Here is a 55,463-nt window from a genome sequence, read left to right as displayed (position 1 = left end):
GGCGCCCCCCACGGCCTGGTCGGCGACTTCGAGAAGGCCTTCAACGCCGACCTGCTCGCCTTCATCGCCGACTGACCCCGCACCGCCGGCCGGACACCCCCGGACTGCTGCCCGATGCCCGATGCCCGGCAGTCCGGCGGTCCGGCGGTCCGGTCGGGACGATCCGGCCCGGCGGCGGTCAGCGGATCAGCGGCCCGCCCCGGCCGCGGCTCCGGCGGAAGCGTAGCGGCGCCGGAAGAGCTCGACCCGGCCGGCCGTGTCCGTCACGCGGGCGCTGCCGGTGTGGAAGGGGTGGCTCGCCGAGGAGATCTCGACGTCGACGACCGGGTAGCTGCGGCCGTCCGACCACTCGATGCTCCGGTGGCCGGTCAGCGTCGAGCGGGTGAGGAAGGCGAGGTCGCCGGCCTTGTCGCGGAAGACGACGGGGCGGTACTGCGGGTGGACGGCGGTCTTCATGGCGGTCTCCTTCGGGGGGCGAGGTGGGGCGGGTGTCAGCGCTCTTCGCGGAAGTCGGTGTGCAGACGGGCGACCGGGTCGTACTTGCGCAGGACGAGGCGGTCGGGGTCGTTGCGGCGGCTCTTGCGGGTGACGTAGGTGTAGCCCGTCCCCGCGGTGGAACGGAGCCTGGTGATCGGGCGCAGTTCGTTGCGTGCCATGGTCTTTCCTTCCTCGGCAGCCCGGTGGCCGGGCGACCGTGCAGCAATGGTTTTCATTGCCATGTGCCGTACGGTCTTCGCAACGCCGTCCGCAGGCCCGCTATTCCGGCCCCGCTTTCTGACCCCGGCCGCCCCGCGCCCGGCCGGGGTCAGCGCCGGAAGCCCCCGGTCAGAACGCTCCACCAGCTGCGCCGCCGCTGCGGGGGGAGGCCGGCCGCGGCGGCCGGCCCGGCGGGTGGCCCGGCCGGCGGCGTCGGCCGGGTGCTGGGCGTCGCGGGCACCGTGGCCGGCGCGTCCTGTCCCTCGGGCCTGGCCCGCGGGGTGAAGCGCACCGGAAGGTCGACCAGGTGCCGGGACAGCCAGGCCGAGGTCCAGGCCAGCTCGTCCTCGGGGACGGCGAGCTGGAGGTCGGGAAGCCGGGTCAGCAGGATGTCGATGCCGGTCTCCGCGATGGCCCGGCCGATGTCCTGGCCGGGACACTCGTGCGGGCCGCCGCCGAAGGCCAGGTGGGAGCGGTTGCCGTAGAGCGGCTTCGACAGGTCGGGGCGGACCCCGGGGTCGACGTTGCCGGCCGCGAGGCCGAGCAGCAGCATGTCACCGGCCTTGATCTGCTGGCCGCCGAGCTCGGTGTCGCCGGTCGCCCAGCGGCCCGCGACCAGCGACATCGGCGCGGAGTCCCAGAGCACCTGGTCCAGCGCGTCGGGCAGGGTCATGTGGCCGCCGGAGAGGTGGGCCCGGAAGCGGCGGTCGGTGAGGACCATCTTGAGGGTGTCCGCGATGAGGTTGACGGTCGTCTCGTTCGCGGCGAGCAGCACCACCCGCAGGTGTTCCATCACCTCGTCGTCGCTGAGCCCCGCGCCGTGCTGCATCAGCCACGACACGAGATCGCCGCCGGGCTCCACCCGCTTGCGCTCCATCATCCGGCGCAGCGTCGCCACGACGTAGTCGTTGCTCGCGATCGCCGTCTCGGTGCCCTTCATCAGGTCCCGGGCCGCCTCGACCAGCCGGGGCCCGTACTCCTCGGGCATCCCGACCAGCTGCGTCATCACGAGCATCGGCAGGTGCTCGGCGAACTGGGAGACCATGTCCGCGCGCCCGGCCGCGCCGAAGCCGTCGATCAGCTGGTCGGCGAAGCGGGTGACGTAGCGCCGGATGCCGCGCCGGTCGAAGCGGCCCAGGCTGTCGGTGACCGCGCCGCGCAGCCGCTTGTGCTCCTCGCGGTCCGCGAACACGCACAGCGGCTGCCAGGCGATCACCGGCATCAGCGGCGAGTCCGGCGTGACCAGGCCCTCCTGGAACGCCGTCCAGCGCCGGGAGTCGCGGGAGAACCGGGACGGTGTGCGCATGGCGGTCAGATTCGCGGAGTGCCCGAGGACCAGCCAGGCCGGAAGGTCACCGTGCACCAGGACGGGCGCCACCTCGCCGTGCTCGGCACGCAGCTTCTCGTACAGGCCCGCCGGGTCGGCCTCCGCCTCCGGCCCGTACAGCCGCCGGAGCCCGTTCGCGCCCACCCCGCCGATGGCCTGGCCGCCGATGGCCTGGCCGGCGACGACCTGGCCGCCCGCGCCGAGGCCGTCGCCGCCGAGATCCTCGCCGACGAGCCCGTGGGCAGGGCAGCCGGGCGGCGGAGTGAGGGGTGAGTCGGCAGGGTACGGCGTGGTCACGGTGTCTCCGGGGTCGTCGTGAGGCGGTCCGGCGGACGGTCTTCGTGAACCTCGGACGATCGAAGCCGGGGTGGGCGGGCACCAGCTTCGCGCCGCTCCGGGCGCGCCGCGGCGGTGCCCGGTACGGGTTCACCCATGTGTGGGGTCTCCCCGGGAAACCGTCACGCGGCGCGGAACATCCGTGCTACCGCCGGTCCACCACCCGAACGGCGGGCCTCCGTCCGGCCGTGGTCAGGCCGGGCGCAGGCGGACGGTGAGCTTCACGTCGCCACCGATCTCCTCGGCGCCGAGATCCTCCACGGCGGCGAGCGACGCCAGCGTGTCGACCACGTGCTGCACGCGGTCGCGGGAGCCGATGATCTCGGCGGTGATCTCGCCGAGCAGCCGGTGCGCCGTACGGCTCGGGCGTCCGGGCCCGTCGACGCGGAAACTGCGGGCCCAGCCGTCCGGGGGCAGCGTCGTACCGGACGCGTCGCCGGGCCCGAGGAAGACATCGGTGCTCGGCCTGGGAGTGAAGGCACCGCCCAGGGCCCGCTGGACGTCGAGCGCCGTCTCCTTCGTGCCGCCCTCCAGATGGACCATCACGTACTTGTCCACGACCACAGTCCTCGCCTCGGCATCAGTCCTTCAAGGGACGCACGAATCCGCTCACCGTGCCCGCCGTGACCGTGGTCCACCCCGCCCGGTCCGGCCCGCGCCGTCCTGCGGAAGGGGGACGGCGCGGGCCGGACGGACGGACGGTCTCAGCCGGCCCGCTGCAGCCACAGGTCGGGGCCGAACACCTCGTAGTGGATGTCCGCCGGCCGGACCCCGGCGTCCAGCAGCTGGGTGCGGACGGCGCGCAGGAACGGCAGCGGGCCGCACAGGTAGGCACGGGTCCCGGCCGGGACGGCCACCGCGCCGGGGCCGTTGAGGTCGACGAGCCCGGTGCGCTCGGCCGGCCAGTCGCCGAGCGGGCGCTCGTACCAGACGTGGGTCTCCGCGTCGGCCAGCTTCGCCGTGAGGCGCCCGAGTTCGGACCGGAAGGGATGGCTGGTCTGGTCGCGGTCGCCGTGGAGCGCGATGATCCTGCGGGTGCTGCCCGTGCCGGCGAGCCGGCCGAGCATGCTGATCATCGGGGTGCAGCCGATGCCGGCGGAGGCGAGCAGCAGCGGGGTGTCGTCGTCCTCGCCCAGCACGACGTCCCCGGACGGCGCGCCGATCCGGAGCGCGCCGCCCACGCCGGTGTTCTCGTGCAGGTGGTGGGAGACCTCGCCGAGCGGCTCGCCCAGCTCGCGCTTCACGCTGAACTGGAGCGCCCCGTCCGGGTGCCCGGACAGGCTGTACTGGCGTATCTGGTTCGCGCCGTCCGGCAGCCGCACCTGGACGGAGACGTACTGGCCCGGCTGGCCCTCGGGCACGGGGAGGCCGTCGGCGGGCCGGACCAGGAAGGTGACCACGTCGTCGGTCTCCTGGTACCGGGCCACCACCCGGTAGGTGCGCCACACGTCGCCCGCGGTGAGCCCGGCCTGTGCGTACAGGCGGCGCTCCAGGGCGATCAGGGCGTTGGCCATCAGCCAGTAGACCTCGTCCCAGGCGGCGGCGACCTCGGCGGTGACGGCATCGCCCAGCACCTCGACGATGGCCGCGAAGAGGTGGGTGTGAACGACCGGGTACTGGTCCTCGGTGATGCCGAGCGAGACGTGCTTGTGGGCGATCCGCGCGAGCATGGCGTCCGGCCGCTGGTCGGGGTGGGCCAGCAGCGCGCCGGCGAAGGCCGCGATCGAACCCGCGAGAGCCTGCTGCTGGCTGCCGGTGGCCTGGTTGCCGCGGTTGAACAGGTCGTCGAGCAGCGCGGGGTGGGCCTCGAACAGGCGCCGGTAGAACACCTGGCTGATCTCGCCGATGGCCGCGCCCACGACGGGCAGGGTGGCTTCGACGGTGCCGGCGGACCGGGGTGACAGCATGAGGAACTCCAAACTTGCATGTAAGAGTCATATTTAATCGGATGCGTCGGCGCGCCGCTCCGTTGCGTCGGCCGGACGTGTTCGGCTCAGGCGGGAGCGGCGCCCCCGTGCGGCTCCGGCGGGCGGGGGGAGAGGGCGAGCAGGACCGGACCGGTGGGCGGGGCCACGAGGTCGTCCACGGTCAGGTGGTCCAGGGCGGCGAAGAACTGCTCCTGGGCCTGGCGCAGCGCACCGCGCAGCCGGCAGGCGGCCCGCAGCGGACAGGGCACCGCGTCCTCGCATCCGACCACGTCGCCCACCCCCTCCAGGTTCCTGACCAGGGTGCCGAGCGAACCGGTGCGCCCGGCCCGGGTCAGGGTGAGGCCGCCGCCCCGTCCGCGTCGTGCCTCGACGACGCCGAGGTGGCACAGTTGGGCGACCACCTTGGCGGCATGGGTGTACGGCACGGCGACCGCCTCCGCCACCTGGTGCGTCGTGGGGCTGGAGCCCTCGTCGAGGACCGCGAGTCGCATGGCGATGCGCAGCGCGATGTCGGTGCTCTTGGTCAGCCTCATGCGAGGAGTCTAGTTAATAGGTATCTGGGACTCGCATTCAGGGGTGGGGGTGGGTGGGTCGCCATACAGGCCCGCCGATAAGGTGATCTTCGGACTGCGTCGGCCCGCGGCCCGTCACCTGCCCGCCATGCCCAGGCCGTCGCCCGGAAGAGTTGAACGTGAGTACCGACCTGCAGCCCGCCCCCGCGGCACCCGCGAGTCCGTCGCCGCCCGGTCCGGTCGCCAGACTCCGCAGGCTCACCGTCAGCCGGGCGCCCGCCAGGCCCACGCCGGCCGCCGCCGCGCACCTCCTGGCGTCCGCGACCTCCGTCCTGCTCCTGCTGGTGGCCGTCGGCGCGGCCCTGCACGAGCCGCTGCTGATACCGCCGCTGACTGCCAGCGCCGCCCTGATCCACAGCGTCCCGACCCTGCCCCTGGCGCAGCCCCGCAGCGTCATCGGCGGCCACCTGCTCTGCGCCGTGGTGGGGCTCGCCGTGCACGCCGCCCTCGGCAGTTCCCTGTGGACGGCCGGCGTCGCGGCCAGCCTCGCCCTCGGCACGACGATGCTGGCCCGCACCCCGCACTCCCCGGCCTGCGCCACCGCCGTCATCGCCGTCCTCCAGGGCCCGGCCCCGGCCCGTTTCCTCGTCGCCCTCACCGCCGCGGCCGGCCTCCTGGTGCTCGCCGGCCTGGTGGCCGCCCGCCTGCGCCGCAACGCCCCCGCGTACCCGTCGTACTGGTGGTAGGCCAGGTTTGTGGGCGGCGGCCCCGCCGTCCGCCCCTGGCCAGGCGGCCGTAGGGGCGTCCGGCCGGGTCGGTGAGGGCTCTCCGCCTGTCGCCGCCCGCTTGCCGCAGCTCCGGCGGCGGCCGCGCCGGGCAGGCGTGAAGCCCCGTACCCGTCGACCCGCCGGAGGCCGAGGAGCCGAGTGTCATCGCCGCCGGCTTCATCTGCGGAGCTGCCACAACTCCGTCACGGCCCGTATTCGCCTGAATGTCCAGAATCATCTGATAAGACTGGTATGCCAATCGAGGGGATGCGGGCCGGGGCTTCCGGATCGGCCGGGCGGCGTGGGCCTGCCCCGATGGTTGCGAAGCGGACGGCGAGGAGTGCACTGTGACGAACCCGGATGCTTCAGGGCCGGCGACGGCGACACCCGGCGGTAGGCCGGGCGGGGCGCCGAAGGCCCCGGCCGCGGGCCGGCGCCTGGCGGGCTGGCAGTTCGTCGTGATCGTGGTGGTCTACCTGGCGATCATCCAGGGGATCGGTCTCGCGATCGGGGTGGACACCTCGGGCTCCACGAGCCAGTTCCCCACGACGCAGGCGATCGTGCGCAACGCCCTCGTCCCGATCGGGGTGTCGGTCCTGTTCGGGGCGGCGGTGGTGACCTGGCTGGGCTGGTGGCAGCAGGTCCTGCACTACCACGTGCCCGTGCAGCGCTGGGTGCGGCTGGTCCCGGTCTCGATGCTCGTCGTCGCACTGCTCGGCATCAACTACTGGCACCTCGCCGACCAGCAGGCGTCACTGGTGGTCTCCCTGCTCGTCCTCGGCGTGTTCGTGGGCGTCGGAGAGGAGCTGATGTTCCGCGGAGTGGGCGTCCAGTTCTTCCGCAGGGCCGGCTTCAGCGAGGGAAGGACCGCACTGTACTCCTCCCTCGTCTTCGGACTCGTCCACGTCACCAACGCGATCCACGCCGGGCCGTCGGCCGTCGTCCAGGCCCTGATCGTGGCGACCTCGGGCTACTTCTTCTACCTGTGCCTGCGCGTGGGCGGCACGATCCTGCTCCCGATGCTGGTCCACGGCCTGTGGGACACCAGCCTCTTCTCCGGCCTCTCCGGGCCCGAACCGGCGGTCTCGGTGGGCATGTTCCTGCAGATCCTGCTCCAGATCACCCTGATCGTCGTCCTGGCCGTCCGCCGCCACCGGATCGAGCCCGCCACCCTGTCCGCCCGGGCCTGACCGGCAGCAGTACCCGTTGCCACTGTGGCCAGGTCGTCCCCTTGAACCGACACTTCCAGCAACTTCCTTCTGCAGCTGCCGATAGCGTGAAACACTCGGCACCGACTGCGACTTGGGGGACTGATGTCCGGGGTGGAACTGGTGGTGGCGGCACTGGCCGCCGGTACGTCGGCGGGGCTGACCGACACGGTGAGCAGCGCTGTGCGGGACGCATACGGCGCGCTCCGGGCAGCGGCGCTCCGACGGCTGCCCGGTGGCGGTGCGGAACTGCTGGACGCCGAACAGGTGGAGCCGGACGTCTGGGAGGCACGGCTGCGCGAGGAACTGACCGCGTCCGGTGCCGACCGGGACCGGGAGTTGCTGGCGCTGGCCGAGAACCTGTTGGCGCTGCTCGGTTCAGGAGGCAAGTACCGGGTCGATGCGCGCGGCGCCAAGGGCGTGCAGATCGGCGACCACAACACCCAGACCGTCAACTTCGGCTGAGGGTCGCAGCGGGTGGACAGCGACGACGGCCGGACCGCGCGAATCGACGCCCGCGGGGTGTCCGGGCTGCAGGTCGGGGACGGGAACGTACAGATCAACGTGCGCACCGGCGCCGCGGTGCCGGCCCGCTCGGCGTACCTCTACACCGTGAATCTGATCGCACCGGAGGTGCTCGCCGACCGGGAGGAGGAACTCGCCGAGCTCGGCGAGTTCTGCACCCGCCCTGGGGGGAGCGCCTACCGCTGGTGGCGGGCCGGGGCCTGGGCGGGCAAGTCGGCCCTGCTGTCCTGGTTCGTACTCCACCCGCCGGAGGGCGTGCACGTCGTCTCGTTCTTCGTCACCGCGCGGTTCGCCGGGCAGAGCGACCGAGAGGCATTCATCGATGCCGTCATGGAGCAACTCGCCGCGCTGCTGGGCAAGCCCGTGCCCTCCCACCTGACGGGAGCGACCCGCGCCGCACACCTGCTCGCGCTGTTCGACGAGGCCGCCACCGCCTGCCAGGAACAGGGAACGCGACTTGTCCTGGTCGTGGACGGTCTCGACGAGGACCGGGGAGTGACCGCCGGCCCCGATGTGTACAGCGTTGCCGCGCTGCTCCCGGCCCGTCCGACCGGAGGCATGCGCATCGTGGTGGCCGGCCGCCTCGAGCCGTCACTGCCCGCGGACGTGCCCGAGCTCCACCCGCTGCGTGATCCCTCGGCGGTACGACTCCTTGAGCCCTCCCGGCATGCCGGAGTCGTCCAGCACGCTGCCGAGCAGGAACTGAAACGCCTGCTGACGGGCACACCCACCGAGCAGGACCTGCTGGGGCTGCTCACGGCGGCCGGCGGTGGCCTGTCCGTCCAGAACCTGGTGGAACTGACCGGGGTTCGTGATCAGTGGAAGATCACGGACACTCTCCGCACGGTGTCCGGCCGGACCTTTGCCCAGCGCCCCTCCTCGCCGCGGCAAGGGCCGGAACGGCCCGAGGACGTCTACCTGCTGGCCCACGAAGGTCTCCAACAGGCGGCCAGGACCTTCCTCGCAGGCGAACGGCTGACCGAATATCGTCGGCGCCTGCACACCTGGGCAGACGGGCACCGGGCACGCGGCTGGGACACGCACACCCCCGGTTACCTGCTGCGCGGCTACTTCCGCATGCTGCAGGAGGACCACGACACTGCCAGGATGCTCGCTCTGGCGCTCGATCCGGGCCGCCATGCCTGGCTGCTCGACGCCACCGGTGGCGAAGCCACCGCCCTCGCGGCCCTCGCTGCGACCCGGGATGCGATCACCGGCTGCGAGAGTCCGGACCTGGAGAACCTGACCAGAGTCGTCCTGTGCTGGGTGAACCTGTCGGAGCGCAACGCATCACTGCCCGTGGCACTGCCCGCTGTCTGGGCGCTGCTCGGCCGCATCGACCGGGCCCGGGCCCTGGCCGGGTCCATGGGACGGGCGACTTCCGCGACGGCGCTCGCCTTGGTGGTCAAGGTGCTGGCCGAAAAAGGCAGTTCGGAATCTGCCGAGTTGATCGCACGGGGCATCACCGAACCGGACGAGCGAGCCGTCGCGCTCTCGGCGGTTGCCGTGGCCGCCGCCGCCGGTGACCGGGTCCGAGCAGCCGAGCTGTGGGGTGCGGCCGACCGGGCGGCCCGCCAGATCGACAACTACCTGATCCAAGCCTCCTGCTGGGCGACGCTGGCCACCGACGCAGCCGCGGCGGGCGATCGGCAGCGCGCCGCCGAGCTGGTCGGAGAGGTCAGGGCGCTCGCTGACGATCCGGAGGCCGTTGCCGGGCGCGGACTGGTCGAAGACGATCTGGCCGAGGCGCTGGCCGCTGCCGGCGATCTGTCCAAGGCGCTGGCTGTGGCTCGCGCCATCGGCGACTCCGCACAGCGGACCGATGCGCTTGCCGCTGTATCGCGGGCGGCGGCCCGCGATGGCTACCTGGTTGCGGCGGCCGGGTGGGCAGCCGAGGCGGAGACCGCAGCCCGGGCGGTTACCGGAATCTCGCTACGGCCTCCGATGGCGGTGGTGATCGAGGCGCTGGCCGCCGCCGGGGAACCAGGGCGGGCAGCCGAACTCGTGGCCGAAACCGTCATCGAACTCGTCCACGGCTCGGACAACCACCCGACCTTCCGGCTGGGACGCGATCTTGCCATTCTCACCAGCGCCGCCGCCCGGGCCGGCGAACACGACCGCGCCGAGCCGCTGGCCCGGGCCAACCCCGACCCGGAGTCCAAGGCGCAGGCGCTGACCGCAGTCGCCGAAGCGGTCGTCCGGTCGGGCGACCACCGGCGTGGTCGAGAACTGGCAACGGAGGCCCAGGATCTGGCCCGGACCATCCGTCCCCCGGTGCACCAGCAGAAGGAACTCGCTTCCCTCGCCGGCGTGTTGGCTCGATCTGGCGACTTCGACGGGGCCCTGGCGATCGCCGGTACCGTACACGACCTCGCCCAGCAGGTGACCGCGCTGACCGCGATCACCCGGGCCGCGGCGGACGCACGGGACTTCGTCCGTGCCGAGGCCGTCGCCCACACCATCGACAACGCGATCGGCCAACGCGACACAGCGCTCGCTGTCATCGTCGAGGCAGCCTTCGCGGCGGGGGATACGGACCGGGCCGTGGAGATCATCTCCGTGCTCGAGACGGCACTCCCGTGGCAGAGGGCGATCGGCGCGGCAGTCGGCGCAGCAGAGGCGTCGGGCGACCGCCGACGCGCGGAGGCCCTCATGGACCAGCTGATGGGACGCATCGCCGAGGCAGGTGAGGACCGGGACGAGTGGGCCGTGCTCGTCCTGGCCGAGTCCATTGCCCGCACCGGTGCAGTCGAGCAGTCCGAGCGTATCGCCCGCACGATCGAGGACTTCACGCCGCGAGCCAGGGCGCTGGCGGCAGTGGCCAGGGCCGCCGCTCGCACCGACCAGCCGGACCGGGCCGCCGCCTTCCTCAACGAGGCCGAGGTGTACGCCCGCAGCATCGACGGCGCCCACGATCGTCCGCGGACGGTGGGCTCGCTCATCAAGGCAGCGGCCTGGGCCGAGGAGGAGGACGACGCGATCCCTGTGCTCGGCACCCCGGCCTCGGTGGCTCACATCATCGACGGAACCTCGGAGCGGGTGCACACGCTGGCAGCGGTCGCCGAGGCGATCGCCCGGACCGGAGATCACGAACGCGCAGCCGAGCTGGCTGCCGAGCTCGCGGAGCCCCTCGACCGGGCCAGCTCGCACGGATACGCCGAGCTGCTGGCGCGTCTCGCCCGGGCAGCGGCCGAGACCGGACAGCTTGAACGGGCGGAGTCGATCGCGGACCGGATCACCGCTCCGGGGATCCATGCGCGAACCCTGGCTCACCTGGCCAATGTGGCCCAACCGGCAGCGGTCCGGCGCCTGACGGTGAAGGCCTTCGACCTCGGCCTGTGGACAGCCGTGGACGCGCTGCGCCGGCTTGATCCGGAGGTCCTGCTCCTGCTCGCCGAGGATCTGGGCGTTGCCGGGATGCTTACCCTGTCCTCAAGCGCCCACGACGCGCCACCTCCGGAGGCGGCGAGCCGCCCACGCCGCTCGTTGCTGCGCTGGCTCGGACGCACCGGCCCAGAAGCCTGAGCGCCGCGACTCGTCCGCCCCCGGCTGGGGCTTTGCCCGGGAAAGGGCCTCTGGCCTGCGTCGGAGGTCCCTTCCGTCCAGTCTTCCTCGGCGGCCCGGCAGACCGGCTGGCGCGCGGGTCGTAGGGGGAGGCGAGCCGCGGATGGCCGGGCGGGACGCCGTCTTTCGTGGATCGTGTGCAGCAGTGCGAGGGCGTCCTGGCCGTGGAGCCCGGCCAACCGGTCCCGCTTCGTCCTCGACGAGGGCAGTCGCCGCGAGCCGAACCGCGCCGCGTACCGCGGCTCCGACTCCGCCACCGGCATCGCCCGCGAGGCCCAGGTTGCGTTCGCCGACTGCCTGGCGAGCCGTTCAAGCCGATTCGCGACATATGAGAGTCGTCGGCAGCAGGGTCCTCGGACCCGGTTTCGTCCGGTCCTCGATCAGCGCCAGGATGTGACGGGCCATCGTCGAGCCCTGCTCCTCCACCGGCTGGCGGATCGTACTGAGCGGGGGGTGGGTGTACTGGGCCACCGGATCGTCGTCGAAACCGATGACCGCGACGTCGTCGGGCACCCGGCGCCCCGCCCGGCGCAGTGCGCGTAAGGCCCCGGCCGCCATCAGGTCGGAGGCGACGAAGACGGCGTCGAGGTCGGGCCGGCGCCTGAGCAGCCGGGTCATGGCGCGTTCGCCGGATTCGAGGGAGAAGTCCCCGAGGTCGACGACGGGCTCCAGGCCCGTGGCCGCCATGGCCTCCGTGAAGCCCCGGAGCCGGTCCTGGCTCGCAGCCATGTCGCGCGGCCCGGCTATGGTCCCGATGCGCTGGCGGCCTGCCGCGACGAGGTGGTGCACGGCGGCCTGCGCACCACCGTAGTTGTCGGTGTCCACGTAGGAGGCCCCGTGTTCCGAAAGCGGCCGGCCGCACAGCACGGTGGGCACCCTCGCCGTGTCCAGCACGGGCATCAACGGATCCGAGCCGTGGGAGGAGACCAGCAGAACCCCGTCGACTCCGCGGCGGACGAAACGGGCCGCCGCCACGTACTCGCTCCGGTCCTTCACCGCGACGAATGCCAGCTGGTAGCCGACGGGGGCGAGGGCCCGTGACGCGCCGTGGAGCAGGCGGGCGAAGAAGGGATCCGAGAAGAACCGCTCGCTGGACTCGGTGATGATCGCGGCAATCGAGCCGCCGTGCGGCCGGTGCGGCCGGTGCGTCCAGGGCGCTCGGCGGCGTACGTATCCGAGCTTTGAGATCGCCTCCTGGACCCGGCGATTCGTGTCCTCGCTCACCCGGGCCGAGCCGGTGAGAACCCGGGACGCGGTGGCCGTCGACACGCCGGCGAGCAGGGCGACGTCGGTGAGGGTGGGTCGGCTGCCGGCGGCATCGGCGGGTGCGGGCACGGAGTCCTCCACAAGATACCGGATACCCGGCGCCCGGACACGGGAATGAGCGGGGCGCCGGGCATGGTCGGGCAGGCTCGAACCGGAGCCTGTCGGATCGTGACTCGATGAGGGTGGCGGTGTCGGGTGTCCGCGATCGCGGCCCGGTACGTGTGCGAGGCGGTCGTGTCAACGCTTCGACACGCAGCCGTCCCACTCATGATCCCCAGCATCCGACGCACCGTCAAACCTGACTCAGGCAGGTCTGCTTGACCGTACGGCCCGGCACGATCTGCACACCGACCATCGGCGTGCTCCCGGTCACCGAACCGCCGGCGTCGTCGCGAGCTCCCGGCTCCCGGCCCCCAAACCCGGACAGCGCAGGTGACGTGCCGCGCCGCGCCGGAGAGACGACGAGTGCTCGGCCCGAGGGGACGACGATCAGCCGCGCCCGCCCTGCGGCGGGCAGGCGGTCACCGGCTGCCGACGTCGCTCGGCAGGATCCGCGGCAGCCGGGCCGCCTCGTCCTTCAGCAGCACCGCCGCTCGCTGCTCGCGCTGCCTCAACTCGGCCAGACCGCCGCGAATCCGGTCCGCCGACAGCGTGGGCGTCCCGCCGTGGAAGGCGTTGACCTGCTCCGAGAGCGCGGTGGCCAGCTGTGCGACGCCCGAGTACGCGGCACGGACCTGTTCGCCGTGCCGGGTGAGCGCCAGGAACCGGCTGAACAGGGTGCGCGAACCCGCCAGCAGGGCGGTGGCGTTGACGCCGGGTGCGCGGTACACGGCGTCGGCCGACGCGCGCTCGGCGACCAGGTTCTCACCGATGAGGTCGTAGATCTGGAACCCGTCGCGGAACCGGGCCAGGAACGCGCGGTACGCGGCCTCGAATCCGTCCAGGTCGGGGCCCGACCCGGGCACCAGGGTGGAGCAGTCGACGAACCAGCGCTCCGGCTCCTGGGCGTACCCCTCGCGCAGCACGTCCCATCCCACCCTCAGAGGGACGTACTCATGGTCGTCGGAAGTGTTGTCGAGCAGCAGCACCTCGGTACCGCTCGCTCCGCACACGAGGAACGAATGCAGCAGCCGGTGCTCCTCCGGAACGGTTCCGACACGGTGCATGAACTCCACCCAGTAGGGGAAATGGTGCCGGGGCGCGTAGAAGAACACCGGCTGACCCGAGGCGAGGAACCCGGGCAGGCCGGATTCGAAGCGGTCGATGCCCACCGTGCCGGCCGAGAGCAGTTCGAACCCGAGCAGTCGCAGATCGTCCTCGGTCACGTAGGGCGTCTCGAACGCCCAGCGGTCCTTTCCGCGCAGGTAGCAGTGGCGGTAGACGGCCGCGGTCGAGCCCAGCGCCCGGTACATCAACAGGTCGGACCACGGGGTGCTGCCCGCGACGTAGGCCAGGAGCTGTGACTTCCGGCAGTGCAGGTGGTTGTTCGGGTCCTGGGTGCGGATGCGGTCGACATCCGGGATCCGGATCATCCGGTCGGTGAGCGCCACCGTGGTTCCTTCTCTCACATGCTGGGCGGGGCGGTCCTCCGTTCCAGCGCCCGACGGCAATGGCGGACGAAGACAGGCGGCTGCGAGGCGATCCTCGCCTCCGCGGCGGGCGCCGTCAAGGAGCACCCGATACCGCCGCAGGCGCGCCCCTCGACAAGGCGGCACCGACGCAAATGTAAGTTTCACCGGGCTTTGACGGGCCATCAGGCACGACTGCATATTGCTGCCTGAGTAACCGAACACGACTCCAGCCCGTCGCGAGCAGGGTTCACGGCGGTCCGACGAACCGCCGCTGCGGACGTCGCTCCGGGCGGCGCGCCTCCTACTACCGGTGAGGACATACCTGTGCGGGTGTTACTTCATTTCGGCGGGCTGGGTGATCCCGAAGGCCCGCTGATGAGCAAGCTTCGCGAACTGTTCCGGCAACCGCAGAACTCCCGTTTCTTCGCATCGGCCTTCGCGGGCGTCGAGACGGCTTTCGAGATCGTGGGACGCGAGGAGTGCGCCCGCTTCCTGCCCGGCGGGCTCCCGATACGCGACTGGCTGGCCGACCCCGGCGACCGGCCGGTGCCCGCGACGGTGCTCGGCTCGGTGGCCGAGGGCGTGCTGCTGCACATCTACCAGCTGTGTGTCCTCCAGCCGGGGCCGGGGAATCCGCTGGGCCGGGCGACCCGGTCGGACGGCCTCCGCCCGGTGGGAGCGGTCGGACACAGCCTGGGCAGCTACGCCGCCGTCTTCTCGGCCCTGCCCGTCGAGGGCCGGCGCGAGTACGCGGCAGCCGCCGGGCGCTCGATCGCCCAGGTCACCGTGGCACTGCTGCGCTGTCACCAGGTCATTCCCGACGAACCCCGGCCGGACGAGGAACTGCTGCGCCGGCACGCCGCACTCGGGCCCGGGGCCGGCGTCCCCGGGGCGATGGCCGCCGTCGTGGGCCTGCGGCGCCCAGCACTCGACGAGGCGATCCGACGCAGCGGCAGCGGTCCGGGCGGCCGGGTCGCGATCGGCCTCGTCAACTCGCCCACCTTCCACGTCCTCACCGGCGGCACCGAAGCGCTGATGCGGCTCCGGCTCGCCGAGGACGAACTCTTCGAGCGGCCCGGTGCCCGCTGGACCTACCTGGGCGCCACCGCCCCCTTCCACAGCGCGGTGCTGGCATCCGCCATGGCGCTGATCGGCCACGACGTCGACCACAACTGGCAGCCCGTCAAGGGCGACGGCCTGACCATGCCGGTCTACGGCACCGGCACACCCGCCAACCTGCAGTTCTCACCGCACGTGCTGTACGAGGTGGCCGAGCAGCAGATGTGCCGCTCCTTCGACTGGCTGGTCGTCATCGACGCCGCACTGGCGGAGCTGGCTCCGGACCTGGTCCTCGACATCGGCCCCGGCGTCTCCGCGGCCGCACTGACGCGGTCGCGGCTGCGTGAGAGCGGATCGGCCACGCGGTTCACCTCGATCTGACCGCCTGCGGCACCGAACGGCGTCGGGGGCGGAAGACCGCCCCGCGGCGCGAGACCTTCACACCACGAGACAGGGAGGGCGCGCCGTGCGCTGCCTCATCTTCCCCGGCCAGGGCGTTCAACGCCAGGGTATGGGCGCCGAGTTGTTCGACATGTTCCCGGAAGAGACCGATGCGGCCGACGCGGTGCTCGGCTACTCGATCCGGGAACTGTGCCTGCACAACCCCGAGGGGCGGTTGGGCGACACCCGCTACGCGCAGCCCGCCGTCTTCCTCGTCAACGCCCTCGACGCACGGCGGCGCCAGGCGGAGGAGGGCGACGAGGCCGAGCCCGTCGCCTACTACGCCGGCCACAGCCTGGGCGAGTACAACGCCCTGGTGGCTGCCGGCTGCCTCGACCTGGCGGACGCCCTGCGCCTGGTGCGGGCGCGGGCGGAGGCCATGGCCGCCGTACACGGCGGGGCGATGTCGGCCGTGGCGGGGATGGACGCCGACGAGGTGGCGTCGGCGCTGCGGGAAGGGCGGGTGCGCAACGTCTACGTGGCCAACCGGAACTCCGACCGGCAGACCGTCGTCGCCGGCGGGCGGGACGAGATCGCCGACGCCGCTGCTGTGCTGCGGGGCGCGGGTGCCCGAGCGGTGGTCCAACTGCCCGTCAGCGGCCCCTTCCACACCCCGCTGATGGCGCCCGCGGCGCGGGCGTTCATGGCCGCCCTGAGCGGCCAGGCGTTCAGGCACCCCGCCGTTCCGGTGATCTCCGGCGTCACGGCGGCGGCCTTCGAGCCGGCCCGCGCCGCCGCGCTGCTCGCCGCACAGATCACCGCCCCCGTGGAGTGGGTGCGCACCGTGCGCTCGCTGCGGGCCGCCGGCGTCACCCGGTTCGACGAGGCCAACGGCACCACGCTCACCGCCCTGCTGCCCGCGATCGCCTGACCGCGCCGTGCCCGCCCCGAAGGAGAAGACCTTGAGCTCGGACATCGCAATCGTCGGCATCTCGGTGGAGGTACCCGGAGTACGGGACATCCACGGGTTCTGGGACCTCGTCGCCGAGGGGAGGAACCTCACCGGCCGCTTCCCCGAGCACCGGGCCCGGAGCATCGAGGACTACCTGCGCTACGTCTTCGGCACGACCGTCCGCTCCCCGGCGGACGACGACATCGCCTACCGCGACGGTGCCTACCTGGAACACCCGGAGTACTTCGACGCCGAGTTCTTCGGGATGACCCCGAAACAGGCCGCGACCACCGAACCGCACCTGCGGCACGCCATGCGCGCCATGTACCTGGCCTTCGAGGACGCGGGATACCAGGCCTCCCGGCTGCGCGGCAGCCGTACCGGCGTCTTCGTCGGCTTCGCCGTCAACCCGGGCTCGGCCTACCTGGAGTACCTGTCCAAGATCGACCGGTCGTTGATCCAGCCGGCGCTCACCGGGAACGTGCCCACCATGATGGCCAACCGCCTGTCGCACCTGCTGGACCTGCGCGGCCCCAGCATGGTGGTGGACAGCGCCTGCTCCGCCTCGCTCGTGGCCGTCCACCAGGCCAAGAACGCCCTGCTGCTGGGCGACTGCGACACCGCGGTCGTCGCCGGGGCGCGCATCGTCAGCGCGCCGATCGACCACCCGGACACCCGGATCGGCATCGAGTCGTCCGACGGCCGCACCCGCACCCTGGACGAGCGCGCCGACGGGACCGGCTACGGCGAGGGATCGGGCGCCGTCGTCCTCAAGCGACTCGACCGCGCCCTCGCCGACGGCGACCGGGTGTACGCCGTCATCAAGGGCAGCGCCGTCAACCACGACGGCGTCGCCGGAGGGGTCACGACGCCCGACTCCGCCTCGCAGGCGGACCTCCTCAACACGGCCTGGGCGAACGCCGGTGTCGACCCGCGCAGCATCGGCTACATCGAACTGCACGGCACCGCCACGACGTTGGGCGATCCCATCGAGATCGAGGGCCTGCGGCAGGCGTTCGCCCCGCACACCGGCGACAGCCGGTTCTGCGCGGTGGGCACGGTCAAGGCCAACATCGGGCACCTCTTCGAGGGTTCCGGTGTGATGGGCCTCATCAAGGCGGCGCTGATCCTGCGCAACCGCCGACTGCCGCCGCTGGCAGGCTTCGAGCAGCCCAATTCCCGGATCGACTTCGACGACTCGCCCGTCCGCGTCCCCACCGCCGCCGAACCGTGGAGCAGCGAGCACGGCCCGCTCCGGTGCGGCGTCAGCGCGTTCGGGCTCGGCGGCACCAACTGCCATGTGGTGCTGGAGGAGTACGCCGCGCCGACCCCGGCACCCGCCGGCACCGGCGATCCCGCGCCCGCCACCATCGGCGGACCGGCGCCCGCGCCGCAGCTGTTCACGCTCAGCGCGCACAGCGAGGAGTCGCTGCGGCTGCTGGTCCGCGCCTACACGGACTGGTTCGGGCGCGGCCTGTTCGACGGAGTCGCCCTTGAGGAGCTGTGCGCCACCATCCACCGCTCCCGCGCCGCCCAGCGCCACCGGCTCGCCCTGGTCGTCTCCGACCTCGGCGAGCTGCGCTCCCGCCTGGAGGCGCTGGACGCCAACCGGTTCATGGACGCCGCACCGTTCCACTCCAGCTACCCGGACTGGGGGTTCTGGGCACCCGACCCCGCCGGAGCGGCCGATCCGGGCACCGACGCCCGGGCCGCCGCCTGGGCCGCCGGGGCCGACCTCGAACCCGACCCCCGCCACGGCGCCGGCCCGACGCCGCGCCTGGTCGACCTTCCGCCCTACCAGTTCGACGAACGCCGCGCCTGGATCGACTTCCCCGAGAACTGGCGGGAGTCCCTCGCGCTCGGCGCACCCGAGTCCGAGGGCCCCGCCACCCACCAGATCGTCTTCCGGCCCGCGGACGGGCCCGCCCCCACCGCCGACCCCGAAGCCCGGGTGCTCGCCCTGGTCGACAGCTCCACCGGTGCCGAAGGGCTGCTCCGCGAAGCCGGACTGACGGACGAGCAGATCGTGCGCGTGCCCGACGTCCTGGCCGCCGAAGCGAACGCCGACGCCTTCTACGAGGACCTGGCCGTCCGGGCCGTGGACGAGGGCGTCACCCACCTCGTCCACGCCCTCGGCTTCGAGGCCGAACCGGCCCGGGACATCGCCACCCTCGACGCCCGCCTGGACAAGAACCTCTACAGCCTGTTCCACCTCTCCAAGGCCCTGATCGCCGAGGGCGCCCAGCTCCACCTGGCCGTCCTCACCCGCACCGCCCTGGCCTCCCGCCGTGCGGAGCCCGGCGTCGTCGTCGAGAACTCGACGCTGGCGGGCATGGCCAAGAGCGTGAGCCGCGAATATCCCTACCTCACCGTCTCCGTCGTCGACACCGACGACGCCACGCCCGCCCGCGCGGTCCTCGACGAGATCCTCGGCGCCGAGCCCTCCGTCGTCGCGCTGCGCGACGGTACCCGCCTGCGCGAGACGTTCGCCGAACTGCCGAGTACCGACATCGCCGACCGCGGCGACTACCTCAAGCCCGGCGGCACCTACCTGGTCACCGGCGGCACCGCCGGCCTGGGCCTCTCCCTGTGCCGCGAGTTCGCGACCCGCCAACCCGGCATCAACCTCGTACTGCTCAGCCGCTCCGGCGCCTCCGGCATCGGCCCGGACGAGGACGCGGCCGGTGACGGCGACTCGCCCGGGGCCCGGCTGGGGCTCGCCCTGCGGGAACTGCGCGACCTGGGGGCGGAGGTCCTGGTCCTCGCCGCCGACGCCGGCGATCCGGAGGCCCTGGGGACGGCCGTCGCCGCCGTCCGGGAGCGCTTCGGCCGCATCGACGGCATCGTCCACGCGGCCGGAATCCCCGGAGGGGAGGTCATCACGCAGCGCTCCCAGGAGGATTTCGAATCGGTGATCCGCCCCAAGATCCACGGCGCGTTCGTCCTCGACCTGCTGACCCGCGACGACCGGCCCGACTTCATCGTCCACTTCTCCTCCGTGGCGGCCGTGTTCCCCGCCATCGGGCAGGCCGACTACGCCTCCGCCAACCAGTTCCTGGACACCCTGGCGGAGTCCGAGACCGACCCCGACTGCCACGTCATCACCTTCGACTGGGTCTCGTGGAAGGAGATCGGCATGGCCGTCCGGAGCCACGCCAACGTCGACACCACCTTCAAGGCGCTGCCCACCGCGCTCGGCCTCTCGATCGCGGACGCCGGCCTGCGCTCGGACCTGGCCCGGGTGTTCGGCGGCGAACTGCACTACGAGGGCGACTACGCCGACGCCCTGCCCGGCTACCACATCGAACTCGAACCGCTGATCGCCGCCAAGCTCCAGGAGGCGTCGCGCCGCCGTGCCTCGCGCCGCGAACGGGCCTCCGGACAGGTGCGCAAGGAGATCGAGGAGCTGCCGGTCGAACTCACCGGCCGCCTCGACGGCCGGTACACCGACACCGAGATGACGATCGGCCGCTGCTGGGCCCACGTCTTCGGATTCACCAGCATCGACGTCGATGCCGACCTCTTCGACCTCGGCATCGACTCGATAACCGGGATGTCGCTGGTCGCCACCATCGCCTCGGTCCTGGGCATGGAGATGCAGAGCAGCGACCTCCTCGTGGACCGCACGGTCGCCGCTCAGGCCAAGATCGCCGACGAGCGCCGCCGCGCTGCCGGCACCGACAGCACCGACAGCACCCCCGCATGAGCGAGGTGACCCGTACCGGTCCGCCCGGGGGCTCCTCGCCCCCGGGCGCGGCCCGCACCGGGGGCGAGGCCCCCGGCGCGGGGGCCCCTCCCACCGACGCCACGGCGGCCGAGCACCCGGACCGGGGCCACCGAGACCGGGGCCACCCCGACCTCACCCGCGGCCCCGTCCTGCGGGCCGTGCTCGGCTTCGCCGTGCCCCTCACCCTGTCCAACCTCCTCCAGCAGACCTATCTCCTCGCCGACGGTGCCGTCCTCGGCCACTGGGTCGGCGTCGACGCCCTCGCCGCCGCCGGCGTCGTCCAACCGCTCTACTTCCTCGCGGACGGCGTCTTCCTCGGCCTGAGCACCGGCTTCTCCATCCGCCTCGCACGCTTCACCGGTGAACGCTCCCGACGCGGCCCCGCCACCGTCGCCGCCGCCCTGGCGCTGGCCACCGTGGTGTGGGCGGCGCTGTGCTTCCTCGTCGCCCGCACGGCCGGCGGCACCCTGCTGCGGCTCACCGGGGCACGCGGCGAGGTCCTCCACGACGCCCAGGTACTGCTGTCGACGTTCAGCTACGGCTTCCCGGCCGTCTTCGCCGTCTCCGCGGTCTGCGCCCTGCTGCGCGGCCTCGGCGACTCCCGCGCCCAGATGCGGCTCATGATCGGCAGCAGCCTCGCCAACGTCCTCCTGGCCTGGTTCTACGTCGTGGTGCTCCACCTGGGCGTAGCCGGCGCGGCCCTCGCCACGGTCACCGCCGCCACCGGCACCGCCGCCGCCGGGCTGGTCCTCCTGCGCCGCAGACGCGACCTGGCGCTGCATCGCTCCCACGACTGGAAGGGCGTGCGGACCGAGGCCGCCGCCGCCCTGCGCCTCGGCCTGCCCGGCGCCGCCCAGCAACTGCTCATCGCCCTCGGCATCGTGGTGCTCATCAGGATCGTCGCCCCCCTCGGTGCGTCGCTGCTCGCGGCGGTCACCGTCGTCGGCCGCCTGGAGTTCTTCGCCGTCACCGCGTTCCTCGACCTGTCCGGCGCGCTCACCGTCTTCGTCGCCCAGAACCTCGGGGCCGGCCGGCCCGACCGGGTCCGCCGGGCCGTCCGCCGGACGCTGCCCTTCACGCTCGCGCTGGCAGTCGCCGTCAGCCTCGCCGTGATCGTCCTGCGCCCCGCCCTCGCCGCGGCCGCCACCACCGATCCCGTCACCCGGCACCTGGTGGAGGACTACATCCTCATCACCTATCCCTGCTTCGTCCTCTACGCCGTCATGGCCGTCGTCCACGGTGCGCTCAACGGCATCGGCCGCACCGTCGTGCCACTGGTGTGCACGATCGTGTCGTTCGTCGCCGTCCGCCTGCCGCTGTCGTACCTGCTGCGGGAGCGGCACGGCGCCGACGGCGTCATGTGGGCCGTCGACCTCGGCTGGATCGTCGGCGCGCTGTACACCGCGATCGCCGTCCGCCGCCACCTGCGCCGCAGGCCGCCCAGGACGCCGGCGCTGCCCGGGATCCCCTGGAAACGGGTGCTGGCGCCGCTGCTGTGCGCCTGCGCCGTCCTGCTGGCCACCGCCGGCCGCTACGGCTACTTCCGCGACGAGCTGTACTGGCTCGCCGCCAGCCGCCACCTCGCGGCCGGCTACGACGACCAGCCGCCCCTGGTGCCGCTGATCGTCCGCGCCGAGACCTGGTTCGGCGGCGACTCGGTGCAGGTCGTGCGTATCGCACCGATGCTGTTCGCGGTCGCCACCGCACTGGTGTCGGTGCTGTGCGCCAGGGAACTCGCCGGGACGGACGAGAAACGCTCCCACCGCGCCCAGCAGATCGCCGCGATCGCCGTCTCGACCTCCGTGCTCGTGCTGGTCGAGGGACACCTGTTCACCACCGCCACCCCCGGCGTCTTCTTCTGGTCCGTGGCGATCTGGCTGCTCCTGCGGATCCTGCGCACCGGCGACCGTCGCCTCTGGTACGGCTTCGGCGCCACGCTGGGTGTCGGGATGCTCAACAACGACACCATCGTCATCCTGGCGGTGTCCCTGCTGGTCGCCGCCCCGCTCACCGGCAACACCCGGCTGCTGCGCGACCGCGCCGTCTGGCTGTCCGTGCTGCTGGCACTCGCCATCGCCTCGCCGGACCTCGTCTGGCAGGCGGTGCACGGCTGGCCGCAGTTCACCATGGCCGGCCACCTGTCCACCTGGGCCAAGCGGTTCACCGCCGTTCCCATGCAGGTGGAGGCGGCCACGCTGCTCACCTGGCTGTGGGTGGCGGGCTGGAGGCTCACCTGGAAGGACACCCGCTACCGGCTGCTGCCCGTCGCCTACGCGGTGAGCCTCGCGATCGTGGTCGCCGCCGGCGGCAACTTCTACTACCCCATGGGCTGGTACCCGCTGCTGCTCGGTGCCGGGGCCGTCTGGCTGGCCGACCGCTGGCCGACCGGACGGCGATGGTTCGCCGTGTTCGCCTCGGCCAGTGCCGTCGTCACCCTCGCCCTGGGGCCGCCGCTCCTTCCGGTGTCGGTCTACCGGCACCTGACCGTGGTGAACCCCTTCAACGCCGACTCCATCGGCTGGCCCCAACTCGCCCGGCAGGTAGCCGAGGTGGAGCGCCGATACCCCGGCGCCACCGTGCTCGCCGTCAACTACGGGGAGGCCGGGGCCCTGGCCCACTACGGCCCCGCCCTCGGCCTGCCCACCGTCTACGCCGACCAGAACGGGTACAGCCGCTTCGGCCGACCCACCGGCGTGTCCGCCACCACCATCGCCGTCGGCTACAGCCCTCAGGCCCTGGAACCGTACTGGAGCAGTTGCGTCGTCGCCGGGCACATCGACAACGGACAGGACGTCGCCAACATCGAGCAGGGCCTGCCGATCCTGGTGTGCACCGGGCAGAACTACACCTGGGAGCAGCTGTGGCCGCTGCTCAAACACTTCGACTGAGCCGGGGCCGCCGCGTCGCGGCCCGTGCGGCCGGCCGACGGAGTCCGGCTGGTCGCACGGGCCGCTCCGCCCACGACTGCCGCCACGGCCGCTCCGGCGCCACCGCGCCCGGTCAGTGATCGGCCGCGCGACACGTACGTGCGTCAACTCGTCCGTGCGTGCGGACGAGGTCCTGCCGCGCCTGCCTGCTCGGTGGATCGGGCTCGCCGGCCGGCCGACGCCCACCGGAGCAGGGCGTGAAACGGCGAACGCCCGCCCCTGGCCGAAGGCCAGGAACGGGCGCCGCAGAACGCTGCCCGAAGAAGGGGCACCGTGTACCAGAACTGTGTCCGAGGGGGGACTTGAACCCCCACGCCCGATAAAGGGCACTAGCACCTCAAGCTAGCGCGTCTGCCATTCCGCCACCCGGACGGGTGTTTACCGCTGTGTTCGTCCTCGTGGCTCACTGCCCCGCTGACATGGATAACTGTAGCAAAGATCGGGTTCCGGGCCCAAAAACGGCCGGTCCGGAGGTTTGAGTGCATGCCGGGCCTTGTGAACCGGGGGTCGTCCTTGGGGAGGGGCTGCTGCTGGGGGAGGATGGGCGGACCGTGCTCGCACGACCCCGGGCGCAGGTTCCGGGGCGGCGCGGACTGCGCCGGGCGGGCCAGAGACGAGGAGTGACCGTGGGCGACTCGAAGGCGGAGCGGGTGGCGAACCCGAAGGTGACGGGCGAGTCGGAGGTTGCCGAGATCTGTCGCGACCTGATCCGGATCGACACCAGCAACTATGGGGACGGCTCCGGGCCGGGGGAGCGCAAGGCCGCCGAGTACGTGGCGGAGCAGCTTGCGGAGTTCGGCCTGGAGCCGCAGATCTTCGAGTCGGCGAAGGGGCGCGCCTCGACGGTGGTCCGGATCGAGGGCGAGGACCGCTCCCGGCCCGGCCTGCTGATCCACGGGCACACCGACGTGGTGCCGGCCAACGCGGCGGACTGGACGTACGACCCGTTCGCCGGCGAGATCGCCGACGGGTGCGTCTGGGGTCGCGGCGCGGTGGACATGAAGGACATGGACGCGATGACCCTCGCGGTCGTCCGCGACCGGCTGCGCACCGGCCGCAAGCCCCCGCGTGACCTGGTGCTGGCGTTCGTCGCCGACGAGGAGGCGGGCGGCACCTACGGCGCCCGCTACCTGGTGGACAAGCACCCGGACCTCTTCGAGGGGGTCACGGAGGCGATCGGCGAGGTCGGCGGGTTCTCCTTCACGGTGAACGACCAGGTCCGGCTGTACCTGGTGGAGACGGCCGAGAAGGGCATGCACTGGATGCGCCTGACGGTCGAGGGCCGGGCCGGGCACGGCTCGATGACCAACGACGACAACGCGATCACCGAGCTGTGCGAGGCGGTCGCGCGCCTCGGCCGGCACAAGTTCCCGCTGCGGATCACCAAGACCGTGCGGGCCTTCCTCGACGAGCTGTCCGACGCGCTGGGCGTCGAGCTCGACCCGGAGAACATGGACGAGACGCTGCGGGTGCTCGGCGGCATCGCCAAGATGATCGGCACGACGCTGCGCAACACGGCCCAGCCGACCATGCTGGGCGCCGGCTACAAGGTGAACGTGATCCCCGGCCAGGCGACGGCGCACGTGGACGGGCGGTTCCTGCCCGGCTACGAGGAGGAGTTCCTGGCCGACCTCGACCGGGTGCTCGGCCCGCGCGTCAAGCGCGAGAGCCTGCACTCGGACAAGGCGATCGAGACCGGCTTCGACGGGGCGCTGGTGGAGGCCATGCAGCTGGCGCTGAAGGCGGAGGACCCGATCGCGCGGGCCGTGCCGTACTGCCTCTCGGGCGGTACGGACGCGAAGTCGTTCCAGGACCTCGGGATCCGCTGCTTCGGGTTCGCGCCGCTCCAGCTGCCGCCCGACCTGGACTTCGCGGGGATGTTCCACGGCGTGGACGAGCGGGTGCCGGTGGACGGCCTGAAGTTCGGCGTCCGCGTGCTGGACCGGTTCATCGACGCCTGCTGAGCCTTCGGCCGGCGGCCGCGCGGCCCGTTCCCCGGACTCCGGGGGCGGGCCGCGCGCATTGTCCGAGGTAATGATTTGGTGCGGTTCCGGGGAGATCAAGAGAAACGATTCTCCGAGCCGTCCGTGATCGGTCGCCTGTACGAGTGATCACCGTTGCGGGTGAATGGACCGCCGCCTCCGTACCCCGTTTGCCACGCCGTCGTTCATTCCTTTGCGACCCGCTGAACGGGTTGTGTCATCAACAGGAGGAACGATGAACGTCAAGAAGCTCGCTGCTGTCGCTGCCGCCACCGGTGGTCTGGTTCTCGCCGGTGCCGGCGTCGCCGCCGCGCACGGTGCCAGCGCCGAGGGCGTGGCCGCCGGCTCCCCGGGCGTGCTGTCGGGCAACCTGATCCAGGTGCCGGTCCACGTGCCGGTGAACGTGTGCGGCAACACGATCAGTGTCATCGGCCTGCTCAACCCGGCGTTCGGCAACAGCTGCGCGAACGTCTGATCAGCGCTTGACCGGCGTGCCTCCGGGCTGCGGACGAACCGCGCCCGGGGGCACAGCCTTGTGCCGCCGTCCTTGTGCCCCCGTCCCTGCGCAGTCCGCCCGGAGCGGCCAGCTTATACCGCCGACCGCCGTCACCGGATGGAGCAATATCGTCCGATCGGGTGAAGTGGCGCCGTTCGGCTCAACCTTTCGCGTGGCGTCTCGTTGTCTCGTGTGCAGCCGAGGGTGTAGTCGGCCATTCGGAAATTCGGAAGTTCCGATTTTCAACACGTCTTCATCAACACGTCAGGGGAAAGAATGAGGAATGTAGCCAAGAAGGGGCTCCTCACGGCCGTGGCCACCGGCAGCGTGCTGGCCTCGACCGCCGGCTACGCCTACGCGAGTGCCGAGGCCCATGGGGGCGCGGTCAACTCGCCTGGGGTGGGATCCGGGAACTCCGTGCAGGTCCCGGTGGACATCCCGATCAATGCCTGCGGCAACACCGTGGACGTGATCGGCCTGCTCAACCCGTCGTACGGCAACAAGTGCGCCAACATCGACCAGGGCACCCACAGCCACGCCGCCGACAGTGCCCCCGGCCACACCGTGCCCGGCCGCTCCACGTCGGGCGACAGCGCCCCGGGCCAGTCGGCCGGTCAGCCGGCGCCCGCCGGCCACGGCACGGACGGCGGCGGCACCCGCCCCGGGGCCCCGGCCGCCGACTCCTGGACGCACGGCGACTCGCACCCGGACACCTCGGCGTACGGCGCCTCGGCCTCGGGCGTCACGGCGGGTTCGCCGGGCGTGCTCTCGGGCAACAACGCCAGTGCCCCGGTGAACATCCCGGTCAACGCCTGCGGCAACTCGGTCGACGTCGTCGGCGTCGCGAACCCGGCCTTCGGCAACTCCTGCGCGAACGTGCCGGCCGTCACGCCGCCCGCCCCGGAGGAGGAGTGCCCGCCGGAGGAGGTCGAGCCGCAGACCCACACGCCCGAGTCGCCCGGCACCCCGCGCGCGGGCGGGCCCGCCGAGGCCCCGGCCGTGATCCAGGCCGTCGCTCCGGCCGTGGTGCCGGCCGCCGCCGTGCTGCCGGCCCAGGCGGTCACCAGCCCGCAGCTCGCGTCGACCGGTGCCGGTGGGGTCGAGATGCTCGGCGCGGCCGGTCTCGCGGCCATGCTCGGTGGCGGCGTGCTCTACCGCCGTGCCGCTCGCGCAGGTGCCCGCTGACGCTCGGCTCATCGCGTGCCCGAAGCCGTACGAACCGGCCTCGGGCACGCGTGTGTGCGTGCGGAGCGACGGCGCCCGGATGGTCAGGGCGGCTGCCCGCCGGAGGGGTCGGTACTACCAGCTTCTGATCTGCCGGATGATCTTCCGTCGCAGCAGCACCGTGCGACTCCCGTCGGGGAAGAGCCGCAGCCGGTCCAGCTCCCAGTGCCCGTACTCGGCGTGGTCGGTGAGCAGCTGCCGGGCCGCGTTGCGGGTCGTGCCGCGCGGCATGCGCAGCGACTGGTACTCGTACTCCGACTGCGGAACCAGCTTCGGTGGGGTCAAGACTCTCCTCCTGGGGACGCCTGCGCGCAAGCCTACGGCCTGCCTCCGACAACGGACCCGCGCTTTTTTCCGGCCGTGCTCACCGCCCGTACCGCCGGCACCGCCGCCGAGCGGGCTGACCGGTCATCAGTTCCGCTGCTCCTCCTGACGGAATACCCCGATCGCGGCCGTCGAATGCGGGCCGGACGGGTGGGCGGGGCGGTGCCGTCGGTCACGATCGCCTGTCACAGATCCACCCGGATCGGACATCAGGGGGGAAGTTACGGTGAAAACGCGGGTGTAGGTGACAACCGCTGTGCGTCGCGGCACCAGGGGGAGATAGCGTCTGCACCATGTCTGATGCCGCGCAGCCAACCATTGCCGAGGTACGCGCCGCCGCCGAGGCGGTCAAGGCCGCCATCGACCGTCATCTCGAAGCGGTGTCCAGCCCCACCGCAGCGGACGATCCCGCTGTGTTCGCCGCCTACGAGCAGTTGGCGGCGGCCGCCATCGTCTACGACCAGCTCCTGTACGAGGTGTACGACGAGGTCACTCCGTTCGAGGTCCCCGGGGACGAGGGCTCCGGCGGGTACCACGGTCCGGACCAGCCCGAGGCGATCAGCGTGCTGATCCGCCGCGACTACCAGATCGCCGATCCGCAGCGGCTGCGCGCCCAGGCCGAGCGGCTGGACAGCACGCTCACGCCGGGGCTCGACGGTGCGGCCGGTGTCAACGCGGCGATCGGGGTGCTGTTCGGCGAGTACGAGCCGGACGAGATCGCCGCCCGCAGTGAGGAGTTCGGACTGGAGGAGGGCGACTCGACGCTCTGGGTCTCGGCGGCCGAGCCGAGTGACCCGGGGGAGTGGCTGCCCGAGCCGTTCGAGGCGGCGGACCCGCAGCTGCTGATCTGTCGTTTCGACGTGAGCGAGGTCTACGACGACGAGGAGCCCGAGGACTGACCGGGGCTGCCGACGCTCCCCTGCGACCGGCCCTCACCTACCTTCCCGCTGCCCCGACCCACCGTCCTGATCCGCCGGGCGGTACCCGAGAAACTCCCTCGGGTACCGCCCGGCGGTGTGTCCGGGGCCCCGGTCAGTAGGCGGGTTCGGCGTTCTCGGCCAGGATGGCGCGCAGCCGGGTCGTCCGGGGCTGGGCCGGCCGCCCGGCGACGGCCTGCGGCAGGGCGGGGCCCGCCGCGTGCACGACCGACAGGTGCCGTTCGGCGCGCCCGAACGCGGTGTAGACCCACTGCCGGGTGAGGCCGGCCGCGGCGTCGTCCGGCAGCACGACGACCACCCCGGGCCAGCGCCGGCCGACCGCCTGGTGGACGGTCAGCGCCCAGCCGTGGCGGAGCCGGCCGGCCTCGGCCGGCGTCACGGTGCTGCGGGCGCCGTCGGCGAGCTCCAGGTGCAGGCCGGCCGCGTCGCCGTCCAGCACCCGGCCGGGCCGGGTGACGCCCGGGGCGGGGGAGTACACCACCCGGTCGCCCGGGTCGAAGCCCGCGAACCGCCCCGGGCCGGGGTTGAGCCGGGCCTTCGCCGTCGCGTTCAGCGCGCGGGTGCCGGCGGCGCCGCCGTGGCCGGGGGTCAGCAGGACGACCTCCTCGACGGGGATGCCGAGGGCGCGCGGGATGGAGTCGGTGAGCAGTTGGACGGCCCGGTGGACGGCCTCGGCGCCGTCCTTGGCGGTGAGGATGACCACCTCCTTGTCGGGGGCGTCGACCGGCTGGAGTTCGCCGATCCCGATGGCGGAGACCAGTTCGCCGATCGGCCCGAAGTCGGGTGTGCGGGAGGCGACGGCCGGGCAGACCCGGGCGGCCAGCAGGTCGGCGAAGAACCGGCCGGGGCCGGCGGACCAGAGCTGGCCGGGGTCGCCGCTGAGCACCAGCCGGGTGCCGTCCGCGAGCGCCTCCAGCAGGGTGGCGGCCAGTTCGGCGTCCAGCAGCGGCGCGTCGAGAACGATCAGCACGTCCAGGGCGAGCGTGCCGTCGGCGGCGCGGCCGGGGCCCGCCGCGCCGGACAGCAGGGCGGCCAGGGTCGAGACGTCGGGGGCGGCGCCCTCGGGCAGCAGGGCGGCCAGGCTCTCGCGGCCCTGGTCGGTCCAGGTGGCGGCCCAGGCGCGCAGCCCGAGGCCACGGGCGGCGTGCAGCAGCGCGGCGGGCTCGGCGCGGGAGGCCTCGCCGCCGGTGTGCGTGACCAGGGCGCTGCCGGCGACGGCCCGGATCAGCGCGGTCGCGGACGAGGAGGGTGCGGCGGCGGCCGCGGTCTCCCAGGCGGCGGGGCCGGGCGCCGGGACGTCTGCGGGGGCCGCGACGTCCGAGGCCTCGCCGTCCTGCCCCTCCTGCCCGTCTTCCCCGTCCTCCCCGTCTTCCCCGTCTTCCGACTCCTCGGCGTCCTCGCCGGGGACGAAGGTGGACATGATGCGGACCAGGCCGTCCGCGAGGCTCTCCTCCGCGAGGGCGAGCCGCTCCAGCGCGAGCAGCGTCCGGGTCGGGGCCTCCTCCTCGTCGTCCTCGGCGGAGCCGCCGGAGCCGGAGCGGGCCTCGGGGCCGGTCAGTTCGTCCTGGAAGGGCATCACCCGGCCGTCGCTCACGACCTCCTGGAGGGCGGCGGCGGGCTCGGGCAGTCCGAGCCGTTCCAGACCGGACGCGACCTCGCCGATCTCGACGGCGGAGTGCCCGCGCAGGGCGGCCTGCTCCAGCAGCCAGGGCACCAGGGCCCGGGCCCGGCGGGGGTCGCCCGGTCCGGCCTCGGCACCGAGCAGCCCGCGCGCGAAGCCGTCCGCGTGCTCGGGGCGGGCCCCGGGCAGCGCGAGGACGGCCCAGGGGTCGGCGCGGAGCAGCTCGGCCGCGCCCTCGCCGAACTCGGCGACGGCGGGGCCTGCGAGGTCGGCCGGTGCGCCGCCCGCCGTCAGGGTCTCGGCGGCCGCGCGCAGGGCCTGCGCGCGCTGCTCGTCCGCCTGGGCGGCGCCGGCGACGGTCTTCTCGGGGCCTGCGTCGCCGGGCGTGCTCCCGGCGCCGGCCGCGCTCTCGGGCCGTTGCTGCCCGACCACCCGGATCGCCTCGGCGAGCGCCGCGACGGTGTCGGCCCGGTTCGCGCCGTTGCCGGCCTCCGGGCCGTTGTCGCCCCGGTCCTCCGGAGCGCTGTTCTCTGCGTCGCTCGCCATTTCGCTGTCGCTCCAAGGGGTACACCACTGCGGGCAGTGGGGCGGCCGCCACCCGTGGGCGGCGGCCGTGGCCGGTCGTTGTCGTGCGAGTGGGCGGGCCCTGGCCGGGCCGGCCGGGCTCTAGAGCTCGCTCCACTCCTGGTCGGGGTAGCGGTGGATCGGCGCCGAGATGTCGTCGAGCGCACTGCGGATCTCATCCGGAAGCGTAAGCGCCTCCACCGACAGCGCCGCCTGCAGCTGGGTCACCGTCCGTGCGCCGACCAGGGCGCTCGCCACGCCCGGGCGGTCCCGGACCCAGGCGAGTGCCACCGCGAGGGGGCTGCTGGCGAGGCCGTCGGCGGCGGTGGCGACGGCGTCGACGATCCGGCGCGAGCCGTCGTCGAGGTAGGGCTGGACGAAGCCGGAGAGGTACGGGGAGGCGCCGCGGGAGTCCTGCGGGACGGCGTGCCGGTACTTGCCGGTGAGGACGCCGCGGCCGAGCGGGGAGGAGGCGAGCACGCCGACGCCGGCGTCCAGGGCGGCGGGCAGCACCTCGCGTTCGATGCCGCGCTGGAGCAGCGAGTACTCCATCTGGGTCGAGGCGAGCGGCACCCGGGCGGCGTCGGCGCGCTGCCAGCCGGCCGCCTTGGCGAGTTGCCAGCCGCTGTAGTTGGAGACGCCGACGTAGCGGGCGCGGCCGGAGGTGACGGCGAGGTCGAGGGCGTGCAGGGTCTCCTCGGCGGGCGTGCCGGGGTCGAAGGCGTGGACCTGCCACAGGTCGACGTAGTCGGTGCCGAGGCGGCGCAGCGAGGCGTCCAGGGCGGTCAGCAGGTGGCCGCGGGAGGTGTCGAAGCGGCGGTCGGACTCGGGCACGCTGCCGGCCTTGGTGGCGATGACCAGTTCGGAGCGCGGGATGAGGCTCTCCGTCAGGCGGGAGAGCAGGTACTCGGCGCCGCCGTCGGCGTAGACGTCGGCGGTGTCCACCAGGTTGCCGCCGGCGTCGACGAACTCCTTGAGCTGTTCGGCGGCTTCGTGCTCGCCGGTGTCCCGGCCCCAGGTCATGGTGCCGAGGCCGAGCCTGGAGACCCGCAGCCCGGTACGGCCGAGGTGTCGCTTTTCCATCGGGCAGGCCCTCCCTGGCTGCTGGACGAACTGGTGAACATAGGGGCGAACGCACTGGTGAACGCACTGCTGGACGTGCGGGTGGAGGGCGGCCCCTCCCCGTCGGCTGAGCGTAGCGGCCACCGCACGGGCAGGGGCGGAGACCCGCAGGACGAGCGGGCGGGCATGCGACACGCCGATGTGACGCGGGCCACAGCTACCCGCCAGTAGCATTGGGCCGCGCCCCGCGGCTACTGTCGACGGCGTGGCCCACCACCGCCACGCGCGCGGCTCCCTACGGAAGGTTCGGCATCCACATGCGACTCGGCATCAACCTCGGCTACTGGGGACTCGGCATGGACGCCGACAACATCGCGGTCGCCCAGGAGGCCGACCGGCTGGGCTACTCGGTCTGCTGGGCCGCGGAGGCCTACGGCTCCGACGCCGCGACCGTCCTCAGCTACGTCGCCGCGAAGACCGAGCGGATCGACGTCGGCTCGGCGATCTTCCAGATCCCCGCCCGCACCCCCGCCATGACGGCGATGACCGCCGCCACCCTGGACACCCTCTCCGGCGGCCGTTTCCGGCTGGGCCTCGGCGTCTCGGGCCCGCAGGTCTCCGAGGGCTGGTACGGCGTCAAGTTCGACAAGCCGCTGGCCCGCACCCGCGAGTACGTCGAGATCATCCGCAAGGCGATGTCCCGCGAGCGGCTCGTCCACGAGGGCGCCAACTGGACGCTCCCGCTGCCGGGCGGCCCCGGCAAGCCGCTGAAGCTCACCGTGCACCCCGTCCGGGAGCACATCCCGCTGTACATCGCCGCGATCGGCCCGAAGAACCTGGAGCAGACCGGCGAGATCGCCGACGGCTGGCTCGGCATCTTCTTCGCCCCCGAGCACGCCGCCCTCTCGCTGGACCCGCTGAGGGCCGGCCGGGCGAAGGCCGGGCAGACCCTGGACGGCTTCGACCTCTGCCCCACCGTGACGATCTCGGTCGGCGAGGACATCAAGGCCGCCGCCGACGCCCAGCGCTCCTACGCCGCGCTCTACATCGGCGGCATGGGCAGCAAGGACAAGAACTTCTACAACCAGCTCACCCGCCGGATGGGCTACGAGCAGGCGGCCGACGACATCCAGGAGAAGTACCTCGCCAAGGACTACGCCGGAGCCGCCGCGGCCGTGCCGCACGAGCTGATCGACGCCACCTCGCTGCTCGGCGACACCGCCCGGATCGCCGACCGGATGCAGGCCTACGCGGACGCCGGGGTCACCACGCTCACCCTCGCCCCCGCCGGGTTCACCCTGGACGAGCGCGTCCGGGCGCTGCGCACCGGCGTCGAGGCGCTGGAGCGGGCCGGCCTGGCCGAGTAGCCGCCTGTCGGGCCCCGCGCCCGGACGTGCCGGATCTGCCGGCGCCGTCGCGGGGGCGGGGTCCTACAGCCAGCCGCTGCGCTTGAACACCCGGTGCAGCACCAGGCAGACGGAGGCCATCAGCACCAGCACCGCCGGGTAGCCCCAGCGCTGGTGCAGCTCCGGCATGTGCTCGAAGTTCATCCCGTAGATCCCGGCGATCATCGTCGGGACGGCGGCCAGGGCGGCCCAGGCCGAGATCTTCCGCATGTCGTTGTTCTGCTGCACGCTGACCTGCGCCAGGTTGGCGTTCAGGATGTCGGACAGCAGCCGGTCCATGCCGTCCACCTGGTCGTTCGCCCGCGCGAGGTGGTCCGCCACGTCGCGCAGGTAGGGCACCGCCTCGGGCTTGACGAACGGCTCGCCGCCGCGGGCGAGGCGCAGCATCGGCTCCAGCAGCGGGGCGGTCGCCCGCCGCATCGTCACCAGCTGGCGTTTGAAGCCGTAGATCCGCTCGGCGGTGCCGCCGGCCGGCCGCCCGGGGGCGAACACGTGGGCCTCCAGCTCGTCCAGGTCCGTCTGGAGGGCGGTGGCGACGTCCACGTAGCAGTCCACCACCGTGTCGCAGACCGAGTGGAGCACGGCGCTCGGCCCGTGCCGCAGGACCTCCGGCTGCTTCTCCAGCTGGGTGCGCAGCGCCTTCAACGGCGTGTCCTGGCCGTGGCGCACCGTCATCACGAACCCGTCGCCGAGGAAGAGCATCACCTCGCCGGTGGTGACGGCCTGTGCGCCCTCGTGGTAGCCGATCGTCTTGAGGGTCATGAACAGCGAGTCCTGGTACGCCTCCAGCTTGGGCCGCTGGTGGGCGCTCACCGCGTCCTCGACCGCCAGCGGGTGCAGCCCGAACTCCTCGCTGACCAGGTCGAGCTCTGCGGTGGTCGGCTCGTAGAGCCCTATCCAGACGAAGCTGTCGCCGGCCGCGCGGGCAGCGGCGAGGGCGTCGGAGTAGTCCTCCGGGCCCTCGATCCGGTGGCCGTCGCGGTAGATGGCGCAATCGACGATCATGCCCGACATTCTCCCGCCTGCCGGGCCCGGCAGGCGCGGAATCCGCTGACAGCGCACCGTGTCGGCACACCGGCTCCACCTGCCCTCACCGCCCGTGTCCGGCCGCCTGCCCTGCGCAGGCGCGCGGCCCCGGGCCTGGGCCCGGCCCGGCCCGGACCAGGCCGTAGGCTTGGTCCCATGCCCACCCTGCTGCTCGTCCGCCACGGCCGCTCCACCGCGAACACGGCCGGAATCCTGGCCGGTTGGACCCCCGGCGTGGACCTCGACGACACCGGCCGCGACCAGGCCGCCGCGCTGGCCGCCCGGCTCGCCGCCGTACCGATCGCGAAGGTCGTCAGCAGCCCGCTGGAGCGCTGCCGGCAGACCCTGGAGCCGCTGCTCGCGGTCCGTCCCGAACTGGGCGTGCCCGAGCTGGGCGGCCCGGCGCTGGACGAGCGGCTCGGCGAGTGCCACTACGGCGACTGGACCGGCCGCCCGCTCGCCGAACTCGCCGCCGAGCCGCTCTGGCGCACCGTCCAGGACCACGCCGCGGGGGCCGCCTTCCCCGGCGGCGAGTCGCTGCGCGAGCTCAGCCACCGCACGGTCACCGCCGTCCGCGAGTGGAACGAGAAGATCGCCGCCGAGCACGGCGGGGACGCGGTCTGGGTCGCCTGCTCCCACGGCGACGTGATCAAGGCGGTCGTCGCCGACGCGCTCGGCCTGCACCTCGACCACTTCCAGCGGATCAGCGTCGAGCCCTGCTCGGTCACCGCGATCCGCTACACCCCGCTGCGCCCGTTCGTGCTGCGGATGGGCGACACCGGCGACCTCTCCTCGCTCGCGCCCCGGGCCGGCGGGCACGCCGCCCAGGGCGGGGACGCGGTGGTCGGCGGCGACACCGGGGCGGCCTGAGGCCGGCCGGCCCGAGGCTGCCGCCCCGGGCCCGGCGCCCAGGCCGTAGGGTGACAGGCGAGTACCACCGCAGGACCGCGTGACGGCCCCGCCGCCACGCACGGCACCCGCATCACGCACAGCACCCGAATGATGACCACGCCAGAAGGATCCGGAGCGAGAGCGTGACCCGTCAGGTCTTCTTCTACGACCAGCCCGAACGGTTCGTGGCCGGCACCGTCGGCCAGCCCGGCGCCCGGGCGTTCTACCTGCAGGCCAGCGCCCGAGGCCGGATCACCAGCGTGCTGCTGGAGAAGACCCAGGTCGCGGCGCTCGCCGAGCGGATCGAGGAGGTCCTCGACGAGGCGCTGCGGCGCAGCGGCGGCGACGCGGAGATCCCCGCCGCCGCCCCGGCCGCCCTGATCGACACCGCCCCGCTCGACCTGCCGCTGGAGCAGGAGTTCCGGGTCGGCACGATGGCCCTGGCCTGGGACGGCGTCGAGTCCTGTCTGGTCGTCGAGGCGCAGGCCGTGATCGAGGGCGCCGAGGGCGAGGACGACGAGGAGACCGAGCAGGTCTTCGAGGACGAGGAGAACGGCCCCGACATGCTGCGGGTCCGGCTCAGCGGCGCGATGGCCCGGGTGTTCGCCAAGCGCGCGCTGGACCTGGTCGCCGCCGGGCGCCGGCCCTGCCCGTTCTGCAACCTCCCGCTCGACCCCGAGGGCCACCTGTGCCCGCGCGCGAACGGCTACCGGCGCTGAACGCGCAGACCGTCCCCGAGGCGGACCCGGTGGCCGGGGCCGCACTGGCCGCCGACGTCGACACCGCCCTCGCGCTGCTGCGCGAGGGGGAGCTCACCCTGCACGGCCGGCTCACCGACGCCTCCAACGCCGCCATGTACTGCTCGGTCGGCCGCGACGGACTCACCGCCCAGTGCGTCTACAAGCCCGTCTCCGGCGAGCGCCCGCTCTGGGACTTCCCGGACGGCACGCTGGCCGGCCGCGAGGTCGCCGCGTACGAGCTGTCCGCGGCCACCGGCTGGGCGCTCGTCCCGCCGACGCTGCTGCGCGAGGGCCCGTACGGCCCCGGCATGGTCCAGCTCTGGGTCGAGCCGGACCCGGACGCCGACCCGGTGCTCGCCCTCCAGGACCCGGCGGGGCCGGAGGCCGGCTGGCTGCCGATCGTCCGCGCCGAGGTCGGCGAGGGCCGCACCGCACTGCTGGTGCACACCGACGACGTACGGCTGCGCCGCCTCGCCGTACTGGACGCGGTGCTCAACAACGCCGACCGCAAGGGCGGCCACCTGATTCCCGCGGCCGACGGGCGGATCTACGGCATCGACCACGGCGTGACCTTCGCCGTCCCCGGCAAGCTCCGCACCCTGCTGTGGGGCTGGGCCGGCGAACCGCTGCCCGCCGACGCCCTGGACGTCCTCGCCCGCCTCGCCGAGGACCTGGCCGGCCCGCTCGGCGCCCGCCTCGCCCCGCACCTCACCGCCGCCGAGATCGCCGCCGCGGGCGAGCGGATCGCCGCCCTGCGCCGCACCGGCCTGCACCCGCTGCCGTCCGAGGACTGGCCCTCGATCCCCTGGCCGCCGATCTAGAGCCCGCTCCGGGCCGTCTGGACGGCCCGGCGCGCGGGCCGCAGACTGCACCGGTGGACCAGGCAGCAGCGAGCCCTCCCCGTACGCCGGGGTGCGGGGACTTCGGACGACCGACCGACCGACGGCGGCCGGAGGCCGTGCCGGTGCACGACCTGGAGGTGCCCGTCCCGAGCGTGCTGCCGTTCGCCATCGGGTCGTTCGACACCATCGGGCCGCTCTCGCGGGTGGCCTTCCCGCACCGGCACTCGTTCTACGAGCTGGTCTTCGTCACCGGTGGCCGCGGCGCGCACGTGCTGGACCTGGCGCACTGGCCGCTGCGTCCGCCGCACCTCTACGTCATCACGCCGGGGCAGGTGCACTACTGGGAGGGCACCGAGGAGCTCAGCGGGTGGGTCGTCCTGTTCAACGAGGACTTCCTGCTGGACCACCCGGCGGACCTCACCGCGCTGCGCCTGCTGGCCGGCAGCCCGTGGCTGCGGCTCGGGGCGCGGGCCGGGGAGCTGGCCGGCCTGTTCGAGGAGATGGACCGTGAGTACCGGGCCGCGCCGCCCGGCTGCGCCGGTGTGCTCCGCGCCTATCTGCACATCCTGATCGTCCGGGCGGCCCGGGCGGTGGACCGGGCCGAGCCGCAGTCGGTGGGACGGGCGGCGGAGTTGGCGGCGCGGTTCACCGCCCTGGCGGCCGACCAGGACCGCTCCGAGCGCTCGGTCGTTTCGTACGCCAGGGAGTTGGGGGTCTCGGCCGGGCACCTGCACAGTCTGGTCAAGGAGGCCACCGGCCGCACCCCGGGCCAGCTGATCCGGGGTCAGCAACTGCTGGAGGCCAAACGCCTGCTGCTGAACACCGATCTGACGGTGCGCCAGATAGCTGGGCAGGCGGGTTTCGCGGATCCCGCGTACTTCTGCCGCTTCTTCCGCCGGGAGGCCGGCGTGACGCCGGGGGAGTTCCGGGCGGGCGCCGCAGGAAAGCACCACGATCCCCGGATCGCGTCCATCGTGGCGGCGCAGCCGCGCCCGTAGGTTGGGCGGCAGTCCACCGGGCGGCGCGAGCCGTAACAGGGCGACCTCGCCCCTCCCTGCTGTCATGCGCATGCTGAAAGCCGCCCGGTCACCACCCAAGGAGTCGGTGCATGTCCCCCACAGACCCCCGAGACGCCCGGGAGCCCCGCGAGCACCCCGGCCCCGCAGGCCGGCCGATCAGCCGCAAGACCGTGCTCAAGGCCGCCGTCCTGGCCGGCGCCACCCCGCTGCTGCTGGGCGGCGGCGTGGCCCTCGCCCGTGACCTGGGCCCGGCCGCCGGACCGCTCGCCCTCACCCCCACCTGCGACGACGGCGACCACCCCACCATCGAGCAGACCGAGGGGCCGTACTTCAAGCCCAACTCGCCGCTGCGCACCTCGCTGGTGACGAGCAGCACCCCCGGTACACCGCTGACCGTCAGCGGGTACGTCTTCGGGCGGGCCTGCCTGCCGATCGCCGGCGTGCTGCTCGACTTCTGGCAGGCGGACACCAACGGGGCCTACGACAACACCGGGTTCGCCTTCCGCGGCCACCAGTTCACCAACGCGCAGGGGGCGTTCAGCCTCACCACGATCGTGCCCGGCCTCTACCCCGGCCGGACCAGGCACATCCACGTCAAGGTCCAGGCGCCGAACCGCCCGGTCCTGACCACGCAGCTGTACTTCCCGGGGGAGCCGCGCAACAGCACCGACACCATCTACGACCCGGCCCTGCTGATGACCGTCCAGCAGGTCGGCTCGGGCCGGGCCGGATCCTTCGACTTCGTGCTGGACGTGGCGCAGACCCCGTCGCCCTCCGCCAGCCCGACCGCCTCCGCGAGTCCGACGCCGTCGCAGAGCCCGACCCGGAGCCCGAGCCCGTCGGCGGGCGTCTGGGCGGCCGGCACGACCTACGCGGCGGGTGCCCGGGTCACCTACGCCGGGCTCGCCTACACGTGCCTGCAGGGGCACACCGCGATCACCGGCTGGGAGCCGCCGAACGTCCCGGCCCTCTGGCAGCGCGCCTGAGGTCCGACCCGAGCCGCCCGGCGGCGGCCCCGTCCCGCAGGATCCCCACAGCCTGCGGGACGGGCGCCGCCGGGCCCCGACACCCCCGAATGCTCTCCCTGGACGCGGCCCTGCCAACGGATTCCAGCCGATCCTGTGCACTGGTTAGGCTTTCAAATGATCGCAAGGTTAGAGTCGTTCCCATGCATGCCTGGCCCGCCTCCGAGGTTCCCGCCCTGCCTGGTCAGGGGCTCCCCCTGCGTATCCACGACACCGCCGCGGGCTGTATCCGGGAGGTCGTGCCGCAGGACGGCACCGCCCGGATCTACGTCTGCGGGATCACGCCCTACGACGCGACCCACATGGGCCACGCCGCCACCTACAACACGTTCGACCTGGTGCAGCGCGTCTGGAAGGACGCCGGCCACGACGTCCTCTACGTGCAGAACGTCACCGACGTGGACGACCCGCTGCTGGAGCGCGCCGTCGCCACCGGTCAGGACTGGACGGCGCTCGCCGAGCGCGAGACGGCCCTCTTCCGCGAGGACATGACCGCCCTGCGGATGCTCCCGCCGGCCCACTACGTCGGCGCCGTCGAGTCGATCCCGTGGATCGTGCCGCTGGTGCAGAAGCTGCTGGCGAGCGGCGCCGCGTACGACGTGGACGGCGACATCTACTTCTCCGTCGAGTCCGACCCGCACTTCGGCGAGGTCTCCGGCCTCAGCCGCGCGGACATGCGGCCGGTCTTCGCCGAGCGCGGCGGCGACCCCGAGCGCCCCGGCAAGAAGCACCCGCTGGACGCCCTGCTCTGGCTCGCGGCCCGCCCCGGCGAGCCCGCCTGGGACACCGAGCTCGGCCACGGCCGGCCCGGCTGGCACATCGAGTGCGTCGCGATCGCGCTGAGGTACCTCGGCATGTCGTTCGACATCCAGGGCGGCGGCAGCGACCTGTCCTTCCCGCACCACGAGATGGGCGCGGCCCACGCCCAGGTGGTCACCGGCGAGCACCCGTACGCCCAGGCGTACGTGCACGCCGGGATGGTCGCGCTGGACGGGCACAAGATGTCGAAGTCCCGGGGCAACCTGGTCTTCGTCTCGGCGCTGCGCCGTGAGGGCGTGGACCCGGCGGCAATCCGGCTGGCCCTGCTCGGGCACCACTACCGCTCGGACTGGGAGTGGACGAAGGCCACCCTGGACGGGGCGCTGGAGCGGCTCGCCCGCTGGCGCGCGGCGGTCTCCCGCCCCGACGGCCCGCCGGCGGACGCGCTGCTCGCCGAAGTCCGCGCGGCGCTGGCGAACGACCTGGACACCGCCACCGCGCTCGCCGCGGTGGACCGCTGGGCCGCGCAGCAGGCCGAGTCCGGCGGCGAGGACATCGGCGCCCCCGGCCTGGTCTCCCGCACCGTGGACGCACTGCTCGGCGTCGCGCTCTGACCCTGCGCAGGCCGCACGCCGAAGGGGCGCCAGGATCTCCTGACGCCCCTTCGGCGTGTCCTACGGCCTGCGGGCCTAGTCCTCGGTGCCCGGTTCGGGCCCGTCCTCACCGGTCTTGGTGTCCTTCGGGCCGGGTTCGGGCTCGGCCGGCCGCTCGGCCGTGGCGTGCCCCGCGACCGGCTTCTCGCCGGTCGGGCCGAGGTTCTCCCGGCGGCGCAGGTAGCGCTCGAACTCGCGGGCGATGGCGTCGCCGGACGCCTCCGGGAGCTCGGCGGTGTCCTGCGCCTCCTCCAGCTGCTGGACGTACTCGGCCACCTCGCTGTCCTCGGCGGCGAGCTGGTCCACCCCGAGCTGCCAGGCGCGGGAGTCCTCGCCCAGCTCGCCCGGCGGGATCCGCAGGTCGAGCAGGTCCTCCAGCTTGTTGACCAGGGCCAGGGTCGCCTTCGGGTTCGGCGGCTGGGCCACGTAGTGCGGCACCGCCGCCCAGAGCGTCACGGCCGGCACCCCGGCGTGCGTGCACGCCTCCTGGAGCACGCCGACGATCCCGGTCGGGCCCTCGTAGCGGCTCTCCTCCAGGTCCAGCGTTCGGGCCAGGTCGGGGTCGGAGGTCACTCCGCTGACCGGCACCGGGCGGCTGTGCGGGGTGTCGCCGAGCAGGGCGCCGAGGATCACCACCAGCTCCACGCCGAGCTCGTGCGCGAAGCCGAGCAGCTCGTTGCAGTACGAGCGCCAGCGCATGCTGGGCTCGATGCCGCGGACGAGAACGAGGTCCCTGGTCTTCGGCTCGGTCACCCGGACCACCGACAGGCGGGTGGTCGGCCAGGTGATCCGGCGGATGCCGCCGTCCAGCCAGACGGTCGGCCGGTTGACCTGGAAGTCGTAGTAGTCCTCCGCGTCCAGGGCGGCGAACACCTTGCCGGCCCAGGTCTCGTCCAGATGCGCCACGGCGGCGGACGCGGCGTCGCCGGCGTCGTTCCAGCCCTCGAAGGCGCAGACCATCACCGGGTCGATCAACTCGGGAACATCTTCCAACTCGATCACCCAGCGTCTCCCTCCGGTCGGCCGGCGGCCGCGCGCGCCCGGCCCTCCCGGGCCTGCGAGGGCGCCGTTGGCCGGCTGCCGACTGTTGAACCTCTCCACTCATGGGGCAGCTCGCCCCATGGACCCTACTTGCCCAGCCTACGGGCTTTGATGCGCGCGTTGGTGCTGTGCGGTGGGGCCGTCCGGACAGTTTGCGACACGGGCGGCGCTTGATCCACCGGGTTGTCGCGGCCTCCCGGAGCGAGGCAGGCGCACTGGAATGTTTGCAAGTTTTCGCAAATTAATTGCGCGATCTGTCGTACAATCGCAAGCATGACACGACGACTTGCCCAGGTGGCCAAGAAGGTCGGGGTGAGCGAGGCCACGGTCAGCCGCGTGCTGAACGAGAAGCCCGGCGTCTCCGACGCGACCAGGGCCGCGGTCCTCACCGCCCTCGACGTCCTCGGCTACGAGCGGCCGACCCAGCTGCGCGGCGAGCGGGCCCGGCTGGTGGGGCTGGTCCTGCCGGAGCTGCAGAACCCGATCTTCCCGGCCTTCGCCGAGGTCGTCGGCGGGGCGCTGGCCGGCCAGGGCTTCACCCCGGTGCTGTGCACGCAGACCGCGGGCGGCGTCTCCGAGGCCGACTACGTCGACCTGCTGCTGGAGCAGCACGTCTCGGGAGTCGTGTTCTTCGGCGGCCTCTACGCCCAGGGCGACGCCCCGCACGAGCACTACGACCGGCTCGCCGAGCGCAGCCTGCCCACCGTGCTGCTGAACGCCGCCATCGACCACCTCGACTTCCCGCGGGTGTCCTGCGACGACGCGGTCGCGGTCGAGCAGGCCATCGGCCACCTGAACCAGCTCGGCCACCGCAGGATCGGCATGGTGCTCGGCCCCGCCGACCACATGCCCTCCCGCCGCAAGCTCGACGCCGCCCGCGCCGCCGCCGCCAAGGCCGGCCTGGAACTGCCCGACGAATGCGTCGAGCGCGCCCTGTTCAGCCTGGAGGGCGGCCAGGCCGCCACCACCCGCCTGCTGCGCCAGGGTGTCACCGGCATCGTCTGCGCGAGCGACCCGCTGGCGCTGGGCGCCGTCCGCGCGGTGCGCCGGGCCGGGCTCTCCGTGCCGGAGGACGTGTCGGTGATCGGCTACGACGACTCCGCGTTCATGACCTGCACCGACCCGCCGCTGACCACCGTCCGCCAGCCGATCGAGGCGATGGGCCGGGCCGCCGTGGAACTCCTCGCGGGCGAGATCGCCGGCGTCAAGGTGACCCATGACGAGCTGCTCTTCGAGCCGGAGCTGGTGGTCCGCGGCTCCACCGCGCCGGTGCGCGCGCGGAGCTGACCGGCGGCCGGCCGGGTGGGGCGGGTGCTTCGGCGCCCGCCCTTCGCCGTGTCGCGGATCGGATGCCGCGCGGTGCGGCGTTTGCGGGATCCGGTGGACATCGTGCACCGCCCGCCGCCCCGGGCCGTGGCGGCCGGTGCCGCGCGGGGCTCCCGGCGTGATGATGGACGGCAGGGGGCAGGACGGCAGACGAGGAGCCGGGCCGATGACCAGATGGCCGTTGACCGCCGTCGGTGTGATGGCCGTGAGCGCGGCGGCGGTGTTCGCGCTCGGCCGCTGCCTCCCGCTGGAGCACCGCGCCCGCAGGTCGGTGGAGCTGCACCGGCCGCCCGAGGCGGTCTGGGACGCGATCACCGACATCGACCGCTACCCGCTCTGGCGGCCGGGCCTGACCCGGGTCGAGCGCCTCCCGGACGAGGGCGGCCGGATCTGCTGGCGCGAGTACGAGCAGCACGGCGACATCGCGTACAAGCTGGTGGACGCCACCGCGCCGCTCCGGCTGGTGACGATGATCGCCGACCCCAGGCTGCCGTTCGGCGGCACCTGGACGTACGAGCTCACGCCCTGGCCGGGCGGCTGCACGCTCACCGTCGTCGAGCGCGGTGAGATCCGGAACCCGTTCTACCGCTTCGTCTCGCGCTACCTGCTCGGGTACACGGCGTCCCTGGAGCGCTACCTCGGCGCGCTCGCCGGGTACCTGCAGCGGGACGACTGACCGTCCGGTGGGCCCGGCATTTCTGGACACCTGTCCATAAACTGTGGACAGGTGTCCAGGAAAGGGCGCTGTCAGCCTCCCCGAAAGGCGGTGAGTGGTCGTGCAGACCACCGCCAACGTCCTGGTCGGCCTCGTCGCCGCCCTGCACGCGTACATCCTGGTGCTGGAGATGTTCCTCTGGGAGCGACGGCCCGGCCGCGAACTCTCCGGCTTCGACGCCGCGACGGCCCGCCTCACCGCGCCGCTCGCCGCCAACCAGGGCCTCTACAACGGATTCCTGTCGGCCGGCCTGGTCTGGGGCCTGATCGCCGCCGACCCCACCGGCCACCGCGTCCAGGTCTTCTTCCTCAGCTGCGTCGTCGTGGCCGGCCTCTACGGCGCGGCCACCGCGAACCGGCGGATCCTGTTCGCCCAGGCCCTGCCCGGCGCGCTCGCCCTGGCCGCCGTCCTGGCCGCCGGATGAGCGGGCCCGGCGCCCCCCGGGCCGCGGGCGAGCCCCGTGCCGCCGGGGACCCGCGTGCCGAGCGCACCCGGGAGAAGCTGCGGCAGGCCCTGCTCGCGGAGTGCGCCGAGCGGCCTCTCGCCGAGGTCAGCGTCTCCGCGGTGGTCCGCCGGGCCGGGCTCGGCCGGGCCACCTTCTACCTGCACCACGAGGACCTCCAGTCGCTCGCGGTGGACGCCTGCGCCGAGGTCGCCCGCCGGGCCGTCGACGCGCTGCACGCCTGGCGCGGCGTCCCCGACCCGGCCGCCCCGCCGCCCGCGCTGGCCGCCTTCCTCGCCGACACGGCCGCGCACGTGGCGCTCTACCGCAGCCTGCTGCGCCCCGGGGGCAGCGGCCCGCTCGGCGAACTGCTCAACCGCGAACTGCGCGAACGCAGCCGCAGCGAGCGTGAGCTGGCGGGGGCCCGGCACGCCGATCTGGTGGCCTCGGCGGTCGCGGCCGCCTTCACCGGAGTGCTGGCCGACTGGCTGGACGACCGCGTCGAAGGCACGCCGGAGAGCGTCGCGGGCGATGTCTGGCGGCTGCTGATCGCCCTGCACCGGGCGGTACCGTGACCGCCCCCGGGGAGCGTCTCAGCCGACCCAGCCGCGCCGGTAGGCCGCCCAGTCCTCGGGGGTGGCCGTGAAGTCCACGTACAGCGCGAGGCCGAAGGCCCGGCGGTCCGGCGCGTGGCGGCCGAGTGACAGCCGGACGCCGCGCACGGCGGCCCGGACGGTCTCGGCGGAGCCGTAGTGCCCCCACCTGTCCTCCCAGTACGCGGGCAGCCCCATCAGCAGGTCCACCTGCGGCGGGGTGACCTCCAGGGCGAGGGCGGTCTGCTGGGCCACGTACCCGCCGTACAGCGACTCCAGGACCATGCCGGTGTCGTACGACATCACCGCGATCTGCTCGACCCGGCGGGCGGTCTCGGCGAAGTACGCCTGCGACCACCACTTGCCGTGCCCGCTCAGGCCGGTGGTCAGCACGTGCAGGCCGGGCAGCGGGTCGATCTGTGGGGCGGCCACCGACAGCGGCACGCCGCGCGCGGCGGTCACCGCGTGCACCTGGTCGAGCAGGGCGAGCCAGCCGGCCGAGTCGGGGCGGATCGGCTCCATGTCGAAGTGCACCCCGTCGAAGCCGGCGTCCAGCACCTGCCGCGCGGAGGCCGTGACCCGGTCGCGCGAGGCCTGGTCCTCCAGGTCCAGCCCGGCCTTCTCCGGCTTCACCACGTCGCCCAGCCAGGCCTGCACCCGGACGCCCGGCAGCAGCCGGCCGGCGGCCTCGTTGAGCCAGCCGGCCTTCGGGTAGAGCTTCGCGTCCAGGCTGCCGTCGTGCTCCAGCGGGCCGGTGTGGACGTACAGGTCGCGGATGCCGGTGCCGGCGAGCTGCGCCGCCAGGGCGCGCAGGTCGGCGTCGCCCTTGCGGCCGTCCACCCAGGCGTGTCCGAGCCAGAGGGCGTCGCGGCCCCGGCTGCGGGCGTCCGCCGACGGCTCGCCCGCGTACTGCAGCCGGAGCGCGGCGGCGGCCGTGCCCACCGGCACCGCCACTACGCCGAATGCCACGACGGCCGTCACCAGGGCTTTCCGGGTCCGCGACCACCCCCGCCACCGCCTGCGGGCCGCCCCCGCGGCCCTGCGCAGGCGTGCTCGGACCGACTTCATCACTGCCCCCCGTGGTGATCGAAAGCTCAGGATACGAAACGCTCCGGCGGCCCGGGCACCAGGGCGGATACCCTGACCTGGTGCACCCCCGATTCGGCGGGAGCGCAAAGCCGACAGCCGTCGCACCCAGGGAGAAGCCCCATGGCCACTGCAGCCACCCCGTCCACCGTCCAGCAGGAGCGTGCGAACGCCCTGCGTGAAGCCCTCCTGACCCGGGTCGTGGTCGCGGACGGGGCGATGGGCACGATGCTCCAGGCGCAGGACCCGACGCTGGAGGACTTCCAGGACCTGGAGGGCTGCAACGAGGTCCTCAACATCACCCGGCCCGACATCGTGCGCTCCGTCCACGAGGCGTACTTCTCGGTCGGCGTGGACTGCGTGGAGACCAACACCTTCGGTGCGAACCTCTCGGCCCTCGGCGAGTACGACATTCCGGAGCGGATCTTCGAGCTGTCCGAGGCCGGTGCCCGGATCGCCCGCGAGGTGGCCGACTCCTACGAGGACGGACGCACCCGCTGGGTGCTCGGTTCCATCGGCCCCGGCACCAAGCTGCCGACGCTCGGCCACATCCCGTACGCGACCGTGCGGGACGGCTTCCGGACGAATGCCGCCGGTCTGATCGCGGGCGGCGCCGACGCGCTGCTGGTGGAGACCAGCCAGGACCTGCTGCAGACCAAGGCCGCCATCCTGGGCAGCAAGCTGGCACTGGCCGAGGCCGGCATCGACCTGCCGCTGATCGTGCAGGTGACGGTGGAGACCACCGGCACCATGCTGCTGGGTTCGGAGATCGGCGCCGCGCTCACCGCGCTGGAGCCGCTCGGCGTGGACTACATCGGCCTGAACTGTGCCACCGGCCCCGCCGAGATGAGCGAGCACCTGCGCTACCTGGCGAAGAACGCCCGGATCGGCCTGTCCTGCATGCCGAACGCCGGTCTGCCGGTGCTGGGCAAGGACGGCGCGCACTACCCGCTGAGCCCCGCCGAGCTGGCCGACGCGCACGACACCTTCACCCGTGAGTACGGCCTCTCGCTGGTCGGCGGCTGCTGCGGCACCACCCCCGAGCACCTGCGCCAGGTGGTCGAGCGGGTGCGCGGACGCGAGATCACCCGGCGCGACCCGCAGCCGGAGCCGGCCGCCGCCTCGCTGTACCAGTCGGTGCCGTTCCGGCAGGACACCTCGTACCTGGCGATCGGCGAGCGCACCAACGCCAACGGCTCGAAGAAGTTCCGCGACTCGATGCTGGCGGCCGACTGGCAGGCCTGCGTGGAGATCGCCCGCGAGCAGATCCGCGACGGCTCGCACCTGCTGGACCTCTGCGTCGACTACGTCGGCCGCGACGGCGTCGCCGACATGAAGGAGATCGCCGGCCGGCTGGCGACCGCCTCCACGCTGCCGATCGTGCTCGACTCCACCGAGACGGACGTGCTCCGGGCCGGCCTGGAGATGCTGGGCGGCCGGGCGCTGCTGAACTCGGTGAACTACGAGGACGGCGACGGACCGGACACCCGGTTCGGCAAGGTCGCCGCGCTGGCCCGGGAGCACGGTGCCGGCCTGGTCGCGCTGACCATCGACGAGGAGGGCCAGGCCCGCACCGCCGAGAAGAAGGTCGCGATCGCCGAGCGGCTGATCGAGCAGCTCGGCCGCGAGTACGGCATCGCCGAGTACGACATCCTGGTGGACTGCCTGGCCTTCACGCTCGGCACCGGCCAGGAGGAGTCGCGCCGCGACGGCATCGAGACCATCGAGGCGATCCGCGAGCTGAAGCGCCGCCACCCGGCGGTGCAGACCACGCTGGGCCTGTCGAACATCTCCTTCGGACTCTCCCCGGCCGCCCGCCAGGTGATCAACTCGGTCTTCCTGCACGAGTGCGTCGAGGCCGGTCTGGACTCGGCGATCGTGCACGCCTCGAAGATCCTGCCGATGGCCCGGATCCCCGACGAGCAGCGCCAGGTCGCCCTCGACCTGGTCTACGACCGGCGGCGCCCCGAGCAGGGTGACGAGCCGGCGTACGACCCGCTGCAGAAGCTGCTCCAGCTGTTCGAGGGCGTCTCGGCGGCCTCCAGCGCGGAGACCAAGGCGCAGGAGCTGGCCGCGCTGCCGCTGGAGGAGCGGCTCCAGCGCCGGATCATCGACGGCGAGCGCAAGGGCCTGGAGACGGACCTCGACGAGGCGCTGACGCAGCGCCCGGCGCTGGAGATCGTCAACAGCACGCTGCTGGCCGGCATGAAGGTGGTCGGCGAGCTGTTCGGCTCGGGCCAGATGCAGCTGCCGTTCGTGCTCCAGTCGGCGGAGGTCATGAAGACCGCCGTGGCGCACCTGGAGCCGCACATGGAGAAGTCCGACGACGAGGGCAAGGGCACCATCGTGCTCGCCACCGTCAAGGGCGACGTCCACGACATCGGCAAGAACCTGGTCGACATCATCCTGTCGAACAACGGCTACACGGTCGTCAACCTGGGCATCAAGCAGCCCGTCTCGGCGATCCTGGACGCGGCGCAGGAGCACCGGGCGGACGTCATCGGCATGTCCGGCCTGCTGGTGAAGTCGACCGTGATCATGAAGGAGAACCTCCAGGAGCTCAACCAGCGCAAGCTGGCCGCCGAGTTCCCGGTGATCCTCGGCGGCGCGGCCCTGACCCGCGCCTACGTCGAGCAGGACCTGCACGAGATCTACGAGGGCGAGGTCCGCTACGCCCGCGACGCGTTCGAGGGCCTGCGCCTGATGGACGCGCTGATCGCGGTCAAGCGCGGGGTGCCCGGGGCGACGCTGCCGGAGCTCAAGCAGCGCCGGCACGCCCGGGTCGAGGTGGTGGAGGAGCCCGAGCCGAACCTCGGGCAGATCCGCTCGGACGTGTCCGTCGACAACCCGGTGCCGGCCCCGCCGTTCTGGGGCGACCGGATCGTCAAGGGCATCCCGTTCGCGGACTACGCCTCCTGGCTGGACGAGGACGCGCTGTTCAAGGGCCAGTGGGGCCTGAAGGCGGCGCGCAGCGGCGGTCCCTCGTACGAGGAGCTGGTGGAGACCGAGGGCCGGCCGCGGCTGCGGATGTGGCTGGACCGGCTGCAGACCGAGGGCTGGCTGGAGGCGGCCGTGGTCTACGGCTACTACCCGGCCGCGTCCAAGGGCGACGACCTGCTGGTCTTCAACGAGGACGGCAGCGAGCACACCCGGTTCACCTTCCCGCGCCAGCGGCGCGGGCGCCGGCTGTGCCTCGCGGACTTCTTCCGCCCGGAGGAGTCGGGCGAGAAGGACGTGCTGGGCCTTCAGGTGGTCACCATGGGCAACCGGATCTCGGAGGCCGCCAACGAGCTGTTCAAGGCCGACGCCTACCGCGACTACCTGGAGCTGCACGGCCTGTCCGTCCAGCTCGCCGAGGCGCTGGCCGAGTTCTGGCACGCCCGGGTCCGCTTCGAGCTGGGCTTCTCCGGCGAGGACCCGCAGGACGTGAAGGACATGTTCGCGCTGAAGTACCGGGGTGCGCGCTTCTCGCTCGGCTACGGGGCCTGCCCGGAGCTGGAGGACCGCGCCAAGATCGCCGACCTGCTGAAGCCGGAGCGGATCGGCGTGGTGCTCTCCGAGGAGTTCCAGCTCCACCCGGAGCAGTCCACCGACGCGATCGTCATCCACCACCCCGAGGCCAAGTACTTCAACGCGCGGTAGTGCGCCTGTCGCCCTGCGTTCGCGTCATTCCGGGGATCCGGGCGTATCCTGGATCATCCTGAACGGGCCGGTCCGCTCACCAGCGGGCCGGCCTGTGCCGTCCCCGGGGGCAGAGCCGGGTGTGCACGAACGGAAGGATCCCGCCATGACGACCATCTCCACCGCCACCCTGGCCCTCGACCACGCCGACGGGCCCGGCCTGCAGGCGGTGCTGCTGGACATGGACGGGACGCTGGTCGACACCGAGGACTTCTGGTGGCAGGCGGAGGTGTCGCTCTTCGCCGAGCTGGGCCACGTCCTGGACGAGAACGACCGGGCGCACGTGGTGGGCGGCCCGATGAGCCGGGTGATCGACTACCTGCTCTCCGCCACCGGCGTGGATCTCGCGCCGGCCGACCTGACCACGCTGATCAACGAGCGCTTCGTGGGCCTGCTGGCCGGCGGGGTGCCGTTGATGCCGGGCGCCGAGCGGCTGCTGAACACGCTGGCCGCGCACGGCGTCCCGGCGGCGCTGGTGTCGGCCTCGCACCGGCACATCATCGACATCGTGCTCGAAAGCCTCGGTGCGCACCACTTCGCCTTCTCGCTCGCGGGGGACGAGGTGCCGCGTACCAAGCCGCACCCCGACCCGTACCTGGAGGCGGTGCGCCGGTTCGGGGCGGAGCCGGCCCGCTGTGTGGTGGTCGAGGACGCCCCCACCGGGGTGCGGTCGGGCGAGGCGGCGGGCTGCCCGGTGATCGCGGTGCCGTCGGTGGCGGCCATCGAGCCGGGCCCCGGCCGCCTCGTGGTGCCCTCGCTGGAGCACGTCGATCTGGAACTGCTGCGGTCGCTGGTCGCCTCGCGAGTGTGACGGTCCTGTGATGGTGATCATTTAATCCATGTGATTGTCGTCTCACCGTCAACTCCTGGTACCGGCAAGTAGCTTCCGTCCGATCATCGGACACGCCCGTTACAGCGGGAGAAAACGGGCATTAGCTGACAACTCGTCCGCCCGACGCCCCGTCGGACCGGCCGGGCCGTGCGGAGAAGCCCCGTGCACGGGTGGGATCGATGCCGTACCGGTGTGGCAGGCTACCTTCGATCGATTCCCACCCGCAGTCCCCACCGGCCGGCACACCACACCCGGCCGGCGGACGGCCGCGGGCCCACACCCCCACGCCACGCCACCGCCGACGACGGGCAACCCCGTCCACCGGCGGGTGCGGGGCACCCGGCCGCACCGGCGCACTCCCGATCGGGAGAGGTGGCGCGGAGGCCACCGGCACACACCGCCGGCCGCACCGAGAAGGACGCACCCGCATGACTTCAGTTCACCGACTGGCAGTGCTCACCTGCGCCGGCTTGGTCGCCACCACGGTCGCGGGCTGCGGCTCCGTCACCAAGGCCGTCACCGGCTCGGACCCGGGCGGGGCGATCGTGATGGGGACCACCAGCGTCACGAACGTGCTGGACCCGGCCGGCGCCTACGACAACGGCTCCTGGCTGCTGCTGCACAACACCTTCCAGTCGCTGCTGAAGTTCCCCGCGGCGAGCACCTCCCCCGTCCCGGACGCCGCGCAGTCCTGCGAGTTCACCGGCGCCGACGCCACGACCTACCACTGCACGCTGCGCCCCGGGCTGAAGTTCTCCAACGGCCACGCGCTGACCGCCCAGGACGTGGTCTTCTCCATCGACCGGATGACGAAGATCAAGGACGAGAACGGGCCCTCCTCGCTGCTCGACTCGGTCAAGTCGGTCGAGGCGAAGGGCGACAGCGAGGTGGTCTTCCACCTCTCCCAGCCGGACGCGGTGCTGCCCGCCAAGCTGGCGAGCGCGGCCGGTTCGATCGTCGACCACCAGGTCTTCCCCGCCGACAAGCTGCTCGCCAACGACAAGCTCGTCGGCTCGGGCCCCTACAAGATCGACTCGCTGGAGGACATGGCCTCCGACGGCGGCACCAAGGTCCCCGGCAGGGTGACGCTGGTCGCCAACGACGAGTACAAGGGCGACGAGCTCCTCCGGAACAAGAAGTTCACCCTCAGGTACTTCAACAAGGGCTCGGACCTCAAGGCCGCCCTGGACTCCGGCGAGGTCGACCTCACCGACAACAGCCTCGACCCGGGCGCGGCCGCCGGGTACATGGCCGACGTGCAGGCCGGCAAGACAGCCGTGCAGGTCGCCGACGGCGAGAGCTCCGAGACCCGCTACCTGGCCTTCAACACCAAGGACCCGGTCACCGGCAACCCCGCCGTCCGCCAGGCCGTCGCGCAGCTGCTCGACCGCAAGGTGCTCGCCCGCGACGTCTACGCCCGGACGGTCCAGCCGCTCTACTCGGTGGTGCCGGCCGGTGTGCTCGGCCACAACACCGCCTTCTTCGACCGGTACGGCGACCCGGACATCGCGAAGGCCAAGCAGATCCTGACCGCGGCCAAGGTCGCGCTGCCGGTGAAGATGAGCCTCACCTGGTCGCGGGCCCGGGCCGAGGGCGCCGAGAGCGCCGAGATCAAGAAGCAGCTGGAGGCCAGCGGCCTGTTCCAGGTGACGGTCCAGCAGGAGAGCGACTGGGACAAGTTCAAGAAGGGCTGGACGGCCGGGATCTACCAGGCCTACACCATCGGCTGGACGGCCGACTACCCGGACCCGGACAACTTCGTCGCCCCGCTCGTCGTCAACGGCGGTGCCTACCACACCGGTTGGAACGACCCCCGGATCAGCGACAAGCTGGTGCCGGAGAGCCTCGTGCAGGCCGACCGGTCCGCCGCCGGCCCCACCTTCGCGCAGATGCAGAACATCACCGCCGAGGGCGTGCCGCTCATCCCGATCTTCCAGGCAAAGGCCTTCTACGCCTCCCGCTCGAACATCACCGGCGTGGAGTCGACGGTCGACACCACCGGCGTGTTCCGCTTCTGGGAGATCGGCCGCAGCAAGTAGCACCGATGCCGCCGGCCCCGGGTGCGACCGGAGCGGGCGGCCCCACAGCGCGGTGGCCCGTCCGCTCCTCCTGGTGCACAGGAGCGGACGGGCCACCGTCGTTCACGCCGCCGCGGGCTGCTGCGGCCCTACTGCCTGCTACGGCCTGCCACCGCCTGCTACTGCGCGCCCGGCCGCACCAGCCCGCTCTCGTACGCGTACACCGCGGCCTGCACCCGGTCGCGCAGCTGGAGCTTCGTCAGGACATGGCCGACGTGCGTCTTCACCGTCGTCTCGCTGACGAACAGCTCGGCCGCGATCTCGGCGTTCGACAGGCCGCGGGCGACCAGCCGGAGCACCTCCAGCTCACGCTCGGTCAGTGCGGTCAGCGCCTGCGGCGGCGCCTCGTCACCGGAGGGGAGCTTGGTGGCGTACATGTCCAGCAGGCGGCGGGTGATGCTCGGGGCGAGCATCGCGGCGCCGTCCGCGACCACCCGGATCGCCTGCACCAGCTCCTCGGCCGGGACGTCCTTGAGCAGGAAGCCGCTGGCGCCCGCCCGCAGTGCCTCGACCACGTACTCGTCCAGGTCGAAGGTGGTCAGCACCAGCACCTTGGCCGGGCCGTCGCGGCCGGGGCCGGCGATCCGGCGGGTGGCCTCCACGCCGTCCATCCGGGGCATCCGGATGTCCATCAGCACCACGTCGGGCTGCAGCGCCCGGACCTGGTCCAGCGCCTGCTGCCCGTCGCCGGCCTCACCGACCACCACCAGGTCGGACTCGGCCTCCAGGATCATCCGGAAGCCGGTGCGCAGCAGCGGCTGGTCGTCGACCAGCAGCACTCGGATCGTCACCTAGGACTCCTTGTTCACGTACTCGTCCGACCCCTTGGGCGTCGTGCCCGCGGGGTCGTCGTGGTCAGGTCGGGAGGGTGGGGCGGAGGCAGGCCGCGCGGCCGGGACGGCCGGTGCCGGGGCCTGCGTCAGCAGCGGCAGCGGGTACGGCGGGGGAGTGCCGCCGAACTCCGGGCAGCTCGCCTTGTGGTCGCACCAGTCGCAGAGCCGGTTCCGGGTGGCGGGGAACTCGCCGCTGGCGACCGCCTGCGAGATGGTCTCCCACAGCGCCAGCAGCTTGCGCTCCACCGCGAGCAGGTCCGCCTCGTCCGGGTCGTAGGAGACCACGTCCCCGCCGCCGCCCAGGTAGACGAGCTGCAACCGCTTGGGGATCACGCCCTTCCAGCGCCACACCACCAGGGCGTAGAACTTCATCTGGAACATGGCCTTGCCCTCGAAGTCCCGCGAGGGCGCCCGCCCGGTCTTGTAGTCGACCAGCCGGACCTCACCGGTCGGTGCGACGTCCACCCGGTCGATGTAGCCGCGCAGCAGCAGGCCGGACTCCAGCGCCGTCTCCACGTACAGCTCGCGCTCCACGGGGTGCAGCCGGGTCGGGTCCTCCAGCCTGAACCACTGGCCGAGCAGCTTCTCGGCGTCCGCCAGCCAGCGGGTCAGCGCCGCGCCGTCCGGCTCCGGGCCGCCCTCGCCGCCGCCGAACAGGGACGCCAGCTCCGGCCGCTCGCCGAGCAGCCGCTCCCACTGGGGGCGCAGCAGGCCGAGCGCGCGCTCCGGCGTCCGCTCGGCGGCGGGGCTGTCGAAGAGCCGCTCCAGGACGGCGTGGACGAGGGTGCCGCGGGTGGCGGCCGAGCTGGGCGGCTCGGGCAGCTTGTCGATCACCCGGAGCCGGTAGAGCAGCGGACAGGTCAGGAAGTCCCCCGCACGCGACGGGGACAGCCCGGTCGGGGGCGCGGCCCGGCGGGCCGGCGCCTCGGCGGTCGGGCCGTGGTCGGTCTGGTGCATGCCCTGACCCTATGGCCCGGCGCTGACATTCCGCTGCCACGGCACTGACACGACCGGTGCCGGGAGCCCCCGGGGCGGGTAGAACCAGGTGTGGGAGGGGCGGGCACCGGAATCCGCCGGAGATCACGTAGCGTGGGCGGGCGGCCCCGGCACCCGACGCCGACGGCCCGCCGGAGCAGACGGACGGCGCGGCACACCACGGGGACGACGAGCTGAAGGGACAACGGTGAGCGACACCAGGGGGCAGCAGACCTCCGAGCAGCCACCGTCCGGCAAGGCACCCGGCGCGGACGGGCCCCCGCCCGGCGGCCCGGAGCCGCGCGGCGGCATCCTGATGGGACGGCCCTTCGGCGTGCCGGTCTACGTCACCCCGTCCTGGTTCGTCATCGCGGCGCTGATCACCTGGATCTTCGGCGACCAGCTCGCCCGGGTGCTGCCCGAGCTGGGCGGCACCCGCTACCTGGTCTCGCTGTCCTTCGCGATCGCCTTCTACGCCTCCGTCCTGGTGCACGAACTGGCCCACACCGTGGTCGCGCTCCGTTACAAGCTCGGCGTGCGCCGGATCCAGCTCCAGTTCCTCGGCGGCGTGTCGGAGATCGAGAACGAGGCGCAAACCCCCGCCCGGGAGTTCTGGCTGGCCTTCGTCGGCCCGCTGCTCTCGCTCGTGCTCGGCGGCGTCTTCCTGGCGGCCGGCCGGCTCGTCGAGCTGTCCAGCGTCCCCGGCGTGCTGCTGGCCGGCCTGACCGCCAGCAACTTCGTGGTCGCCGCCTTCAACCTGCTGCCCGGCCTGCCGCTGGACGGCGGCCGGATGCTGCGCGCCGTCGTCTGGGGCCTCACCGGCCGCCCGATGGCGGGCACCGTGGCCGCCTCCTGGGTCGGCCGGGGCCTGGCCGTCGCCGTCCTGATCGGCCTGCCGCTGTTCAGCGCCTCCCGCGACGGCGTGGAGCGCACCGGCACCGACACCGTCATCGACGCGGTGCTGGCCGCGATCCTGGCCGCGATCATCTGGAACGGCGCGGTCGGCGCCGTCCGCAACGCCCGGCTCAAGGAGGCGCTGCCGGCCCTGCTGGTCCGCGACCTGGCCCGCCGGGCCGTCCCGGTCACCGCCGACACCCCGCTCGGCGAGGCGCTGCGCCGGGCCCGCGAGGCCGAGGCCGGCGCCGTCCTGGTGGTGGACGGGCGGGGCGAGCCGACCGGCCTGGTCCGCGAGTCCGCCGTCCGGGCGGTGCCCGAGCACCGGCGGCCCTGGATCGCCGTCGGCGCCCTCGCCCGCGACCTGGAGCCCGGCCTGCGGCTGCCCGTCGACCTGGCCGGCGAGGACCTGCTGAAGGCCGTCCGGGCGACCCCCGCCAGCGAGTACCTGGCGGTCGCCGCGGACGGATCCGTGTACGGCGTGGTCGCGCTCACCGACCTGGAGCAGCGGCTCAGCAGGGCCGTCGCCGGGCACTGACGGCCCGCGCCCGGCCCGGCCCGCTGTGACCACTGTGATCACCGTGGTCGGTGGGGCGCCCGTCAGCCCTTAGGATTGTGGGCATGTCCGAACCGACCGGTGCCACCCGCCGACGCGGGCCCTTCCAGGTCGGGGACCAGGTCCAGCTGACCGACCCCAAGGGCCGCCACTACACGTTCACGCTCCAGGCCGGGAACCAGTTCCACACCCACAAGGGTGCGTTCCCCCACGACGAGCTGATCGGCGCCCCCGAGGGCACGGTCGTGCGCACCACGGGTAACGTCCCGTATCTCGCGCTGCGCCCCCTGCTCCCCGACTACGTCCTGTCCATGCCGCGCGGCGCCGCCGTGATCTACCCCAAGGACGCGGGGCAGATCCTGGCGATGGCCGACATCTTCGCCGGTGCCCGCGTGGTCGAGGCCGGCGTCGGCTCCGGCGCGCTCAGCACCTACCTGCTGCGCGCCGTCGGCGACACCGGCCTGCTGGCCTCCTACGAGCGCCGCCAGGACTTCGCGGACATCGCCAAGAGCAACGTCGAGCGCTACTTCGGCGGACCGCACCCGGCGTGGAAGCTCACCGTCGGCGACCTCCAGGACAACCTGGTCGAGGCCGACGTCGACCGCGTGATCCTCGACATGCTGGCCCCCTGGGAGTGCCTGGACGTGGCGTCCAAGGCGCTCGTCCCCGGCGGCCTGATCTGCTGCTACGTGGCCACCACCACGCAGATGTCGAAGACCGTCGAGGCGCTGCGCGACCACGGCACCTTCACCGAGCCGCAGGCCTGGGAGACCATGGTCCGCACCTGGCACCTGGAGGGCCTGGCCGTCCGCCCGGACCACCGCATGATCGGCCACACCGGCTTCCTGCTCACCTCCCGGCGGCTGGCCGACGGCGTCGAGCCGCCGCTGCGCCGGCGCCGCCCGGCGAAGGGCGCGTACGGCGAGGAGTACGACGCCGCCACGCCGGAGCAGAGCCTCCAGGAGCGGGCCGCGGCCCGCGCCGCCGCCAAGGGCGCCGACCCCGCCGAGGCCGGGGCGCCGGAGCTCGGCTGACCGCTCCGGCAGCGGGACGACAGTGCGCGAGGGGCGCCGCGACGGGTATCCACCCGGCG

At 73.0% G+C, this 55,463-nt stretch carries 44 protein-coding genes and 1 tRNA gene; 28 read left to right on the top strand and 17 right to left on the bottom strand.

Going from position 1 to position 55,463, the window contains the following annotated elements; translation table 11 throughout:
- Positions 1-186 precede the first annotated feature (186 nt).
- From ACFUK0_RS18605 to ACFUK0_RS18580, 6 genes are all read right to left on the bottom strand, one after another.
- Positions 187-456, bottom strand: coding sequence for a type B 50S ribosomal protein L31 (locus ACFUK0_RS18605; protein ID WP_380251424.1), 270 nt, complete (start codon positions 454-456; stop codon positions 187-189).
- Positions 457-491: 35 nt separating this feature from the next.
- On the bottom strand, positions 492-656 hold the full coding sequence (gene rpmG / locus ACFUK0_RS18600) for a 50S ribosomal protein L33 (RefSeq protein ID WP_380251422.1): 165 nt from the start codon (positions 654-656) through the stop codon (positions 492-494).
- 149 nt (positions 657-805) lie between these two features.
- Positions 806-2,320, bottom strand: coding sequence for a cytochrome P450 (locus ACFUK0_RS18595; RefSeq protein WP_380251420.1), 1,515 nt, complete (start codon positions 2,318-2,320; stop codon positions 806-808).
- A 231-nt stretch (positions 2,321-2,551) separates the two neighbouring features.
- Entirely contained in the window at positions 2,552-2,917 is a 366-nt protein-coding gene (locus ACFUK0_RS18590; RefSeq protein ID WP_380251418.1) for a hypothetical protein, read from the bottom strand.
- 146 nt (positions 2,918-3,063) lie between these two features.
- Positions 3,064-4,266, bottom strand: a complete 1,203-nt coding sequence (locus ACFUK0_RS18585; protein ID WP_380251416.1) for a globin domain-containing protein — start codon at positions 4,264-4,266, stop codon at positions 3,064-3,066.
- An 86-nt stretch (positions 4,267-4,352) separates the two neighbouring features.
- Positions 4,353-4,820 (bottom strand): RrF2 family transcriptional regulator, encoded by a 468-nt coding sequence (locus ACFUK0_RS18580; protein WP_380251414.1) that lies wholly within the window; start codon positions 4,818-4,820, stop codon positions 4,353-4,355.
- Positions 4,821-4,978: 158 nt separating this feature from the next.
- On the opposite strand from ACFUK0_RS18580, the gene ACFUK0_RS18575 reads away from it, so the two are divergent.
- The 4 genes from ACFUK0_RS18575 to ACFUK0_RS18560 all read left to right on the top strand — a co-directional run bounded on the left by ACFUK0_RS18575 (position 4,979) and on the right by ACFUK0_RS18560 (position 10,824).
- Positions 4,979-5,545 carry an HPP family protein gene (locus ACFUK0_RS18575; protein WP_380251412.1) on the top strand — a complete coding sequence of 189 codons (567 nt, stop codon included), beginning with the start codon at positions 4,979-4,981 and terminating at the stop codon, positions 5,543-5,545.
- Positions 5,546-5,913: 368 nt separating this feature from the next.
- Complete coding sequence (locus tag ACFUK0_RS18570; RefSeq protein WP_380251410.1) at positions 5,914-6,756, top strand: CPBP family intramembrane glutamic endopeptidase; 843 nt, start codon at positions 5,914-5,916, stop codon at positions 6,754-6,756.
- A 123-nt stretch (positions 6,757-6,879) separates the two neighbouring features.
- Positions 6,880-7,239 carry a hypothetical protein gene (locus ACFUK0_RS18565; RefSeq protein WP_380251408.1) on the top strand — a complete coding sequence of 120 codons (360 nt, stop codon included), beginning with the start codon at positions 6,880-6,882 and terminating at the stop codon, positions 7,237-7,239.
- Between the two features lie 12 nt (positions 7,240-7,251).
- Positions 7,252-10,824: a hypothetical protein gene (locus ACFUK0_RS18560; protein WP_380251406.1), complete on the top strand. Its 3,573-nt coding sequence runs from the start codon at positions 7,252-7,254 to the stop codon at positions 10,822-10,824.
- A 348-nt stretch (positions 10,825-11,172) separates the two neighbouring features.
- On the opposite strand, the gene ACFUK0_RS18555 is transcribed toward ACFUK0_RS18560, so the two are convergent.
- Positions 11,173-12,198, bottom strand: coding sequence for a LacI family DNA-binding transcriptional regulator (locus ACFUK0_RS18555; protein WP_380251404.1), 1,026 nt, complete (start codon positions 12,196-12,198; stop codon positions 11,173-11,175).
- A 452-nt stretch (positions 12,199-12,650) separates the two neighbouring features.
- The gene (locus tag ACFUK0_RS18550) at positions 12,651-13,679 is read right to left on the bottom strand and encodes a hypothetical protein (protein ID WP_380251402.1); all 1,029 of its coding nucleotides are present in this window, start codon (positions 13,677-13,679) and stop codon (positions 12,651-12,653) included.
- Between the two features lie 396 nt (positions 13,680-14,075).
- On the opposite strand from ACFUK0_RS18550, the gene ACFUK0_RS18545 reads away from it, so the two are divergent.
- The 4 genes from ACFUK0_RS18545 to ACFUK0_RS18530 all read left to right on the top strand — a co-directional run bounded on the left by ACFUK0_RS18545 (position 14,076) and on the right by ACFUK0_RS18530 (position 22,707).
- Positions 14,076-15,140: a hypothetical protein gene (locus tag ACFUK0_RS18545; RefSeq protein WP_380251400.1), complete on the top strand. Its 1,065-nt coding sequence runs from the start codon at positions 14,076-14,078 to the stop codon at positions 15,138-15,140.
- Positions 15,141-15,225: 85 nt separating this feature from the next.
- Positions 15,226-16,071 carry an ACP S-malonyltransferase gene (locus ACFUK0_RS18540; protein WP_380251398.1) on the top strand — a complete coding sequence of 282 codons (846 nt, stop codon included), beginning with the start codon at positions 15,226-15,228 and terminating at the stop codon, positions 16,069-16,071.
- A gap of 31 nt (positions 16,072-16,102) precedes the next feature.
- Positions 16,103-19,798: an SDR family NAD(P)-dependent oxidoreductase gene (locus ACFUK0_RS18535; RefSeq protein WP_380251396.1), complete on the top strand. Its 3,696-nt coding sequence runs from the start codon at positions 16,103-16,105 to the stop codon at positions 19,796-19,798.
- Positions 19,795-22,707, top strand: coding sequence for an MATE family efflux transporter (locus tag ACFUK0_RS18530; protein ID WP_380251394.1), 2,913 nt, complete (start codon positions 19,795-19,797; stop codon positions 22,705-22,707). The genes ACFUK0_RS18535 and ACFUK0_RS18530 overlap by 4 nt, the downstream gene beginning before the upstream one ends.
- Before the next feature lie 326 nt (positions 22,708-23,033).
- On the opposite strand, the gene ACFUK0_RS18525 is transcribed toward ACFUK0_RS18530, so the two are convergent.
- Positions 23,034-23,118 (bottom strand) — tRNA-Leu (locus ACFUK0_RS18525).
- A 254-nt stretch (positions 23,119-23,372) separates the two neighbouring features.
- Between ACFUK0_RS18525 and ACFUK0_RS18520 the strand changes: the two genes are divergently transcribed.
- The 3 genes from ACFUK0_RS18520 to ACFUK0_RS18510 all read left to right on the top strand — a co-directional run bounded on the left by ACFUK0_RS18520 (position 23,373) and on the right by ACFUK0_RS18510 (position 26,409).
- Complete coding sequence (locus ACFUK0_RS18520; RefSeq protein ID WP_380251392.1) at positions 23,373-24,710, top strand: M20/M25/M40 family metallo-hydrolase; 1,338 nt, start codon at positions 23,373-23,375, stop codon at positions 24,708-24,710.
- Between the two features lie 253 nt (positions 24,711-24,963).
- The gene (locus ACFUK0_RS18515; protein WP_380251390.1) at positions 24,964-25,203 is read left to right on the top strand and encodes a chaplin; all 240 of its coding nucleotides are present in this window, start codon (positions 24,964-24,966) and stop codon (positions 25,201-25,203) included.
- A gap of 297 nt (positions 25,204-25,500) precedes the next feature.
- Entirely contained in the window at positions 25,501-26,409 is a 909-nt protein-coding gene (locus ACFUK0_RS18510; RefSeq protein WP_380251388.1) for a chaplin, read from the top strand.
- A 114-nt stretch (positions 26,410-26,523) separates the two neighbouring features.
- Here ACFUK0_RS18510 and ACFUK0_RS18505 read toward each other — a convergent pair whose 3' ends face one another.
- Complete coding sequence (locus tag ACFUK0_RS18505; protein WP_380251426.1) at positions 26,524-26,718, bottom strand: DUF5703 family protein; 195 nt, start codon at positions 26,716-26,718, stop codon at positions 26,524-26,526.
- Between the two features lie 347 nt (positions 26,719-27,065).
- On the opposite strand from ACFUK0_RS18505, the gene ACFUK0_RS18500 reads away from it, so the two are divergent.
- Positions 27,066-27,671 carry a hypothetical protein gene (locus ACFUK0_RS18500; protein ID WP_380251386.1) on the top strand — a complete coding sequence of 202 codons (606 nt, stop codon included), beginning with the start codon at positions 27,066-27,068 and terminating at the stop codon, positions 27,669-27,671.
- A gap of 133 nt (positions 27,672-27,804) precedes the next feature.
- Here the strand turns inward: ACFUK0_RS18500 and ACFUK0_RS18495 are convergent, their stop codons facing one another.
- Both ACFUK0_RS18495 and ACFUK0_RS18490 read right to left on the bottom strand, forming a co-directional pair.
- Complete coding sequence (locus ACFUK0_RS18495) at positions 27,805-29,877, bottom strand: ATP-binding domain-containing protein (RefSeq protein ID WP_380251384.1); 2,073 nt, start codon at positions 29,875-29,877, stop codon at positions 27,805-27,807.
- Positions 29,878-29,997: 120 nt separating this feature from the next.
- Positions 29,998-30,978, bottom strand: coding sequence for an aldo/keto reductase (locus ACFUK0_RS18490; RefSeq protein ID WP_380251382.1), 981 nt, complete (start codon positions 30,976-30,978; stop codon positions 29,998-30,000).
- A gap of 296 nt (positions 30,979-31,274) precedes the next feature.
- Between ACFUK0_RS18490 and ACFUK0_RS18485 the strand changes: the two genes are divergently transcribed.
- Positions 31,275-32,324, top strand: coding sequence for an LLM class F420-dependent oxidoreductase (locus tag ACFUK0_RS18485; RefSeq protein WP_380251380.1), 1,050 nt, complete (start codon positions 31,275-31,277; stop codon positions 32,322-32,324).
- Between the two features lie 63 nt (positions 32,325-32,387).
- Here ACFUK0_RS18485 and corA read toward each other — a convergent pair whose 3' ends face one another.
- Positions 32,388-33,377, bottom strand: coding sequence for a magnesium/cobalt transporter CorA (corA, locus tag ACFUK0_RS18480; RefSeq protein WP_380251378.1), 990 nt, complete (start codon positions 33,375-33,377; stop codon positions 32,388-32,390).
- Between the two features lie 168 nt (positions 33,378-33,545).
- On the opposite strand from corA, the gene ACFUK0_RS18475 reads away from it, so the two are divergent.
- From ACFUK0_RS18475 to mshC, 6 genes are all read left to right on the top strand, one after another.
- Entirely contained in the window at positions 33,546-34,259 is a 714-nt protein-coding gene (locus tag ACFUK0_RS18475) for a histidine phosphatase family protein (protein WP_380251376.1), read from the top strand.
- Positions 34,260-34,423: 164 nt separating this feature from the next.
- Complete coding sequence (locus ACFUK0_RS18470; protein WP_380251374.1) at positions 34,424-34,999, top strand: DUF3090 family protein; 576 nt, start codon at positions 34,424-34,426, stop codon at positions 34,997-34,999.
- The gene (locus ACFUK0_RS18465; protein ID WP_380251372.1) at positions 34,969-35,841 is read left to right on the top strand and encodes an SCO1664 family protein; all 873 of its coding nucleotides are present in this window, start codon (positions 34,969-34,971) and stop codon (positions 35,839-35,841) included. Before ACFUK0_RS18470 ends, ACFUK0_RS18465 begins: the two co-directional genes overlap by 31 nt.
- A gap of 143 nt (positions 35,842-35,984) precedes the next feature.
- Positions 35,985-36,860, top strand: coding sequence for a helix-turn-helix domain-containing protein (locus ACFUK0_RS18460; RefSeq protein ID WP_380251370.1), 876 nt, complete (start codon positions 35,985-35,987; stop codon positions 36,858-36,860).
- 110 nt (positions 36,861-36,970) lie between these two features.
- The gene (locus ACFUK0_RS18455) at positions 36,971-37,867 is read left to right on the top strand and encodes a carbohydrate-binding protein (protein ID WP_380251368.1); all 897 of its coding nucleotides are present in this window, start codon (positions 36,971-36,973) and stop codon (positions 37,865-37,867) included.
- A 182-nt stretch (positions 37,868-38,049) separates the two neighbouring features.
- Entirely contained in the window at positions 38,050-39,279 is a 1,230-nt protein-coding gene (gene mshC / locus ACFUK0_RS18450) for a cysteine--1-D-myo-inosityl 2-amino-2-deoxy-alpha-D-glucopyranoside ligase (RefSeq protein WP_380251366.1), read from the top strand.
- A 75-nt stretch (positions 39,280-39,354) separates the two neighbouring features.
- Here the strand turns inward: mshC and ACFUK0_RS18445 are convergent, their stop codons facing one another.
- Positions 39,355-40,320 (bottom strand): PAC2 family protein, encoded by a 966-nt coding sequence (locus ACFUK0_RS18445; RefSeq protein WP_380251364.1) that lies wholly within the window; start codon positions 40,318-40,320, stop codon positions 39,355-39,357.
- A 312-nt stretch (positions 40,321-40,632) separates the two neighbouring features.
- Here ACFUK0_RS18445 and ACFUK0_RS18440 point away from each other — a divergent pair, with 312 nt between their 5' ends.
- The 4 genes from ACFUK0_RS18440 to ACFUK0_RS18425 all read left to right on the top strand — a co-directional run bounded on the left by ACFUK0_RS18440 (position 40,633) and on the right by ACFUK0_RS18425 (position 43,417).
- Complete coding sequence (locus ACFUK0_RS18440) at positions 40,633-41,646, top strand: LacI family DNA-binding transcriptional regulator (RefSeq protein ID WP_380251362.1); 1,014 nt, start codon at positions 40,633-40,635, stop codon at positions 41,644-41,646.
- Positions 41,647-41,851: 205 nt separating this feature from the next.
- Positions 41,852-42,361 carry an SRPBCC domain-containing protein gene (locus ACFUK0_RS18435; protein WP_380251360.1) on the top strand — a complete coding sequence of 170 codons (510 nt, stop codon included), beginning with the start codon at positions 41,852-41,854 and terminating at the stop codon, positions 42,359-42,361.
- Between the two features lie 100 nt (positions 42,362-42,461).
- Positions 42,462-42,824 carry a DUF1304 domain-containing protein gene (locus ACFUK0_RS18430; RefSeq protein WP_380251358.1) on the top strand — a complete coding sequence of 121 codons (363 nt, stop codon included), beginning with the start codon at positions 42,462-42,464 and terminating at the stop codon, positions 42,822-42,824.
- Positions 42,821-43,417 carry a TetR/AcrR family transcriptional regulator gene (locus ACFUK0_RS18425; RefSeq protein ID WP_380251356.1) on the top strand — a complete coding sequence of 199 codons (597 nt, stop codon included), beginning with the start codon at positions 42,821-42,823 and terminating at the stop codon, positions 43,415-43,417. Before ACFUK0_RS18430 ends, ACFUK0_RS18425 begins: the two co-directional genes overlap by 4 nt.
- Before the next feature lie 18 nt (positions 43,418-43,435).
- On the opposite strand, the gene ACFUK0_RS18420 is transcribed toward ACFUK0_RS18425, so the two are convergent.
- Complete coding sequence (locus ACFUK0_RS18420) at positions 43,436-44,404, bottom strand: hypothetical protein (protein ID WP_380251354.1); 969 nt, start codon at positions 44,402-44,404, stop codon at positions 43,436-43,438.
- Positions 44,405-44,644: 240 nt separating this feature from the next.
- Between ACFUK0_RS18420 and metH the strand changes: the two genes are divergently transcribed.
- The 3 genes from metH (at position 44,645) to ACFUK0_RS18405 (ending at position 51,073) form a co-directional block, all read left to right on the top strand.
- Positions 44,645-48,163: a methionine synthase gene (gene metH / locus ACFUK0_RS18415; RefSeq protein WP_380251352.1), complete on the top strand. Its 3,519-nt coding sequence runs from the start codon at positions 44,645-44,647 to the stop codon at positions 48,161-48,163.
- Positions 48,164-48,308: 145 nt separating this feature from the next.
- On the top strand, positions 48,309-49,013 hold the full coding sequence (locus tag ACFUK0_RS18410) for an HAD family hydrolase (RefSeq protein ID WP_380251350.1): 705 nt from the start codon (positions 48,309-48,311) through the stop codon (positions 49,011-49,013).
- 449 nt (positions 49,014-49,462) lie between these two features.
- On the top strand, positions 49,463-51,073 hold the full coding sequence (locus ACFUK0_RS18405) for an ABC transporter substrate-binding protein (RefSeq protein ID WP_380251348.1): 1,611 nt from the start codon (positions 49,463-49,465) through the stop codon (positions 51,071-51,073).
- A gap of 158 nt (positions 51,074-51,231) precedes the next feature.
- On the opposite strand, the gene ACFUK0_RS18400 is transcribed toward ACFUK0_RS18405, so the two are convergent.
- Together ACFUK0_RS18400 and ACFUK0_RS18395 are read right to left on the bottom strand one after the other, a co-directional pair.
- The gene (locus ACFUK0_RS18400) at positions 51,232-51,903 is read right to left on the bottom strand and encodes a response regulator (RefSeq protein ID WP_380251346.1); all 672 of its coding nucleotides are present in this window, start codon (positions 51,901-51,903) and stop codon (positions 51,232-51,234) included.
- The gene (locus tag ACFUK0_RS18395) at positions 51,904-52,902 is read right to left on the bottom strand and encodes a RecB family exonuclease (protein WP_380251344.1); all 999 of its coding nucleotides are present in this window, start codon (positions 52,900-52,902) and stop codon (positions 51,904-51,906) included. It lies immediately after the preceding gene.
- Positions 52,903-53,128: 226 nt separating this feature from the next.
- On the opposite strand from ACFUK0_RS18395, the gene ACFUK0_RS18390 reads away from it, so the two are divergent.
- Both ACFUK0_RS18390 and ACFUK0_RS18385 read left to right on the top strand, forming a co-directional pair.
- Positions 53,129-54,352 carry a site-2 protease family protein gene (locus ACFUK0_RS18390; RefSeq protein ID WP_380251342.1) on the top strand — a complete coding sequence of 408 codons (1,224 nt, stop codon included), beginning with the start codon at positions 53,129-53,131 and terminating at the stop codon, positions 54,350-54,352.
- 83 nt (positions 54,353-54,435) lie between these two features.
- Positions 54,436-55,404 (top strand): tRNA (adenine-N1)-methyltransferase, encoded by a 969-nt coding sequence (locus tag ACFUK0_RS18385; protein WP_380251340.1) that lies wholly within the window; start codon positions 54,436-54,438, stop codon positions 55,402-55,404.
- Positions 55,405-55,463 lie beyond the last annotated feature (59 nt).

Source organism: Kitasatospora sp. NPDC057223 (genome assembly GCF_042669755.1).
GTDB lineage: Bacteria > Actinomycetota > Actinomycetes > Streptomycetales > Streptomycetaceae > Kitasatospora.
This window is presented reverse-complemented; position numbering and strand designations above follow the sequence as displayed.

What these genes read in the sequence shown, in the direction of transcription:
- ACFUK0_RS18605 (WP_380251424.1), bottom strand. Translation starts at nt 456, where the DNA reads ATGAAGACCGCCGTCCACCCGCAGTACCGCCCCGTCGTCTTCCGCGAC.
- rpmG (WP_380251422.1), bottom strand. Translation starts at nt 656, where the DNA reads ATGGCACGCAACGAACTGCGCCCGATCACCAGGCTCCGTTCCACCGCG.
- ACFUK0_RS18585 (WP_380251416.1), bottom strand. Translation starts at nt 4,266, where the DNA reads ATGCTGTCACCCCGGTCCGCCGGCACCGTCGAAGCCACCCTGCCCGTC.
- ACFUK0_RS18580 (WP_380251414.1), bottom strand. Translation starts at nt 4,820, where the DNA reads ATGAGGCTGACCAAGAGCACCGACATCGCGCTGCGCATCGCCATGCGA.
- ACFUK0_RS18565 (WP_380251408.1), top strand. Translation starts at nt 6,880, where the DNA reads ATGTCCGGGGTGGAACTGGTGGTGGCGGCACTGGCCGCCGGTACGTCG.
- ACFUK0_RS18545 (WP_380251400.1), top strand. Translation starts at nt 14,076, where the DNA reads ATGAGCAAGCTTCGCGAACTGTTCCGGCAACCGCAGAACTCCCGTTTC.
- ACFUK0_RS18530 (WP_380251394.1), top strand. Translation starts at nt 19,795, where the DNA reads ATGAGCGAGGTGACCCGTACCGGTCCGCCCGGGGGCTCCTCGCCCCCG.
- ACFUK0_RS18515 (WP_380251390.1), top strand. Translation starts at nt 24,964, where the DNA reads ATGAACGTCAAGAAGCTCGCTGCTGTCGCTGCCGCCACCGGTGGTCTG.
- ACFUK0_RS18510 (WP_380251388.1), top strand. Translation starts at nt 25,501, where the DNA reads ATGAGGAATGTAGCCAAGAAGGGGCTCCTCACGGCCGTGGCCACCGGC.
- ACFUK0_RS18500 (WP_380251386.1), top strand. Translation starts at nt 27,066, where the DNA reads ATGTCTGATGCCGCGCAGCCAACCATTGCCGAGGTACGCGCCGCCGCC.
- ACFUK0_RS18495 (WP_380251384.1), bottom strand. Translation starts at nt 29,877, where the DNA reads ATGGCGAGCGACGCAGAGAACAGCGCTCCGGAGGACCGGGGCGACAAC.
- ACFUK0_RS18490 (WP_380251382.1), bottom strand. Translation starts at nt 30,978, where the DNA reads ATGGAAAAGCGACACCTCGGCCGTACCGGGCTGCGGGTCTCCAGGCTC.
- ACFUK0_RS18485 (WP_380251380.1), top strand. Translation starts at nt 31,275, where the DNA reads ATGCGACTCGGCATCAACCTCGGCTACTGGGGACTCGGCATGGACGCC.
- corA (WP_380251378.1), bottom strand. Translation starts at nt 33,377, where the DNA reads ATGTCGGGCATGATCGTCGATTGCGCCATCTACCGCGACGGCCACCGG.
- ACFUK0_RS18475 (WP_380251376.1), top strand. Translation starts at nt 33,546, where the DNA reads ATGCCCACCCTGCTGCTCGTCCGCCACGGCCGCTCCACCGCGAACACG.
- ACFUK0_RS18455 (WP_380251368.1), top strand. Translation starts at nt 36,971, where the DNA reads ATGTCCCCCACAGACCCCCGAGACGCCCGGGAGCCCCGCGAGCACCCC.
- mshC (WP_380251366.1), top strand. Translation starts at nt 38,050, where the DNA reads ATGCATGCCTGGCCCGCCTCCGAGGTTCCCGCCCTGCCTGGTCAGGGG.
- ACFUK0_RS18440 (WP_380251362.1), top strand. Translation starts at nt 40,633, where the DNA reads ATGACACGACGACTTGCCCAGGTGGCCAAGAAGGTCGGGGTGAGCGAG.
- ACFUK0_RS18435 (WP_380251360.1), top strand. Translation starts at nt 41,852, where the DNA reads ATGACCAGATGGCCGTTGACCGCCGTCGGTGTGATGGCCGTGAGCGCG.
- ACFUK0_RS18425 (WP_380251356.1), top strand. Translation starts at nt 42,821, where the DNA reads ATGAGCGGGCCCGGCGCCCCCCGGGCCGCGGGCGAGCCCCGTGCCGCC.
- metH (WP_380251352.1), top strand. Translation starts at nt 44,645, where the DNA reads ATGGCCACTGCAGCCACCCCGTCCACCGTCCAGCAGGAGCGTGCGAAC.
- ACFUK0_RS18410 (WP_380251350.1), top strand. Translation starts at nt 48,309, where the DNA reads ATGACGACCATCTCCACCGCCACCCTGGCCCTCGACCACGCCGACGGG.
- ACFUK0_RS18405 (WP_380251348.1), top strand. Translation starts at nt 49,463, where the DNA reads ATGACTTCAGTTCACCGACTGGCAGTGCTCACCTGCGCCGGCTTGGTC.
- ACFUK0_RS18395 (WP_380251344.1), bottom strand. Translation starts at nt 52,902, where the DNA reads ATGCACCAGACCGACCACGGCCCGACCGCCGAGGCGCCGGCCCGCCGG.
- ACFUK0_RS18385 (WP_380251340.1), top strand. Translation starts at nt 54,436, where the DNA reads ATGTCCGAACCGACCGGTGCCACCCGCCGACGCGGGCCCTTCCAGGTC.